We start from the raw sequence: 56296 nt of genomic DNA on the forward strand, positions 1-56296 counted from the left end.
TTTCCTGTTCCGGGGTGTCCTGGTCCACAACCAGGGCAGGCTCGTCCAGCTGGACCCAGCTGGCGCCGGCGGCTGACAGCTCCCCGAGCAGCGCGGTGTATACCGGCAGTACGTCCTCGAGGCGGGACAGCGGGCTGAAGCCGGCGGGGGCGTCGTCGGAAGCCTTGCTCAGGAGCAGGAAGGTGACCGGGCCGACGATGTACGGGCGGGTCTCCACGCCGTTGGCGAGGGCGTATTCGAACTCTTCAACGATGCGGTTGGATGTGAGCGCGAAGTTGGTCTCCGGGCCGATTTCCGGCACAAGGTAGTGGTAATTGGTGTCGAACCACTTGGTCATTTCCAGCGGCTGCTGTTCTTTGTTGCCGCGGGCCAGGGTGAAGTAGCCGTCGATGTCCAGCTGCCCCTCAGCATTGAGGAGGTTGCCGAAGCGGGCCGGAACGGCACCTACGTGGGCGACGGCGTCCAGCACCTGGTCGTAGAAGGAGAACGTGCCCGGAACCGCAGCGGCTTCGGTGAGGCCCAGGTCCTGCAGGCGCTTGGCGGTGCCGAGCTGGATTTCCTTGGCGGCGGCGTCGAGGGCAGGGGCGTCAATCTTGCCGGCCCAGTATGCTTCAACGGCCTTCTTCAGTTCGCGGCGGCGGCCGATGCGCGGGTAACCGAGGATGGACGCGGACGGGAAGGGCGTGCTCTGCACGGAAGTCTGTTCAGTCATGTGAAATTCCTTGAATCGTTGGAAAGCTGTGAATGTCTCGGGGAGGAATGCGGTCAGCTGGCGAGCTGGCGTCGGGCGAGCGCGTTCAGGTGGCGGGACGAGCGGGCCGGGCGGGCAAGCGACAGCTTGTCCAGCACCTCCAGCGCGCTCTGGTGCTCGTTGAACGTGTAAATGTGGAGGCCGGGCGCTCCGGCGTCCAGGGCGGCGTTGGCCAGGTCCACCGTTGCACTGACGCCGATACGGAGCCGTTCGGCGTCGGTATCCGCCGCCGCCATCCGCTCGATGAGCTCCGGTGCGGGTTCGACGCCGGTCAGCTCGCCGAGGCGCTTGAGCCGCCGCAGGCTGGTGAGCGGCATGACGCCGGGGATGATCGGGATGGTGACGCCTGCCCTGCGGGCCCTGGTGAGGAGATCCGCATACTGGTCCGTGTGGAAGAACACCTGCGTAATCGCGAAGTCGGCGCCTGAGCGCTGCTTGGCGAGCAGCACCTCGACGTCGTGGGCCTCGCTGGGCGATTCCGGGTGTCGCGTTGGATAGGCCGCCACGCCAACGGCAACCTTTCCGGCGCACAGCAGGGCCGAGCGCCGCTGCTCCACCCTGCGGATGAGCTCAATGAGGTCCTGGGCGTAGCGCAGCGAGCCGCTGACCGGTTCGCCGCTGTCCTTGGGCAGGTCGCCGCGGAGGGCGAGAATGCCGCGGACGCCGGCGTCGAGCAGTTCGCCGATGATCTCCGCGAGCTCCGTCGGCGTGTTGCCAACACACGTCAGGTGGGCAAGCGGGCGGAGGGTGGTCTCCAGCACCAGGCGGTTGATGAGTTCGACGGCGGTGTTCCGGTTGGAGCCGCTGGCACCGTAGGTGACCGACACGTAGTCGGGATCGGTGGCTTCCAATTCCCGGATGGTGGTCCACAGGGTCTCGGCCGCAGCAGGCGAACGCGGCGGAAACAGCTCATAGGAGAGTGCCACCGGTGCGGTGTCGGAGAGATTTGGGTGCGTGTCTATAAGGCTTGGTGGTGACATTTGCGTCCTTGGCTATGGGCCATTGAAGGCTGCGCTGCCGTGGCGGGAAGCCCTGCAGCATGCGGTCAATGAATTGAGTTTGGGGAACACGGGACGGACTTCGGCAGGGCGCAGCCGCGACTGTTACGCCTGTAAAGAAGTCCACCGTGAGCAAATGTCAGGCCCACATGGGGGCACCCACACCCTCCTTGGCGGCCGGCAGGCGGCTCACCGCAGCGGAGGATCGCTGACACGTTACCTCGGTAACTTGTATAGAACTCTAGAAGCCGTCCGGGGACGCCTTCAAGTTGACGCCGAATTAAGACGCTGCTTTACGCCCGATTGGATGGCCCGCCCAGAATTATCTTCGCCGAAAAAGGCTTTCGGGTTCATGGGCCGCCCGGAGCCGGCGGGCGCGCCTCTTTCCAAACCGCAGAAATTAGTCCATTCTTTTGTCACGTCGTATCGGATTCGGCAAGGTCTCAAGTTGAGGAGGCTGGATGCTCCTTTTGACTCTTGCTCGGTGAATCGTTCCGAGAGAACATAAACCGCGCCCGTCGCTTGGCCTGCGTCGTACCGTCCTGAAACTCGCCCGCTGGCAGGGGCGCGGTTCGCCAGCGTTCTGCTGCGGCCGGGCACGGCACTGACGGCGCGGTGGAGTTGCTGGAAGCCAGAAATCCCCACGGCGAAAGGCCATCGAGATGTTCCAGCTTCACAAACCACCATCCGCCGCGGGCTCCGCCCTTGTGCTCCTTCTGGCGCTGAGCACGGTAACGTCGTGCGCCGCACAGCAAAATACAACCCCACAGGCCACCTCCGGCTCCGCCGCACCGACAGCGACGTCGGCCCCGGCGACTGCGTCGGAGTCCCCAACCGGATCTGCGGCATCAGGTTCGGCATCCTCCGGTACCACCGGCTCAGCCGGCGCGGACGAGCTCTGCGGCCCGGGATCCGCAATCAATTTCGACGCCTCCCAGTTCCAGTCTTCCCCCAACGTGGACAACAAGTGGTTCCCCCTGAAGCCGGGCATGCAGTACACCACCACGGGCAACGTCAAGAGTGCCGAGGAAACCAAAAAGCGCACCGTGGTGCACACGGTGACGGGACTGACCAAGGTTATTGACGGCGTCAAGACCCAGGTCATGTGGGACCGGGACTACGCCAATAATGAGCTCGTGGAATCCGAGCTGGCATTCTTCGCCCAGACCAACAGCGGCACCGTCTGGCTCTTTGGTGAATACCCGGAGGAATATGAAAACGGCAAGTTCACCGGCGCCCCCTCCACCTTCATCCATAGCCTGGCCGAGGCCCAGGCCGGCATCGCAATGCAGGCGGATCCCCAGACCAACACTCCCGGTTATGTCCAGGCCCACGCGCCAAGCGTCGACTTCCTGGATTGCGGCCAGGTAATTAAGCAGAACGACAATGTGTGTGTGGCCACGGGTTGCTATGACGACGTGCTGGTGATTGACGAACACAACCCGCTGGAGCCTGCGGTGGGCCACCAGCGGAAGTTCTACTCGGCCGGAACGGGCCTGGTGAAGGTGACCGCCGTGGGCGGCGCCGACCAGGAGACGCTGGACCTCGTCAAGATCGAGCAGCTCACCGACGCCAAGCTGAAGGAAGCCAACCAGGAGGCCCTCAAGCTGGACACGCATGCCTACCAGGTCAGCAAGGACGTTTATGCCAAAACGGACAAGGCTGAGGTAGCCGCCACCGGAACCACCGGCTATTAGCAATCGGGAAGGAGGTGCCCGGGGGGACGCTCCGGGCACCTCCCTTTGGCGCATGAACAGGTCTATATTGATGCCATGATCCAGCTACCAGCCAGCTACGAGGAATACCTTGTTGGCAAGGACCCCAGCTTCGTTGACATGGTCCGTCCGGTCCTTCTTCAGTCGGCAGCGGACCAGTTGCATGGCGTCCGGGTACTCTTCGTTCCCCGGGGACACCAGGCACACCTCGACGATACGATTCCCTACGGGACCATCGTCGAAGACATCGACTGAGGCCAACGCCTCAAGCAGGCCGAACTGTAATACGCCTAGCCTTCCAGCAGCAGCCGCTGGGCACGGGGCGCAAGGGTGTGCTCGAGGACCAGGCAGGCGGCACCCACCGCTCCCACGTCCTCCCCCACGCCCGTGCCTACCACTTCGACGGCGTGGATGTTGCCGGTGTCGCTGCTCTGCTGGATCAGGCCTGGGATCTTCTCCAGATAGCGTCCGGACAGCAGCGGCCAGAAGGGCCCGCCGAACACCACCCGGTCCACGTCCAGGGTGTTGGCCACCGCTGACGCAGCCCGGGCCACAAGTTCAGCTGATTTGTCGATGATGGCTGCCGCCTGGCTGTTGCCGGCGTCGGCGGCCTCGCAAAGCATCGCGAACCGTTCCTGGACGGCAGAGCCGCTGGTGGCGGTGCCGGGCTCAGCGAGGATGCCTGCGGCCTGGGCCTGCGCCACGAGGACCTGGGGAATGCAGGTGGACTTGACGCAGCCGCGCAGCCCGCAGTCACACGGGGCTCCGTCCGGGTCAACGATGATGTGGCCGATCTCGCCGGCGTTGCCCGAAGTGCCGCGGACAACCTCGTCGTTGAGGACGATCCCGCAGCCGATGCCTGTGCCCATGTACATGAAAATAAAGCTGCCTGCGCCGCTTGCCCCGCCGGCCCAGGTTTCAGCGACCGCCGCGCTGGTGACGTCCTTGTCCATGAGCACGGACAGGCCGGTTGCCTCGGCCAGCGCATCCCGGAGCGGCACACTGTCCCAGCCATCTAGGAGCGGCGGTTCCACCACTCTTCCGTTGTCGTGGTCGATCGGGCCTGGCGCCGCGATGCCGAGACCTGCAATCTTGGCGCGGTCCACGCCCGAGTCTTCGACCAGCTTGTCGATTTCGGCGGCGATGGCCGAAATGACTGCATCGGGCCGGGAACTGTCCGGCGTTTTCACGCTCGAATGCTGGACCACCGCGCCCAACAGATCCAGGACGACGAAGGTTGCCACAGCAGGGTCCAGGTGCACACCCACCGCGTACATGCCGGCCGGATTCAGCCGAAGGATGGTCCGGGGCTTGCCGGGACCGCTGCCCTCTTTGCCGGCCTCAACGATGAGGTTCTGGTCCAGCAGCCGCCGGGAGATGTTTGAAATGGTTTGCGGGGACAGGCCAACGATCTGGGCCAGTTCCACGCGGCTGAGCCCGCCGGCGGCTCGGCGGATGGCATCGAGAATGACAGTCAGGTTGAAGTCGCCCATCCGGGGCAGGTTGGTTCCGCGCCTCGGCGAGGGCTGGCGGATCTCGGTCAAGGATTCCCCTATCATCTGCTGTTGGCCACTACCAATGTCTGAATCGTACGTTACGCCCCTGGTAACGGGTACGCCCCACGCGCAGGGCAGCGCGGGGTCCTTCGACGATGGCCGGCGGCGCTCATCCGGCGGCCCGCCTGACGCTGGCGGCCACCGTGAATTTGGGGTTCCGGCCCTTCACTGTGGTGGGACCAACCAGCCGCTCCAGGGCGGGCACATACCGCAGGTGGCTGTTGAATACCGTCCAGAGCTGGCCCCCGGGCGCCAGCACCCTGCCCGCCGCCTCAAACAGCTTCAGCCCTGCCCCGGCATGGACGCTGGAGCCCAGGTGGAACGGGGGGTTCAGGAGGATCAGGTCCGCGCTTCCGGCCGGAAGGTTGCTCATTGCATCATCCTGGACGGCCGTGATGCCGGCGGCCAGGCCGTTGGCACGGGCGGTTGCCCCCGCCGACGCCACTGCGGCCGCGGACCGGTCCGTGGCGACAACCTCGGCTTCCGGGTTCCGCCGGGCGTACATTGCTGCAAGGATCCCGGTGCCGCAGCCAAGGTCCACGGCGCGGGCGGCGGAGGGCATCTCCGGCAGGTACCTCAGCAGGAAGCGGGTTCCAATGTCCAGGCGGGTGCCGGCGAAAACGGCCCCGTGTGCGCAGATTTCGAGATCGAGTTCGGCGTTGTGCTCCTTTACGGGGTAGGGCGGAGCTTCTTCCGGACGCAACAGGTCCGAGGCAATGAGGAGCCGTGATTTCTGCCGCGCCAGTTGCGGCTGGACTGTGCGGAAGTACTTTCCCAGTACTGCATTCATGCCGAGGGACATGTGCTTGACCCGGCCGCCGGCGAGCAAAACAGCGCCGGCGGGCGCGTGCCGGGCAACGGCGTCGGATATCTCTTCGAGTTCAGCGAGCGTCCTGGGAAGCTGCAGCAGCACCAGGTCCGCACCGGACAGCAGTTCCGCGCCAAGCGGCAGCTGGGCAAAGCCCGCCGAGAGTCCCAGCGCTGCCGCATTGTTGCGCAGCGCCCGTTCCCCGGTGACCAGGTCCTGGTGCACCCGCACCACGGCCGGGGCCGGACCGGCGCCGCCTGCGAGCAGCCCGAGCGTGAGAGCCCCGTAGTTGTCCCCGATGACGGCCACCGTGCTGTCAGGGGTGAGCAGATCCCCGGCGGCATCCAGCAGGAGGGAGTCGGTGGCATCCCACGCCTGAAGGTTGGCGGCCTCGACATCCGGGTGCCTTCGAAGCAAGCCCAGAACCTGCCCAAGACCGTTTTCTGTCACGTGTTGCCGCCGCCTCTACCTTGCTTCTTGCGCGAAAATCCGCCTGTGCAAATCTACCGTGGATCCGCCGGGTCTGCGGGGGCCGCCAGGAGTTTGAGGATTTCCGTTACCGCGGCCCGGCCGGCCCGGTTTGCGCCGATGGTGGACGACGACGGGCCATAGCCCACCAAGTGCACCCTGGGTTCCGCCGCCACCTGCGTTCCTGCCACGGCGATCCCACCGCCAGGTCCCCTCAGGTGCAGCGGTGCCAGATGCTCCAGCTCGGCCCGGAAGCCGGTGGCCCACAGGATCACGTCCGCTGCGAGGAACCCGCCGTCTGCCAGCCGGACGCCGCCGGGTTCTATCGCGGTGAACATCGGCCGCCGGTCCAGCACGCCGCGGGCGGCCGCCGCCCGGAGGGCCGGAGTCCAGATGAGCCCGGTGGCGGACACGACGCTTTGCGGCGGCAGTCCCTGCCGTACCCGGTCTTCCACGAGGGCGACGGCATCGTGCCCCGCCTGCCGGTCGAACCCCTCCCGCCACACGGGCTCGCGGCGGGTGAACCAGCTCGTGGACGTGACCCTGGAGATTTCGTCCAGCAGTCCGACGGCGGAGATCCCGCCGCCCACAACGATGACGTGGAGGCCGCGGAACTCCTCGGCAGACACATAGTCGGCCACATGCAGCTGGCGGCCGCCGAACGTGAACTGGCCCGGATAGATCGGCCAGAACGGCCTGGTCCACGTTCCCGTGGCGTTGATGACCGCCCGGGCCGACCAGCCGCCGTCGGACGTGGTGATCCTCAGCCGCCCGGCCGGATCAGCGTCCTCCCGTTCGACGGCGAGCACCTTGACGGGCCGCTCGACGGCCAGCCCCACCTGCTGTTCGTAGGCAGCGAAATACCGGCTGAGGAAGGCGGAACTCGGCTCCGACGGGTCGACGTCAGGCTGCGGTATTCCGGGCAGGTCGCTGATGCCGTTGACCGTGGCCATCAGCAGGGTCTTCCAGCGGTGCCGCCAGGCCCCTCCCGGCCCGTCCTCGGCGTCCAGCACCGCGTAGGTCCGCCCCATACCGGCTCCCGCAGCAGCTCCGACTGGCTGCCCTGCGGCCGGGGCGGGCGTAAACCCGCGGCTGGCGAGGTGGAAGGCTGCGGAGAGGCCGGCCTGCCCTGCGCCGATAACCACGACGTCGGCGCTCCGGGTCGCTCTGGCGCTGGTCGGAGTCTCACCGCTCAACAGTGCCGCTCCCCCGTCTCATTCATCCGCTCCACGTCTTCATCCTAGGCGTCCTACCCGGCGCCGTCCCGGTCTGCGGCACGGTCTGACTGCCGCCCGTCGTCTGCACGCGAAGGGTCCCCCTGCACCCTGAACGCCAGAGTGGAGGAGGACCTGCCGGGCTTTCGTTTTGTTGTCCCCGATTCTCAGTCGTCGCTGCCGTGGCCGCCGCTGCCGCCACTGTCGTCACCGGGCTCAGTGGCCTTGCGCTCTCCGCCCTTGTCGTCGCCGGGCTCGATGGCCTTGCGCTCTCCGCCCTTGTCGTCGCCGGGCTCGGGTGTTGTCCGCAGCCCGCCGTGGTCATCGCCGGGCTCCGCCACACGCGGGACCTCGTCTGAGCGGAGACCGCCGTTGTCATCACCGGGCTCCGGGGTGGTGCGGAGGCCGCCCTTGTCGTCACCCGGTTCTACGGAGACGGAACCGCTGCCGACGAAGTTCCCGGCTGGCGCTGGCACGGTTCCGCCGTTATCGCCGACCGGCTTCGGGGTGGTCCGGAGGCCTCCCTTGTCGTCGCCCGCTTCCGCAGCCTTGGACGCCTTCTTGGCGGCAGCTGCTTTCTTGTCGTCCGCTTGCGTGTCCGTACTGGGCTTCGCCGTTGCCGTGGAGGAGCTGACGGCAGGGGCCGGTGTTCTGGTGGCAGAGTCGTCTGTGACGAGGACGCTGCTGGCGTCGTCACTGGTACCCGGGCCGGTGTTGCTTAGCGACTGGGTGGTGGCGAAGGCGGCCCCTCCGGTGAGGAGAATGCCGGCGGCGGATAGTGCGAGGGCTGCTCTTGTCTTCATGGCTCCACAGTAGGAATTCGCTGTCGAGGATAGGTGCAGCGGTAATCCAAGACTTGTCCAAGATTGGCCCCGCGCTTCCCTCGTCCCGAACCGCTCTTCCGGGACGACGCTGCCGCAGCCGGACGGACTCACGTTCCGCCGCGGAGCAGGGCGGAACGTGCAGGGAGAACTGCGCGGGTGCTGGGAAGGGAGCGCGACTTAGGAACGCGGATCAGACGCCGCTGATGAGTCGCCAGTTCAGTCGTCGGTGTTTAGTCGTCAGCGCCGTGGCCGCCGCTGTCATCGCCCGGCTCCGGCGCCTTCCGCAGGCCGCCTTTGTCGTCCCCCGGCTCTACGGGGACCACATTGACCGGAACGGGAACGGGAACGGGCTGGACGTTCACTACCCCGCCGTTGGTCCCGCCACCTGGGCCGGAGTATGACGGTGCGGCCGGGGATCCGCCGGTTGTCCCGGGCAGTGCGGCCGGGGCAGACTTTGCCGGATTCGGCTTCGCGGCGTTTGGCGCCGCACGGGATTTCGCGGAGCCTGGCTTGGCGGGGCTGGATTTCGCCGGGGTGACCGTCTCCTGCGCACCGGCCTGCGTGCCCGTTACCTGTGGTGTGGCCTTCGGCCCTGTGGTGGGAGCAGGTGGCACGGGGGCATTGGGCAGGAGGACGACGTTGGCATTGCCGGTGCCGGTGGGCGAGACGCTGAGCACCTGGGTATTGACGGCAAGTGCCGCAGAGCCCGCTGCGAGTATTCCTGCAACGGACAGCACCAGTGCCGCTCCCGTTTTCATGGCTCCACTCTAAAGGCACAGCGGGAAAAGCGGGCCCAACGGATATCCAAGATTTGTCAAAGATAGCCGCGCCAGTAGTCCTGGGCTTAACGAAAAAGCCGCCGGTCCATGTGTTGTCCATGATCCGGCGGCTACTTGGTGGAGCTGAGGGGACTCGAACCCCTGACCCCCTGCATGCCATGCAGGTGCGCTACCAGCTGCGCCACAGCCCCAAGCTATTTCCTTCGGAATCTTTGCGTTTTCTCGAAGCAACCCGACCAGCGTAGTCCACAAACCGCCAAGATGCGAATCGAGGACATGTGGCTTCCGTCACGTCCATCGCGGAGCCCAAAACGCCGGTCCGGGACACCTCTCCGGGAAACAAAAATCCGCCGGAATCTTTCGATTCCGGCGGATTATCCGGTGGAGCTGAGGGGACTCGAACCCCTGACCCCCTGCATGCCATGCAGGTGCGCTACCAGCTGCGCCACAGCCCCGTATTCTTGCTGCTTCAGGCCCTGGGCCTGGTCCGTGGGATCCGTTCATCTGTCCGGATCCCTCCGAAGCAACTCAAATATCTTAGAACAGCGTTTCCGAAAATTCCAAATCGGGCATATTCGGACCCGCAGCCTGCTCGTGCTTGCCCTACTCCTGTTCCGCGGTGGCAGCAGCCTTTGCCGAGGCGTCGTCTCCCAGCTGCAGGTCCACGACCGGGCAATCCTTCCAGAGCCGCTCCAGGGCATAGAAGACACGGTCTTCCTCATGCTGGACATGGATGACGACGTCGGCGTAGTCCAGCAGGACCCAGCGGCCGGCCGAACGGCCTTCCCGCCGAACCGGGCGGAGGTCCTGCTTGATGAGTTCCTCTTCAATGCCGTCGACAATGGCGTTGACCTGGCGTTCGCTGGGTGCCGAGGCAATGAGGAAAACGTCGGCCAGGGCAAGGCGTTCGCTGACGTCGAGGGCAACGATGTTTTGGGCGATCTTGTCCGCCGCAGCCCTGGCTGCATGCCGGGCTACGGTGACGGACGATTCGGATGCGGTCACGGGACTCCTTGTGGTGATGAAAAAAGCGTAGGTGGTGGTACTGGCTGGTCAGCGCGAAAGGCCGCTGATGATCATAATGACGCCGACGACGAGGGCAATGGCGCCGAGCGCCAGTACGCCAAGCTGAATCAGCCTCAGCCGGTTTGCCCGGGCGAGTCCGGCGGTGGCTGCGTCCAGGGGTTCCAGCCCGTAGGCGGACTTGGCTGACACTGGCGGCAGCGCCGTGACGTCTTCGCTCGACTCGTCGGACCAGTCATTCTGGACGGCGCCGGCCGGAGGAACCGCTGCCGAGCGCGCTGCAGCTTCCGCCCGGGCTATGACCCGCGACCGCCCCGTGATCGGCGTGCTTGGGCGGGACGCCTTGGCTGGGCGGTTCCCACGGGCCGGAACCCGGGGGCCGGGGTTGGTTACGACGGGAACATGCGAGGTGGCCGGCCGCTTCATGACTGGACGGTCGAGGCCGGGCACCTGCTCAAATTCCAGCGGGGTCACCATGGCGAGGTTGCTCGCGGTGGACGGACCGTTTTGTCCGTTCTGCTGCGGCGTGTTCTGTTCGGCCAGCTTCTGCTTGGCCATGGCCCGCTTGTTGAGCACCGCGGCCCGTTCGGCCAAGGCAATCTGCTGGGCCAGGATCTCCGGATCCACGGCTTCAGGATCGGTCGCCGCGATATGTTCCATCTTGGCGATCTGGTTCTTGGCCTGTTCGGCGAGGAGGGCACGCGCCTCCAGGGCCTGCTCCACCGTCATGCCCTCGGGGAGCTCGTCACCGGCCGGTGCCGCGGGCCGCGGCCCCGGACCGCTGGAGGGCTGGCCTGCGGGTTTGGACCCGGCTGCCGGAGAAGTTTTGCCGGCCGTAGCGGACGGCGAACCAGACGAAGAGGCCGGCGATTTCCCGGTGGCGGTACCGCCGTCGGCCGGCGGCACAACGGGCATTGCCGAGGTGACTGCCTGCTCCTTGAGCTGCATCAGCCGCAGCTGGCGGCGCGTCGGTGGGCCACCACCGGAAAGCTGCTCTTCCTTTTCGGCCAACTCCTTGATGGTTCGCAGGGCCGCCCTGTCGCGGGCACGGATCTGCGACGAGCGTTCGGCGGCCGACCCGGCTGGCGGGGAGTCCACGGGGCCAGGCGCTACCCGGCGCACGCGTCCGGCGGCATTTTCCTGCCGGTTGCCTCCGGAAGCGCGTGAAGGGTCAGTTTTTTCGGGGCCGGAAGGTGCGGATGCGCCGGAAGCGGCGGACGTGCCCGGCCCTGGGGCGGCCGGACGTTTCGGAGCAGGCGGGTTTGCGGCGGGAGCTTTTGAGGCCGGCGGTTTTGAGGCAGGGACCGACTCGCTGGCACCCGGAGGGGCGGCGTTCCGGTTCTTGGCCAGGGCTTCATCCCGGGCCTTGCGCAGTTCTCGGCGGCTGCGGATCGGTGGCTGTTCCTGACTCATCTCAAACTCATTCAGTACTGGCTGGATCGTTTGTCTCGGTGGGTTCGGAGCTGCAGTTCCCGGCCGGTGCGGCGTAGAGCCCGTATTTCGCGATGTACTGCACCACTCCGTCCGGCACCAGGTACCAGACAGGGTTGTGGGCGGCAACGCGGGCGCGGCAGTCGGTTGACGAGATCGCCATCGCGGGTACTTCGAGCAGGCTGACGTCCTTCCGGCCCATGCCGTCGAGCTCATGGCCTGGCCGGGTGACTCCCACGAAGTGGGCCAGGGACCACAGCTCGTCGATGTCCTTCCACGACAGAATTTGCGCCAGGGCGTCAGCGCCGGTGATGAAGAACAGGTCGGCATCAGGCCGCTGCGTCCGCAGGTCGCGGAGGGTGTCGATGGTGTACGTGGGACCGGGGCGGTCCACATCGACACGGCTGACGGTAAACCGCGGGTTCGACGCCGTGGCGATCACCGTCATCAAATAACGGTGCTCGGGTTCGCTGACCTTCTTGCTGGACTTTTGCCACGGCTGGCCAGTGGGCACGAACACGACTTCGTCGAGCCCGAACTTGGCGGCCACCTCGCTGGCGGCCACAAGGTGGCCGTGATGGATGGGATCAAATGTCCCGCCCATCACGCCCAGCCGCAGCCGGCGCTGCGTATCCTTGTGGTGCAGTGCGGCGGAAATCTTAGTGGCCCTGGCCGTGGTCGTGCTTGTTGGGGTGCTGGCGGTGCGGGTCAGCGTGCTCATCAACCACAGTGTGGCGGTTGCCCAGGTTGGTGTAGGAGAGTGTGACGAACATCAGCACCACGAAGATGGCAAACATCGAGACGCCGAAGACCCACGGCTCGGCCCACAACGGTGCCCTCTCTTCGTGTTCTGCAACTGACGCGGCAATCTGCTGGAGCAGCATTTTCTCCCCTAGGAATAAAAAGGATGACGACGGCGGAAATTCCCGCCGGTCCGGACTTCTTTACTATGTTACCGCTATGTCAGGAGCGGACTTGGCCCTCGCCCTGGACAATCCACTTCGTGGTTGTCAGCTCAGTCAGGCCCATCGGGCCGCGGGCGTGAAGCTTCTGCGTGGAGATGCCGACCTCGGCGCCCAGGCCCAGTTCGCCGCCGTCGGTGAACCGCGTTGACGCGTTCACGATGACCGCAGCGGAATCGATTTCCGCGATGAAGCGCTCGGCATTCCGCAGGTCATTGGTCAGGATGGCTTCGGTGTGCCCGGTCGACCACGTCCGGATGTGCTTCACGGCGTCATCCAGGCTGTCCACCATGGCCACGGCCAGGTCCAGGTCCATGTACTCGGTGGCCCAGTCGTCATCGGTGGCCGGCAGGGACTCCACCGAGGCCGGCAGCGCGGCCCGCACGCGGTCGTCGGCATGGAGCCGGACACCCGCCTTGCTCAGGGCTGCGGCGACGGCGGGCAGAACCGTGGAGCCGGAGTGCACAAGGAGCGTTTCCACCGTGTTGCAGACGCTGGGTCGCTGCGTCTTGGCGTTAAGGAGGATCTCCACCGCCATGTCTTCACTGGCTGACTCGTCAATGAAGATGTGGACATTTCCCTCGCCGGTCTCGATGACCGGCACGGAGGAGTTGTTGACGACGGTCTGGATCAGTTCACGGCCGCCGCGGGGAATCAGCACGTCGACGCGTCCGCGGGCACGCATGAGCACGTTGGCGCCTTCACGGCCGTACTGGTCCACTGTCTGCACGGCATCGGCGGGCAGCCCTACGGATTCCAGGGCGTCGCGCAGCACGCGAATAAGGGCCTCGTTGGTGAAGGCCGCCGCCGAACCGCCGCGGAGGATTACGGCGTTGCCGCTCTTGAGCGCCAGGCCTGCGATGTCCACCGTCACGTTCGGACGCGCCTCGTAAATGGCTGCCACCACGCCCATGGGGACGTTGACCTGGCGCAGGCGCAGGCCGTTGGGCAGGGTCTGTCCGCGCACCACATTACCCACGGGATCGGGCAGCCCGGCGAGGTTCTCCAGGGCGGCGGCGAGGGCGGAAATACGGGTTTCGTTGAGGGTCAGCCGGTCCAGGAGGGCGGCGGACGTGCCGTTGGCGCGGCCCGCTTCCACGTCCTTGGTGTTTGCGGCCAGGATCTGCCCCTTGTTTGCGAGCAGCGCGCTCCCGATGGCGCGCAGGGCCTTGTCCTTCCAGGCCCGGTTGGCGCGGCCCATGCTGCGGGCGGCCTGCCGGGAACGGTCGGCGATGGCGTAGACGGCCGACTCGACGTCCGCCGCTGCGGGCCGGCTGTCTTCCGGCAGGGTGGGGACCGTCGTAGCGTCGTTGGATGTCTCAGCTGCTTGGTTCATCAGTGCCTCAGTCATCATTCAAGTCTAGGCGAGTCCCCCGCTTAGACCAGAACCAGGTCGTCAACGTGAACAACTTCACGGTCAAACCCGCGGCCCAGGGCCTCGCCCAGCTCCACGGTGGACCGTCCGAGCATCTGCGGCAGTTCGGCCGCGGAGTAGTTCACCAGTCCGCGGGCAATGACGGTGCCTTCAGGCGAGACCATTTCGACGGCGTCGCCGCTTTCGAAGTTGCCTTCGACAGAGGTGATGCCGGCGGGCAGCAGCGAGGTGTGGTTGTCCCGCACGGCCCGGACGGCGCCGGCGTCAAGGAACAGCCGGCCCTGCACGTGGGCCAGATGCGCGAGCCACATCATCCGGACGGACTTGCGCCCCCCGTTGACGGTGAACCAGGTTCCGACGTCCTCGCCGGCCAGGGCCGCGGCGGCGTTGGAGGTGGATGTGACGAGGGCGGGGATTCCGGAGTCGGCAGCCATCGTGGCGGCCTCCACCTTGGTCTGCATGCCGCCGGTGCCGACGCCTGCCTTGCCGGTCTTGCCGATGGAGACGCCGTCGAGGTCCTCGGGGCCGTCCACCTGCGGAATCCGTTTGGCCCCCTTGGCCGGCGGACCGTCATAGAGGGAGTCGACGTCGGACAGCAGAACCAGCGCGTCGGCCCGCACCAAATGCGCCACGAGGGCGGACAGGCGGTCGTTGTCGCCGAACCGGATCTTGTGCGTGGCGACGGTGTCGTTCTCGTTCACGACGGGCACCACGCCAAGGTTCAGCAGCCGGTTGAGGGCACGGAACGCGTTGGTGTGGTGGCTGCGCCGCATGAGGTCATCGGCGGTGAGGAGCACCTGGCTCACGGTGACGCCGTGGGCGGCGAAGGCGTGCGTGTACCGTGCCATCAGCAGGCCTTGCCCCACGCTGGCCGCGGCCTGCTGCGTGGCGAGGTCGCGCGGACGCTTTGCCAGGCCCAGCGGGGCCAGGCCGGCCGAAATGGCTCCGGAGGAAACGAGGATGATCTCGGTTCCCGCGTTGCACTTGGCGGCCAGCACATCCGAAAGCTCGGTGAGCGCCTCCTCCGATATTCCGCCCTTGATGCTGGTAAGGGACGACGATCCTACTTTGACCACAATGCGGCGGGCCCTGGCGAGCATGCTGCGATCGTCGGTCCTGGGTTCCTCGATGACAATTGCGGAAGTATCAGTCACGTGTGCGGGTTCACTCCTCATGTTCGGTGTTCAGTCCGCTCTCCTTGAGAGGCCGGGCAGCCCGGCGCGCGCTGACGGACTCGGTCCAGATACCGGCTTTGCGCTCGGCTTCCAGCTCGGCCCGTGCCGCCGCCTTCGCCTCGCGGCGTTCGATCTGTTCTTCGCGCTTCTGGCCGCGGGTGGGACGGTCGCCAATGTCTGCGAAGCGGACGTCCGTGCCGCGCGGCGAAGCCAGCAGCTCGGCGCCAGCCATCATGGTCGGTTCCCAGTCGAACACCACGCCGTCATCCTCACCGATCACCACGGTGTCGCCGGGCTTGGCGCCCTGCTTGAACAGCTCGGTTTCGACGCCGAGCTTGGCGAGGCGGTCGGCAAGGTAGCCAATGGCTTCCTCGTTGGTGAAGTCCGTCTGCTTGACCCAGCGCACGGGCTTCTCGCCCAGAACGCGGAACAGCGGCTCCAGGTTTTTCTCTTCACGGCGGATCCGGAATCCGGTCTCGTTGACGGCGCGGGGTCGCAGTATTGGTGCGTGCACCTTCGGCGGCGTGGCTGCCACGCTGTCGCGGGCGGCCTTGACGATCTCCGCCATGGCGAAGCCAAGCTGGCGCAGGCCTTCATGGCTCGTGGCTGAAACTTCGAACACACGGTAGCCGCGGGACTCCAGCTCCGGCCGGACAAACTCGGCCATGTCCTTGCCGTCCGGCAGGTCAACCTTGTTCAGTGCCACCAGCCGCGGGCGGTGGTTGAGCGGGACAACTTCGCCGTTCGTGCCGGCGTAGCTCATGTCCACCGCATACTTTTCGAGTTCGGCTTCGATAATTGCGAGGTCCGAGAGCGGATCTCGGTCAGATTCCAGCGTACCGCAGTCCAAAACGTGGACCAAAGCCGCGCAGCGCTCGACGTGGCGGAGGAAGTTGTGGCCTAGGCCCTTGCCTTCACTGGCACCCTCGATGAGTCCCGGGACGTCGGCGATGGTGAAACGGACGTCGCCGGCCTGGACCACGCCCAGGTTGGGGATGAGGGTAGTGAAGGGGTAATCGGCGATCTTGGGGCGGGCGGCAGACATGGCCGCGATCAGGCTGGACTTGCCGGCCGAGGGGAAACCCACCAGGGCAATGTCTGCGATCGACTTGAGCTCCAGGACGATATCCCTGGCATCACCCTCGATGCCGAGCAGGGCGAAGCCTGGCGCCCGGCGCTTCTGCGAGGACAGCGCAGCGTTTCCGAGCCCGCCTTGCCCGCCGGAGGCTGCGACGAATTCCGTGCCCTCGCCCACGAGGTCGGCCAGTACCTGGCCGTCCTTGGTCTTGACGACGGTGCCGTCGGGAACGGGCAGGACCAGGGTCTCGCCGTTCTTGCCGCCGCGCCAGTCACCCATGCCGGGGCCGCCATTGGTGGCGTGCCGGTGCGGTGCGTGGTGGTAGTCGAGCAGCGTGGTGGTCTGCGAGTCAACGCGCAGGATGACGTCGCCGCCGTCGCCGCCGTTGCCGCCGTCAGGTCCGCCGAGCGGCTTGAACTTTTCACGGTGGACGGAGACACAGCCGTGGCCGCCGGTACCGCCGGATACATGCAGTACTACCCGGTCTACAAAGCTCGCCACGGTGAATCTCCTCTATTGCTGAATTCGGCCGTCCTGGACGTCCAAATCGATTGTAATGCGGTTAAAAGAACAGTGGAGCGAGCCATCATGGCCCGCTCCACCGGTTCAGAACTTGTTGTTACTCTGCAGCTGCAGCAGCAACGATGTTGACGACCCGACGGCCGCGGCGCGTGCCGAATTCAACGGCACCTGCCTGCAGTGCGAACAGGGTGTCGTCGCCGCCACGGCCAACGCCTGCACCCGGGTGGAAGTGGGTGCCGCGCTGGCGGACGATGATCTCGCCAGCGGAAACTACCTGGCCGCCGAAGCGCTTTACGCCGAGGTACTGGGCGTTGGAGTCACGACCGTTGCGAGTGGAGCTCGCGCCTTTTTTGTGTGCCATTTGGAATGCCTGCCTTTAATTCTGGAAAAACTGCGGGAAACCTGAACAGTAACCGGAGGTTACTTGATACCGGTGATCTTGACCTTGGTCAGTTCCTGACGGTGACCCTGGCGCTTCTTGTAACCGGTCTTGTTCTTGAACTTCTGGATGACGATCTTCGGACCACGGAGGTCCTGAAGGATCTCAGCCGTCACAGTTACCTTGGCCAGGTCCGCAGCTGCGGAGGTGACCTTGTCACCGTCTACCAGGAGCAGCGCGGGCAGCTCAATCGTGCTGCCAGCTCCACCGGCGACGCGGTTCAGGGTAACGAAGTCTCCAACGGAAACCTTCTCTTGGCGGCCGCCTGCGCGGACAATCGCGTACACCACTTGGGAACTCACTTCTCTCGACGTCTATTACTAAATTTGCGTGCGGAACCCTGGTCCGAAAACTTGGCCTGGTTCGCGCTGTGCCTCAACGCCGTGGATTGCCCGGGGGGAACCCGTGAGCTATCCCAGGAAGAAGTCCGATTGGACGAATCCCGGGTCATAACCCAAGTGTTGGCGTAAGCACCGAAGATCTAGAATACGCTAATTCCGTCGTCGGCCGCAAATGAGGCTGGCACCGGCGGTTCGTACGTGATAGGCGCCACAGAGGCGCTGTTCCGGACATCCGATGCCGTGCGCGACTATCTTACCGGGCGCCGCGCCCAATTCCGTTCAGCTGTGGCGGCTCGGCGCGTCGAAGAATTCCAGCTCGTACCGGCAGGACTGCCGGAACGCGGTGATCATCGCTTCACGCTCCCCCGCCGACGCGGCCCGGCCGGCGTCGTCGGCGATTTCGATGGCCCGCAGCGTCGCGGCAGCGAACTCCTCGTCGGCGTACGTCCGCAGCCATTCAGCGTACGGGTGCCCGGCCGGCGCCCCGGCAGCCACATATTCGGCGTGCAGGGTCTCCCCCACCTCGGCGTACAGCCAGAAGCAAGGCAGGACCGCGGCCACCAGCACCGCGTAGCTGCCACCCGCCGAAGCCGCAAGCAGATGATCGACGTACGCTTTCGTGACCGGGCCAAGCTCTGTCTGCACGGTGCGCGTGCTGAGCCAGTTGCGGTGCAGTTCCGATTCAACCTCCAGGCATTGCTGCGCCGATCGGGCCCAGAACAGCTGCTCGGATTCGGTTGGCGCGAGTGCGCTGGCCCGCGCCAGGACACGGGAGTAGCCGTTGAGGTAGATGGCGTCCTGCGCCAGGTAGTACGCGAATTCCTTCTCCACCAGGGTGCCTTCGGCAAGTCCACGGATGAAGCCCAGGTTGTAAATGACTTCCAGGTCGGCCACGGTCTCAGCGCGCAGCAGTTCAGCGAAGCCGCCCACCCGTTCGGGCTGGGCGAGGTGGTGGAAGTGGTTGATCGGTCCGTTGCCCGCGCCGACCTCCAGCTGCCCGGATGTCCGGAGGGCTCCGGCCAGCCAGGGCTTGACCGCCCGCAATGACGCTTCCCAGTCGCCGAGCCGTGCCTGGGCCGTGGCCATGGCCGAGGAGAGCGAGCACCCGGTGCCGTGGCTGTTCGGCGTGGTGATCCGTTCACCCGCGACCTCCACCACCTCCGCGGACAGCAGCCCGGCCGTGTTCACGAGGGCATCCGGGCAGGTTGAGCCGTTCAGGTGACCGCCTTTGACGAGCACCGTGGCACCGGTCCGGGCCGCGAGCCGCCTGCCCTGGTCAAGGGCGGCGGCCCAGTCCGCGGCTTCCGGTTCCCCGAGCAGCATGGCCAGTTCGGGAAGGTTGGGGGTGATCAGGTCCGCCAGCGGCAGCAGTTCGCCGAGTGCTTCCTCTGCGGACTGCTGAAGGAGGCGGTCACCGCTGGTGGCCACCATCACCGGATCGAGAACCACGACGGCGGGCCGCACCTTTTCGAGCCAGCTGCGGACTGCGGCTATCACCTGGGCATCGCCGAGCATGCCGATCTTCACGGCGTCCACGTCGATGTCGTCGCTGACAGCGTCCAGTTGCGCTGACAGGAAGGACGCCGGCGGAACGTGCACGCCGCGCACGCCGGTGGTGTTCTGCGCGGTCAGGGCGGTTATTGCGGCCATCCCGTAGCCGCCGTGGGCCGCAATACTTTTCAGGTCGGCTTGGATGCCCGCACCGCCGGACGGATCGGAGCCCGCGATGGCAAGGACCCGGGGAACGTCGCGGGAAGTCGGAGCGGCCGGTGCCACGGATTCCAGGAGGGAACCGGCGGCGGATGCTGGTGCGGGCAGGAGCGATGCTGATGACAAGGAAGACATCCCTTCGCCGGTGCTAACCGGACAGGTTCAACGGGTTTGGATCTCAGCCGGCCCGTGCGCGGCACCCCGTGTCAGTCCCCCAGCCTAGCGGTTCGTCCGGCCCAGGACACCGAATTTGACGTTTACGACAGGCTTTGGCGGGCACTGCCTGGAAACCGGAAAGGCCCGGCACCGCAAACGCGGCGCCGGACCTTCATCCGGTGGGCTCAGTCAGAGTCCGTTGTCCTAGAGCTCTGAGGTCTAGAGCTCTGAGGCGGGTACCCCTACTCCCAGGATGATCGGCTCGCTGGCGGGCTGCTGGGTAGCCTTGGACGCTCCCTGCGCATTGCCCGTTTCCGGTGCCTTGGCCTCGTGCGAGTGCCCTGCGGCAGCAGCCGGCGCAACCACGTGGTGTTCCACGGAAGTCTCGTTGGCTGCCCCCTGGGCGCGGCTGGCACTGCGGTTCCGGCGCGGACGTCGGCTCCGGGACGGGGCGGGGCTTTCGGCGGGCTGGCTTTCCGGCTGCTGGCTTTCCGGCCGGGCCGTGGCGGGTGCCTCCTCCGCAGCGACCTTCTCGTCCGCGGGGGCAACCGGAGCACCAAGGTGCGCGAAGGCTTCCTCCAGGCGGTCCAGCGTCAGGGCCGGCGCTTCCTTGACCGGCTCCTCGCTGTGGTCGACGAACGGAAGAATCACCTTTTCACCGCCGAAGGTGAGCACTGCGCCGGGCCGTCCGGAGACGCTCTCCGTTTCCGGAGCGCGGTGCACCACGGGGCTTTCCGGTGCGGCGGCCGCGGGAGCTGCCGGACGGGCGGACTCGCCCGAAGCTGCGGCACTGTGCGCCGCTTCCTCGTGCAGGTGGGCGGCGTGGGCCGCTGCCGCGATGTTGGCCAGGGCGGCACGGGTGGCTTCGGCCTTGGCGTGGCGTTCTGCCTCGGACGGTTCGGGGTGGTGCACGGCAGCAGGGGCGGCCGGTGCAATCTCGGAGGACAGCTGTCCGCCCTTGCCGCGGCGGCGCTTCCGTTCGGACCGGGCAGGGGGCTGTACCTCGGCGCGGTGCACGTGGTGCTCCGCGGCCACGGTGTTGGCACGGCGGTGCTCCACCGGCTCGTCATGGGTGACGACGCCCCGGCCTGCGCATGCCTCACACTGCTCGCCGAAGACTTCCAGGAGGCCGGTGCCCATGCGCTTGCGGGTCATCTGCACGAGTCCCAGGGAGGTCACCTCGGCCACCTGGTGCTTTGTCCGGTCCCGGCCCAGGCATTCCACCAGGCGGCGCAGGACCAGGTCGCGGTTGGATTCCAGCACCATGTCGATGAAGTCGATGACGATGATGCCGCCGATGTCGCGCAGCCGCAGCTGGCGGACAACTTCCTCGGCCGCCTCCAGGTTGTTCTTGGTGACCGTCTCCTCGAGGTTGCCGCCGCTGCCGGTAAATTTGCCGGTGTTGACGTCAACCACCGTCATGGCCTCGGTCCGGTCAATGACCAGCGAGCCGCCGGAGGGCAGGAATACCTTGCGGTCGAGTGCCTTGTGGATCTGCTCGTCAATGCGCCAGGCGGAGAAGATGTCCTCATCCTTGGTCCACTTTTCGAGCCGGCCCACGAGGTCCGGGGCAACGTAGGTGACGTACGCCTCGATGGTGTCCCACGCTTCGTCGCCGGACACGATCAGCTTGGAGAAGTCCTCGTTGAAGACGTCCCGCACAACCTTGATGGTCAGGTCCGGTTCGCCGTACAGCAGTTCCGGTGCGAGCACCTTGGTTGACTTCGCCTGGCTCTCAATCCCCTCCCACTGGGCACGGAGACGGTTAATGTCGTGGGTCAGTTCCTCCTCGGAAGCGCCTTCAGCGGCCGTCCGCACAATGACGCCCGCGTCCTCGGGCAGGCGGTCCTTGAGGATCCGCTTCAGGCGGTTGCGTTCGACGTCGGGCAGCTTGCGGGAGATGCCGGTCATGGAACCGCCGGGCACATACACGAGGTAGCGGCCGGGCAGGGAGATCTGGCTGGTGAGGCGGGCACCCTTGTGGCCGACCGGATCCTTGGTGACCTGGACCAGGACGGAATCGCCGGACTTCAGCGCGTTCTCGATCCGGCGCTGCTTGCCTTCGAGGTTGACGACGTCCCAGTTGACCTCACCGGCGTACAGCACGGCGTTGCGGCCGCGTCCGATGTCGACAAAGGCGGCTTCCATGGACGGCAGGACGTTCTGGACCTTGCCCAGGTAGACGTTGCCGATCAGAGAGTCCTGCTGCGTCTTGGAGACGAAGTGCTCAGCAAGGACGCCGTCTTCCAGGACACCGATCTGGATTCTGTCGTCGCGCTGGCGGACGATCATCTGGCGGTCCACGGACTCCCGGCGGGCCAGGAACTCGGCCTCGGTAATCACGGTGCGGCGGCGGCCGGTGTCCCGCGACTCGCGCCGGCGCTGCTTCTTGGCTTCCAGGCGGGTGGATCCCTTGACACTGGTCACGCGGTTGCTCGCCGGAGCCTCGCTGATGGCCCGCGGGGCGCGGACACGGGTGACAGTGTTGGGGGGATCGTCTTCTCCCCCGCCGGTCAGTTCCAGGTCCTGGTCACCGCGGCGGCGGCGCCGGCGACGGCGGGACGTTACGCCGTCGTCGAGCTGCGCGGCCTCATCTTCGCCGGCTTCGTCAGACTCGTCTGTTCCCTCATCGCCGTCGGTGATCTCGCGGTCGGTCCGGCTGCGGCCGCGGCGGCCGCGGCTGCGCCGCCGGCGGCGGCCCTCGTCCTCGAGCTCGTCCTCGAGGTCCTCGGCTGCCACGTCCTCCTTAGCGGGAGCGGCGGGGCGGATGACCGTGTTCAGGTCAGGGGCCTGGAAGATGATCGATGTCACTGAGGCCGGCTCCAGGAAGAGCGAACCCACGGGCGACTGCCCGGCAGTCTCTTCTTCGGCTTCCTCCTCGGCGGCGGCTTCCTGTGCAGCCGCCGGTTCGGCAGGGGCTGCTTCGGCCGGCGCTGCCTGGGCTGCGGGGGCAGCAGCAGCAGGGGCGGGCACCTCCGTCTGTCCGCCGGACGCCGCTTCAGCGGCAGTCACGGCAGCGGGTGTCCCGGCAGTTTCCGCTGGCTCAGCGGGGCCTTCGGCCGGCTCCGCGGCCTTCGGCTTCGTTGCCCGGCGGCGGCGCACAGGCTTTGACTCGGCAGAAGGTTCCTCGGCGGCCGGCACGGCCTCGGCTGCCGGCTCCGTGGCGGCTGCCTGTCCGCCGGTTTCCTGCGCATCCACTTCGGCCCCGGCTGCTTCCGCAAATGCGGGCAACGGCTCTTCGGCAACCTTCTTCCGGGCGCGGGTCCGGCGCACCGGGGTCTTGGCCGGGGCTTCGGCGCCTTCCGCGACAGCGGGCTCCGCCGCGGCGGCATCAGCGGTTGCAGCCTCCGCCGCGGACTCCGCATCCGCTGCGGTGGCCTTGGGCGCCGCCTTGCGCCGGGTCCTGGTGGCTTTCTTGGGAGCCTCGGCGGCGGCTTCGCCGGCGGCAGCCGGTTCAACATTCTCGGCTATAACCTGGTCATTATCCATATGTGGCAACACTCCTGCCCCTGACATGCCGCCACATTCGGCACCCATTGGGGCACATATTGTCAAAACCCGCAGGCATTGACAGAAGTCAATTGGATACCAGCAGGCTCGCACCGGCAGTGGGGTGCGGCAGGCCTGACAGGCCGGCGGGATTGTTACTGGAACCCGTTGTTTCTGACAACCACAACCAGGTGCCGTCCAATGGAAGCTGGGAGGCTGGATCTTCTTTCCGAAGCCTGCACCAGTGCTCATTGGCGGTCTTGGGAACAAGCCACCGGACTGGAGTTCGAATGTGGTTCGCGCTCCAGCCACGTTTATTCTCTCATATTGCTGTTCAAATACGCTGTAATTGTGTGACAGACCCGGTCAAGGCGATCCGTGGAAGTGAGTACAGACTGCCTCAAGCCGGCGGCGATACAATCTGGGCAGGAGCACCCCACACAAAGGACGCCATCCCATGCCACGCATATCGCCTTCCACAGGCACGGACTACGACCAGGACCACCAGGACGGTGCCGGGCCCGCCGCGGCTTCGGCCGGTGCCGCCCTGCCGGCCATGACACGCGACCGCCCCTTCGGCTGGCTGCTGGTCATTACCGGCGTCGTGGGCTGGCTGGCATCCGGCATCCTGGTGCTGGAAAAGCTGGAGGTCCTCAAGGATCCCAACCACGCCACCGTCTGCGACGTGAACCCCTGGATCTCCTGCGGGCAGGTCATGCAGACGTGGCAGAGTTCAGTCTTCGGCTTCCCGAACATGTTCATCGGAATTGTTGCCTTCGCCATCACCACCACCGTGGGAATGGCCCTGCTGGCCGGTGCGCGGTTCGAACGCTGGTACTGGCTCGGGCTGCAGGCGGGCATCACCCTCGGCTTCATCTTCGTGGTGTGGCTGTGGTCCCAGGCGCTGTACTCCATCCGCATCCTGTGCCCGTTCTGCATGGTTGTCTGGGCCGCAATGATTCCGCTCTTTGTCTGGGTGACCGTGCGGAACGTGGTCCACGGCGTGATTCCGGCGCCGGCGGGCCTGGCCCGGCTCCTGGGCGACTCGGGCTGGATCATCTCGGCGCTGCTCTACGTTGCCGTGGCTGCGACCATCTTCTTCGCCTTCATCCAGGTGTTCGCCGGCACCTCAGGCTTCTAGCAGCGCGAACGGACAGTTAAGCCCCCGCGGATCAGCGCGAACGTACAGTTGTGGCCCCCCACTTCGAGGAGTGAGGGGCCACAACTGTACGTTCGCGCTTACTTGCCGGCGCGCTTAACCTCCCGGAAAGCTCAGGCCTGGAACCAGATCTTGATTTCGCGCTCGGCCGAGTCCACCGAGTCCGAGCCGTGGACGAGGTTCTGCTGGACCTTCAGGCCCCAGTCGCGGCCGAAGTCGCCGCGGATGGTTCCGGGGGCCGCCGTCGTGGGGTCGGTGGTGCCGGCCAGCGACCGGAAGCCTTCGATGACGCGGTGGCCTTCGAAGATCGCCGCCACCACGGGGCCGCTGAGCATGAACTCCACGAGCGGCTCGTAGAACGGCTTGCCCACGTGCTCCTCGTAGTGCTGCTCGAGCAGTTCCCGGCTGGCGTTGGTCTTCTTGAGTTCGGCCAGGGTGTAGCCCTTGGCTTCGATCCGCTTGAGGATTTCGCCCGTCAGGTTGCGGGTGACGCCGTCCGGCTTGATCAGGACAAGGGTGCGCTCAATGCTCACAGTTGCTCCAAAGGGTTGGTTGTGGGTTTCGACGGTAAGTCTACGGGGTCTGGCCGGTGCCTTCATTGCCGGCGGCGTCCGGGTGGGCGGCCTCCCACTCGGCCTGCTCGCGGTCCCGCTGGGCGGACTCGCGGTCAATCCGGATGCCGGCCCGGATGCCGTACCACCAGGCGAGGGCGAACAGCGCGCCGACGAGGAACATCATGGGTTCCGCGAAGCCGCTGAGGATGAGCACCAGCTGCAGGATCCAGCCCAGCCCCACGCCCCACGGCCTGGACAGCACGGCGCAGGCCAGGATCAGCACCACGCTCAGGCCGATGCCCACAGAGAGGATCAGCGCCGGGGAGATCTCGGCACGGCGCAGGCCGAACACCGCCAGCGTGGCGAAGAAGACCACGAAGGCCTCCAGCAGCAGGACCGTCGAGGCGAACATGACCTTGGTGGAGCGGCGCTTCTTGGGCATCCCCGGGCGCCATTCACGCTGGGCCTTTGTCAGCCGCGCCATCAGGTGGCCGCCTTGCCAAGCAGGATGCGGGCATCCGCCACCAGCGTGATCGACCCCGTCACCAGCACGCCGCCGGCGAGGTCGTCATTGGCTTCGGCGCGCTCAACGGCCCACTCCAGTGCGTCGTCCAGCTTCTCGGCGATGTGCACGTTTTCCTCGCCGAAGCCGAGGTCGACCGCGAGTTCCGCCAGTTCCGCTGCAGGCACCGCCCGCGGCGAGTTGGACTGGGTGAAGCAGAATTCCTGGGCGAGGCCGCCCAGTGATTCCTTCAGCTGGCGCAGGATCTCCTCGGCGTCCTTTTCCTTGAGCACGCCCACCACGACCACCAGCTTGCTGAAGCTGAAAGCCTCCTGGATTGCCTCGGCCGAGGCCCGGATGCCGTCCGGGTTATGGGCAGCGTCCACGATGATGGTGGGGGCTGTCCGCACGACTTCCAGCCGGCCCGGGGACGAAACGGTGGCGAAAGCCTCCTGCAGGACCTCCAGGGACAGCTCCTTCTCGCCGCCGCCCAGGAATGCCTCCAGCGCGGCCACGGCAACGGCGGCGTTCTCGGCCTGGTGGGCACCGTGCAGCGGGACCATGAGGTCCGGATAGCGCCCGGCCAGGCCTTGGACGGTCACCATCTGGCCGCCGACAGCGACCTGCCGGGACTCGACGCCGAATTCCACGCCTTCGAAGCGGAACGGCACCTGCACCTCTTTGGCCTTCTCGAGCAGGACCTGTGCGGCATCCAGCGGCTGCGCGGCGCTGACGAGGAAGCCGCCGGGCTTGATGATGCCGGCCTTCTCGTAGGCGATGTCCTCGGTGGTGTCACCCAGCAGGTCGGTGTGGTCGAGCGAGATGGGTGTCACCACGGACACCTGGCCGTCGCCGACGTTGGTGGCGTCGGTGATGCCGCCGAGGCCCACCTCCATGATCGCCACATTGACCGGCTGGTCGGCGAACACGGCGAAGGCCAGGATGGTCAGGCACTCGAAGTAGGTCAGCCGGGGCTGGCCCTCGGCAGTGAGTTCCTCGTCCACGATCTGCAGGTAGGGCCGGATCTCGTCCCAGATGCGCACGAACGTCTCGTCGGACACGGGCGCGCCGTCCAGGCTGATGCGTTCCGTCACCTTGGACAGGTGGGGGCTGGTGTAGCGCCCGGTGCTGAGACCGTGGGCTCGCAGGCCCGCCTCGATCATCCGGGCCGTTGACGTTTTTCCGTTGGTGCCGGTGATGTGGATGATCGGGTAGGCCTTGTTCGGCTCCCCCAGCACATCCATGGCGCGGAACAGCGGCGCAAGCCGGGGCTCCATCTTGTTTTCCGGCGCCCGGCCCAGCAGCTCGGCGTAGACGCTCTCCACGGAGAACTCGTCGGTCATGTCTCAGGCCCCCACTTTTTCGACGGTGATACGCGGTTCCGCGGCGTCGGCCGGCACGGCCTCCAGCTCGAGCGTCAGCGTTTCGGTCTTCACCAGCTCGGCGTTCGCCAGCAGGGCGTCGATGACGTTCTGCGCGGCGTTCACGGTGGTCCGGATCCGGTCGCTCACGTTCAGCGCCGCGTCCTTGCGCGCCTGCTGGATGGCGCGGACCATGTCACGCGCCAGGCCTTCGGCCTCGAGCTCGGGAGTGACCTCGGTGTTGAGGACCACGAAGCCGCCGGTGGGCAACACTGCGGCAGCAGAAGACGCCGTTGCGGAGCCGCCGCCGGACTCTGCCACCACCGTCTCCAGCGTGTACTCCTGCGGTTCCAGCTCAAGGCCGCCCGCGGTGACCACACCGGCGTCGGAGACGGACCAGTCGCCAGACTTGGAACCCTTGATGGCCAGCTGCACGTTCTTGCCGAGGCGCGGGCCGGCGGCACGGGCATTGACCACGAGTTTCTGCTCGATGCCGAACTCCTCCGGGGAGGCGCTGGCGGCGTCCAGCAGGCGGACCGAGCGCAGGTTCAGTTCGTCGGCGACGACGGCGGCAAAGCCTTCCAGCGTATCTGCCCCGGGTGCCACGACAGTGAGTTCCTGCAGCGGCAGGCGCACGCGCAGGTTGGCGGCCTTCCGCAGCGAGGAGCCGGTGGAGCAGATCTGCTGCACGCGGTCCATCGCCTCGACCAGGCCGGCGTCGGCCGGGAACAGCCCGGCGTCCGGCCAGTCGGCCAGGTGCACGGAGCGCCCGCCGGTGAGGCCGCGCCAGATCTCCTCGGAGACGAGCGGCAGCAGCGGGGCGGCCACGCGGCACACGGCCTCAAGGGCGGTGTACAGGGCGTCGAAGGCGTCCGCGTTCTCGTCGAAGAAGCGCTGGCGGCTGCGGCGGACGTACCAGTTGGTGAGCATGTCCAGGTAGCTGCGCAGCTCGTCGCAGGCCCCGGAGATGTCGTACGTGTCCAGCTGTGCGGTCATGTTCCGGACGAGGTCGCCGGTGTTGGCCAGCAGATACTGATCGAGGGTGTCGGCGTAACCGTCGTAGCGGAGCTTCGCATCATAGCCGCGGCCGCCGTCCGCGGCGTTCGTGTACAGCGTGAAGAAGCTGTACACGTTCCACAGCGGCAGGATGACCTGGCGGACGCCGTCGCGGATGCCCTGCTCGGTGACCACCAGGTTGCCGCCGCGCAGGATCGGGCTGGACATGAGGAACCAGCGCATGGCGTCGGATCCGTCGCGGTCCAGCACTTCGGAAACGTCCGGGTAGTTGCGCAGGCTCTTGGACATCTTCTGGCCGTCGGAGCCCAGCACGATGCCGTGGCTGATGACGTTCCGGAAGGCCGGCCGGTCAAACAGCGCAGTGGACAGGATGTGCAGCATGTAGAACCAGCCGCGGGTCTGTCCGATGTATTCCACGATGAAGTCGGCCGGGTTGTGGGTGTCGAACCAGGCCTCGTTCTGGAACGGGTAGTGCACCTGGCCGTAGGGCATGGAGCCGGAGTCGAACCAGACGTCCAGCACGTCCTCCACCCGGCGCATGACCGACTGGCCCTCTTCGGGGGTGCGGGGGTCGTCCGGGTTGGGCCGGGTCAGTTCGTCGATGAACGGCCGGTGCAGGTCCACCTGGCCGTCCTTGTTCAGCGGCAGCCGGCCGAAATCAGCCTCGATTTCCGCAAGGGAGCCGTACACGTCCGTGCGCGGGTACTCGGGATCGCTGGACTGCCAGACCGGGATGGGGCTGCCCCAGTAACGGTTGCGGCTGATGGACCAGTCGCGGGCGTTGGCGAGCCACTTGCCGAACTGGCCGTCCTTGACGTTGCCGGGGATCCAGTTGATCTCCTGGTTCAGCTCGGACATCCGGTCGCGGAACTTCGTGACCTCGACGTACCAGGAGGAGACGGCGCGGTAGATCAGGGGGTTGCGGCAGCGCCAGCAATGCGGGTAGCTGTGCTCGTAGCTGGCCTGGCGGACCAGGCGGCCCTGGGCGCGAAGCACCTGGGTGATGGGCTTGTTGGCGTCGAAGACCTGCAGCCCGACGATGTCGTGCAGGTCGCCGTGGGCGAACAGGTGCAGGAACTTGGCGCCCTCGTCCACGGAGAGGACCACGGGGATGCCCGCTTCCTCGCAGACCTTCTGGTCGTCCTCACCGTAGGCCGGGGCCTGGTGGACGATGCCGGTGCCGTCCGTGGTGGTGACGTAATCCGCCACGAGGAACTGCCAGGCGTTCTGGGTGCCGTACTTTTCCGTGTCCGCGAAGTCGTGCCACAGCGGCTCGTAGGTGAGGCCTTCGAGCTCGGCGCCGGTGTGGGTGGATGTGACAGCGGCGGCCGCAGCCGCGGCGCCAGCTGCACCATCACCGTACCCCAGGTCCTTCGCGTAAGTGCCCAGCAGGTCCTCGGCGAGCAGGAAGCTTCCGGTGACCGGCGCCTCCGCCGAGGCGGCCTTGACGCCATTCGGTCCGGCGGGCAGCACGGCGTAGCTGATGGAAGGCCCGACGGCGAGCGCCAGGTTGGTGGGCAGCGTCCAGGGCGTGGTGGTCCAGGCGAGCGCCTGCACGCCGGCCAGCTGCCGGGAGAGTTCGGATTCCCCTGACTTGATCGGGAACGTCACGGTGACCGTCTGGTCTTGGCGGTTCTTGTAGACGTCGTCGTCCATGCGCAGCTCATGGTTGGACAGCGGCGTCTCGTCCTTCCAGCAGTACGGCAGCACGCGGTAGCCGTTGTAGGTCAGGCCCTTCTCGTGCAGCTGCTTGAAAGCCCAGAGCACGGACTCCATGTACTCGACGTTGAGCGTCTTGTAGTCGTTGTCGAAGTCCACCCAGCGGGCCTGGCGGGTGACGTATGCCTGCCACTCGTTGGCGTACTTCATCACGGAGGCGCGGCAGGCGTCGTTGAACTTGTCGATGCCCATGGCCTCGATCTGGGTCTTGTCCGTCATGCCCAGCTGCTTCATGGCTTCCAGCTCGGCGGGAAGGCCGTGGGTGTCCCAGCCGAAGCGGCGTTCAACGCGCTTGCCGCGCTGGGTCTGGTAGCGGCCCACCAGGTCCTTGGCGTAGCCGGTCAGCAGGTGGCCGTAGTGCGGCAGGCCGTTGGCGAAGGGCGGGCCGTCGTAGAAGACGAACTCGTTGCTGCCGGGGGCACCGCCGGGAAGGTCGGCACTGCGCTGGTCGATGCTTGCCTGGAAGGTGCCGTCCTCGTCCCAGTACTTGAGGATCCGCTCTTCGATCTCCGGAAACTTCACGGAGGCGGACACTCCTGCGGAGGAGCCTGGACCGGACGGGGCTGCTGAGGCCTTGGGGTAATACGTCATCTCGACATCCTGGGTTGAGCTGGTGAACAAGTGGATCATTCAGGATGCGAGGACGGCGCGTGCACAGTCAGAACGACTGCACCGGCACCGCGGTACCACCTCACTTACCGGCACCGAAGCTCCCAAGGGAGTGTCGGCGTCGGCCGCTCATTGCTGCTGTGACGGGCTTACCCGTCCGGTTCTACTGGCCCTGGCCTGCAACGCGGGCCGGGTGTTCTTCCGGAAGCTCACCGGTGATGGCCGGGTCAAAGCTGCTGGCTCCAGTCTAACTGCTGTGGCCGCGGCGGCCATAACCATGGGCGCCCCCCGGCCTAGACTCGATCCATGACTGCTTCGGCCAGGGTGTTGGCGCTCTGCATTCTCCTGCCGCTCGCATCGCTTTCGGTCTTTCGTGCCATCCCGGCCGAGTGGCCCACACAGGTGGTCCAGCTGCTGTCGTTCACGCCGTGGCTGGTGATTCCTGCCGCCCTTGCACTGGTTCTGGCATTGCTGGGCCGGCGGCTCTTGGTCACGGCCGCTGCCGTACTGCTCCTCGGGGCCCAGCTCTTCTGGTTGTGGGCCCCGGACGCGGGCCGGGCGGACACTGCAGAAACGGGTGCCGGGCGGGCGGGCGCCGGCGCGTCCGGTCCCCGCGACACCGTTCCGCTGACGGTGATGAGCATCAATTCCCGCTTCGGCAAGGCCGACGCCGCCGAGATCGTCAGGCTTGTACGGGACAACGGGGTGGGACTGCTCGCCATCCAGGAGCACACCCAGGCACTGGAGGACCGGCTGGCCGCAGAGGGGCTGGGGAGCCTCCTTGCCCACCGGCTCAGCAGCCCCAGGGAGAACGGATCCGGCAGCGCCACGTACTCACAACACCCCATCCAGGCCATCGGGCTGATTCCCGACACTCCGTTCCAGATCCCAAGCTTCCGGCTGACACTGCCCGTTGCCGGTGACGGCAGGGATGTCCAAGGCAGTGCGGGTCCTGGCAACACCCGCACTGGCAGCGCAGCCGCCACGCTTCAGGTCACCAACGTGCACACCCTCCCGCCGGTGGACGTCCGGGTCGGGCAGTGGCGCAGCGACCTGGAATCGCTGGGCCGGCCGGTGGCGCGCAACGGGGCGGACGGCCAGGGCAACCACCTGCTGCTCGGCGACTTCAACGCCACATTCGACCACTCCGAGTTCCGCAGACTTCTCGACGGCGGCCCGGGCGGCCGGAAGCTGGTGGACGTCGGCACGGCATCCGGTGCGCGGTTCACGCCCACGTGGCCGATGGACGGCCAGCTACTCCCCGGCATCACCATCGACCACCTGGTCACCAGTCCGCACATTCCGGCGTCCGGCTATGCCGTGCACCGCGTTGCCTGGACGGACCACGCGGCGGTGCTGGCCACGCTGGACGTCCCCGCTGCGGGTTAGCCGGCTCAGGCCTGCTTGCGGATCAGCTTGAAGGTCGAGGCCTGCGCCACCGGCCGGATGACGATCTGGTCGAGGTTCACGTGGTGCGGTGCGCTCACGGCGTAGCGCACCACATCGGCCACGTCCCCGGCGGTGAGCGGCTTCTCCACGCCCTGGTACACCTTGCTGGCCGCCTGCGCGTCACCCAGCCGGTTGAGGGCGAACTCCTCGGTCTGGACCAGGCCGGGTGCAACCTCGATGACCCGGACGTTGTGCTCGGCCTCTTCCAGCCGCAACGCCCCGGTCAGGGCATGCTGGGCGAACTTGGCAGCGTTGTAGCCGCCGCCGCCTTCATAGGCATCCAGTCCGGCCGTGGACGTCAGGTTCAGGACCGTGCCCTCGCCGTTCTCGCGCAGCATCGGCAGGAAGGCACGGGTGAGCTTCATGGTGCCGAGCACGTTCACGCGGTACATCCACTCCCAGTCGTCGGTCACGGCCTGGCCCACACGGTCCGCTCCGCGCGCACCGCCGGCGATATTGACCAGCGTGTCGATCCCGCCGGCGGAGGTCACCTCTGCCAGCAGGCGGGCCACGTCAGCGTCCTCGGCGATGTCCGCGGCCAAGGCGACGGCGCCTGTCTCCGATTCCAGCGCGGCCAGCCGTTCCTGACGGCGGGCGACGGCGTACACGGTCCAGCCGTCGGCACGGAGCGCGCGCACGGTGGCCTCGCCAATGCCGGAGCTGGCTCCCGTCACGAGGGCGGCTTTGCTGGTGGACACGTCAGAGCTTGGGGAAACCTCAGTCATGGCACCACCCTAGCGCCAACCGTTCGCGGGCCAGCCCAATGTCTACTTCCGCGAACCGCTCACTTTCCCGGACCGTGTGCTGCCAGGAACTCCAGCAGAACCCTGGCATGGTTCACCTCCGGATCCCGGGCCGCGTAGAGCAGTGTCACCTTCCCGTGCTTCGCGGCCAGTTCCAGGAGCTGATCCACCGCCGGATTGCCCGCAAGTTCGTCCTCGTACCGGGCGCGGAAATCCTCAAACCGCTCCTGCATATGGGCGAACTCCTGCCGGAGCGGCGGGGACGGGGCAACTTCCTTGAGCCACAGCTCCAGCCGGGCACGTTCCTTACTGACCCCGCGCGGCCAGAGCCTGTCCACCAGAACCCGGCAGCCGTCGTCGTCCGCGGGTTCCTCATAGATGCGTTTGACCGCAAAGGAGGCGTCTGCTTTGGTCATAGGCCGCATGCTACTCCCGGCGTTGGGCAGCGGGCAGGCACTTCAGGGCAGGAAACAAATGCCCGGCATGAAACAATTGCGTCATGGCTGAATCAACGCAGGGTACAGACACGCCCGCCACCGCCCCCATCAACGTTCCCGACAAGCCGGCCCTGGAAGGCCTCGAGGCTGCCCTTACGCAGCGCTGGCTCGAGGAAGGAACCTACCGGTTCGACCCGGACACCACCCGGGAACAGGTCTACTCGATCGACACTCCCCCGCCCACCGCATCCGGATCCCTCCACGTGGGCCACATGTTCTCCTTCACGCAGACCGACGTGCAGGCCCGGTACATGCGCATGACCGGCAAGAACGTCTTCTACCCCATGGGCTGGGACGACAACGGCCTGCCCACCGAGCGCCGCGTCCAGAACTACTACGGTGTCCGTTGCGATCCCGCCATCCCGTACAACCCGGATTACCAGCCGCCGGCCCAGCCGGCAAAGAACCAGCGGGACTTCGACGTCGTCTCACGGCAGAACTTCATCGAACTGTGTGAAGAGCTGGCCGTCGAGGACGAGAAGGTCTTCGAGAACCTGTTCCAGACCCTCGGCCTGTCCGTCGACTGGAACCTCACCTACCGCACCATCGACGACACCTCCCGGGCCGTCTCCCAGCGCGCGTTCCTCGCCAACCTGGCCGCCGGCGATGCCTACATGGCTGAGGCCCCCACCCTCTGGGACGTCACGTTCCGCACCGCCGTGGCACAGGCCGAGCTCGAGGACCGCGAGGTTCCCGGCGCGTACTACCGCTACCCGTTCTTCACTGCCGACGGCGAGAAGATCTTCATCGAGACGACCCGTCCCGAACTGCTCGCTGCCTGCGCCGCCCTGGTGGCAAACCCCGACGACGAGCGGTACCAGCCGCTGTTCGGCAAGACCGTAAAGTCCCCCCTGTTCGACGTCGAACTGGAGGTCAAGGCCCACCCGCTGGCCAAGGCGGACAAGGGCTCGGGCATCGCGATGGTCTGCACCTTCGGTGATCTGACCGACGTGACCTGGTGGCGCGAACTCCAGCTTCCCACCCGCGCGATCGTCGGCCGAGACGGCCGCATCCTCGCCGAGACTCCGGAGTGGATCACCACGGATGCCGGCCGCGAGGCCTACGCCGCGATCGCCGGCAAGACGGTCTTCTCCGCCAAGGAGGCCGTGGTGGAACTCCTCACGGCAGCGGACCTGCTCGACGGAGAGCCCAAGAAGATCACCCACCCGGTGAACTTCTTCGAGAAGGGTGACAAGCCCCTCGAGGTGGTCACGTCCCGGCAGTGGTACATCCGCAACGGCGGCCGCGACGAGGACCGCCGCGAACGCCTGATCGGCCGCGGGCAGGACATCGATTTCCACCCGTCCTTCATGCGCTCCCGCTACGAGAACTGGATCGCCGGCCTCAACGGTGACTGGCTGGTCTCCCGCCAGCGCTTCTTCGGCGTGCCGATCCCGGTCTGGTACCCGCTGGACGCCCAGGGCAACCCGGACTACGACAACCCGGTCCTGCCGTCCGACGACCTGCTGCCGGTGGACCCCGCGGCCGACGCCGCACCGGGGTACGACGAATCCCAGCGCGACCAGCCCAACGGCTTCACCGGTGACGCCGACGTGCTGGACACGTGGGCCACCTCCTCCCTGACCCCGCAGATCGTGGGCGGCTGGAGCCGGGACGAGGACCTGTTCGCCAAGGTGTTCCCGTTCGACCTGCGCCCGCAGGGACACGACATCATCCGCACCTGGCTGTTCTCCTCCGCCGTCCGCGCCGACGCCCTGCAGGACGTCGCGCCGTGGAAGCATGCGGCCATCTCCGGCTGGATCCTGGATCCGGACCGCAAGAAGATGTCCAAGTCCAAGGGCAACGTGGTGGTGCCGACGGACGTCCTGAACGAGTACGGCTCCGACGCCGTCCGCTACTGGGCCGCCTCCGCACGCCTGGGCGCCGACACCGCCTACGAGATCGCCCAGATGAAGATCGGCCGCCGCCTGGCCATCAAGCTGCTGAACGCCTCGAAGTTCGTCCTGAACCTTGGCGCAACGGAGAACTCGGTGGTCTCCACGGACCTGTCAGTCCTCAGCAACCCCTTGGACCGTGCACTTTTGGCGCAGCTCTCGGACGTCGTGGCCCAGGCCACCAAGGCGTTCGACAACTACGACTATGCCCGGGCGCTGCAGATCAGCGAATCGTTCTTCTGGCAGTTCACCGACGACTACGTGGAGCTGATCAAGGACCGCGCCTACGGTGCCGCCGGCGAGACCGAGCAGGCCTCTGTGCTCGCTGCCCTGGCCACCACACTGGATTCGCTGCTGCGGCTCTTTGCGCCGTTCCTGCCCTTCGCCACCGAAGAGGTCTGGAGCTGGTGGCGGACCGGCTCCGTGCACCGCGCCGCCTGGCCGGCGCCGCTGGAGATCACCGACGGCGACACCGGCATGCTGGGCACCGTGGGCGTTGCGCTCAGCGGCATCCGGAAGGCCAAGTCCGAGGCCAAGGTCAAGCAGCGCACCGAAGTCCTGTCGGCGACCATCACGGCCCCGGAGTCGCTCGTGGCCCAGCTTCAGGCCGGGCTCGCGGACCTCAAGGCCGCGGCCAACGCGCAGGAGATCACCCTCAACACGGGCGAGGATGAGCTTACCGTGAGCGACGTGGAACTGGCACCCGCCGAGGAGCCGGCCCAGGCCTAAGAAAAAGCACAGGCCTAAGAAAGGTAGGGCCCTGAATCAGGGCAAAGGGGAAGCCCCATCAGCGTTTTGCCGTTGGTGGGGCTTCGACTTTTCGGCTGTCTGGTGACATCTTTGACAGTCTGGCAAGATCCTCGGAAATTTCAGGTCTTCCTACCTTGTCACTGGTAGCCTGCTTCTAACTTTGCCGAAGGCTGCGTTGGAAGCATGTCACTGAATCTTTGGTTCTTGCGTCCCGCTTCTTTCGAAGTGGGTAAGTCCTATACTTGTCCTCCGGTCCCGGATGCGCAAGAGCCCCGGAAGAACTACTCTGATGTAGTTCTTCCGGGGCTCTCAAAAGGCCCGACGGCTGCCGTGCGATCAGTCGAAGGCGGGACTTTCGGTCCGGCTACGCTTGATCTCAAAGAAGTGCGGGTAGGCCGCAAGGGTCACCGACGCGTCCCAGATCTTCCCGGCTTCCTCACCCCGCGGAATGCGGGTGAGGACAGGTCCGAAGAAGGCGGTGCCGTTGAAGGCCACCACCGGGGTTCCGACATCCTGGCCCACCAAGGAGATCCCCTTCTCGTGGCTGGCACGCAGCTGCGCATCGTACTCGTCGGAGTCAGCGACGGCTGCCAGTTCGGCGGGAAGGCCGCAGTCCGCGAGGGCCTTGCTGATGACGATCGAGAAGTCCTTCTGGCCGCCGTCGTGGATCTGCGATCCCATGGCGTCGTACAGCGGCTTGACCACGTGGTCGCCATGGTGCTCCTGCGCGGCGATGATGACCCGGACCGGGCCCCAGGCCTTGTCCATGGCTTCACGGTACTTCGGGTCGAGGTCGCGGCCTTCGTTCAGCACCGACAGGCTCATGACGTGCCACTCGGTCTCGATGTTGCGCACGCCTTCCACCTCGCCGATCCAGCGGGAGGTGATCCAGGCGAACGGGCAGAGGGGGTCGAACCAGAAGTCGGCTTTGTTGGCAGCAGTCTCAGACACAGCGAATCTCCTCAGGAAAGTCTTTGGGGGTGCGGCGCGCCGCAGTGGACTACTCGCAGGCGCGCTTAACCGACAGCGACCAACCGGGTGGATTTATTCCGGCTACGCGGACTTGTTCCGGCGTTTGGCCACGACGTCGTGCGTGATCATGGTGGGCTGGGCCTTCTTGGCGACGACGTCCGCCGTGATGACCACGCTGGCGATGTCGTCCCTGCTGGGCAGGTCGAACATGACAGGCAGGAGGACTTCCTCCATGATGGCGCGCAGGCCGCGGGCTCCGGTTCCCCGCTCCAGGGCCTGATCGGCAATCAGGTCCAGGGCGGCGTCGTCGAACACCAGCTCCACGCCGTCCAGCTGGAACATCTTCTGGTACTGCTTGACCAGGGCGTTCTTGGGCGTGGACAGGATCTGGATCAGGGCCGGACGATCAAGGTTGGACACGGTGGTGATGACCGGCAGGCGGCCGATGAACTCCGGAATAAGCCCGAACTTGAGCAGGTCCTCCGGCATCACTTCACCGTAGGAATCGGTGTTCTTGACCTCGTTCAGCGGCGCACCGAAACCGATGCCCTTGCGTCCGGAGCGGGAACCGATGATGTCCTCCAGACCGGCAAAGGCGCCGGCAACGATGAAGAGGACGTTGGTGGTGTCGATCTGGATGAATTCCTGGTGCGGGTGCTTGCGGCCGCCCTGCGGCGGAACCGAGGCAACCGTTCCTTCGAGGATCTTCAGCAGGGCCTGCTGCACGCCCTCACCGGAGACGTCGCGGGTGATCGAGGGGTTTTCGCTCTTGCGCGAGATCTTGTCGATCTCGTCGATGTAGATGATGCCCTGCTCGGCCTTCTTGACGTCATAGTCGGCGGCCTGGATGAGCTTCAGGAGGATGTTCTCCACGTCTTCGCCCACATACCCCGCTTCCGTCAGGGCAGTGGCGTCGGCAACGGCAAACGGCACGTTCAGCCGGCGCGCCAGGGTCTGCGCAAGGTAGGTCTTGCCGCAGCCGGTGGGGCCAATCAGGAGAATGTTGGACTTCGCGATTTCAACGTCGTCGTGGTGGACGCCCTCCGCCAGTGTGCCGCTCTTGGGCGCATGGCCGGCCTGGATCCGCTTGTAGTGGTTGTAAACCGCGACGGCGAGGGAACGCTTGGCCGGTTCCTGGCCAATGACGTATTCCTGCAGGAAGTCAAAGATCTCGCGGGGCTTGGGCAGTTCGAAACTGCCCAGATCGGCGACCTCTGCGAGCTCTTCCTCGATGATCTCGTTACAGAGCTCGATGCACTCGTCGCAGATGTAGACGCCGGGCCCGGCAATGAGCTTGCGCACCTGCTTCTGGCTCTTGCCGCAGAAAGAGCACTTGAGCAGATCCGCGCTCTCGCCAATCCGAGCCATATGTGAACCCCTTAGTATCTTGCCGCAAGGGCAGCTTGCACCGGTTGCTGGATCACGGCCCTACCTGGCGGATCCGGCAATGATTACATCCACTCTAGGTCACATTCGGCCCGAGGGGTGGAAACCGGACGCCGGTGCGGTTCAAAAATCTAAACCGCACCGGCGTCCGTTACTGCCATTTACCCGGCATGTGCCCGCATTTAGCGGGCCAGTGCCTGCGGCTTGATCTTGCGGGAATCGAGGACCTGGTCGATCAGGCCGTAATCCTGCGCCTCTGCGGCGGTGAGGATCTTGTCCCGCTCGATGTCATTGTTGACCTGTTCCGGCGTCCGGCCCGAGTGCTTGGCCAGGGTGTCCTCCAGCCAGGTCCGCATGCGCATGACCTCGGCCGCCTGGATCTCCAGGTCGGATGCCTGTCCGCCCTGGCCGCCGGACAGCGCCGGCTGGTGGATCAGAACGCGGGCGTTGGGCAGTGCCAGCCGCTTGCCCGGCGTTCCCGCGGCCAGCAGCACGGCAGCGGCACTTGCCGCCTGGCCCAGGCAAACGGTCTGGATCTCAGGGCGGATGTACTGCATGGTGTCGTAGATCGCGGTCATGGCCGTGAAGGAGCCGCCTGGCGAGTTGATGTAGATGGTGATGTCGCGGTCCGGGTCCGTGGACTCCAGCACCAGCAGCTGCGCCATGACGTCGTCGGCCGAGGCGTCGTCCACCTGGACACCGAGGAAGATGATGCGGTCCTCGAAGAGCTTGGTGTAGGGGTCCTGGCGCTTGAAGCCGTACGGCGTGCGCTCCTCGAACTGCGGCAGAACGTAGCGGCTTGTCGGCAGGTTACCGGCAGACGATCCGAAATTGTAGTTCATGTTCATTGCTCCTGGATTCAGTTCTGTCGTGATGCCGGTTAGCTCTGGCCGTTGGATGAAGCGTTCTGGGTTCCGCCGCCGCCCGCGACGGATCCTGCATGCGCCGAGATCTTGTCGAAGAAGCCGTACTCGAGTGCTTCGGTGGCGGTGAACCACTTGTCGCGGTCGTTGTCCTTGAGGATGGTTTCCACGGTCTGGCCGGTCTGGTCCGCCGTGAGCTCAGCCATGACCTTCTTCATGTGGAGGATCAGCTCGGCCTGGATTTTGATGTCCGAAGCCGTTCCGCCGATGCCGCCGGAGGGCTGGTGCATCAGGATACGGGCGTTCGGGGTGGCGTAGCGCTTGCCCTTGGTGCCGGAGGACAGCAGGAACTGTCCCATGGAGGCAGCCAGGCCGGTGGCGACGGTGACGACGTCATTGGGGATGAACTGCATGGTGTCATAGATGGCCATGCCGGCCGTCACCGAGCCGCCCGGAGAGTTGATGTAGAGGTAGATGTCCTTGTTGGGGTCCTCAGCGGAAAGCAGCAGCAGCTGCGAGCAGATGGCGTTCGCGTTCTCGTCGCGGACCTCGGAGCCAAGCCAGATGATGCGCTCTTTCAGCAGGCGGTTGTAGATGTAGTTGTCCTGGGCTGCAGGATCGACGGTTGCCATGCGGGGGGCCGCTGCTTGCTGTGACATTTGTACTTACCTCTCGCTGGTGACGGTGACATCACTGAACGACATCACTGAACTTCACTACTTGGACACTAACCGCTTTCGGGGCGGATTTGTTCGCCGGAATCGCGCTGTTCGCTGACGGCGCACGATTGCCTGCGGGGACTGTGCACCGGCCGTTAACGCGCCAGCCCCCGGATCCGAGGACCCGGGGGCTGGCGTCACTGATGCGTGCAGCTGCTAGAACTTCACTGCCGCGGGATCGTCGTTCGCGACGGTCTCGCCGGCTGCCTCTTCAGCTTCGGTCTCTGCGTCGGCTTCGACGGCCGGGGCCTCTTCGCCGCCGGGGCGGACGAAGTCGCTCAGGTCGACCTTGTTGCCCTCGGAGTCGGTGACCTCGGCCTGGCCCAGGACGACGGCCAGCGCCTTGCGGCGGCGGACCTCGGAGACCATCATGGGCACCTGGCCGCTCTGGTCGATGATCTGGGCGAACTGGTTCGGGTCCATGCCGTACTGGCTGGCGGTGGTGACGATGTAGTCGATCAGCTCATTCTGGCTGACGCCGACTTCTTCCTTCTCGGCGATGGCGTCGAGGATGATCTCGTTCTGGAAGGCACGCTCGGTGTTGGCCTTGACCTCGGCGCGGTGCTCTTCGGTGTCGTGCTCGCCTTCCCCGTGGGAGTTCTCGGCCTTGAAGTGCTGCTCGAGCTGCTCTTCAACGACGGATTCCGGAACCGGAACCTCAACCAGCTCAACGAGCTTGTCCAGGACCTTGTCGCGGGCTTCTACGCCCTGCTCGACGACCTTGGAGTCGGCGGCCTGCTTGGCGAGGTCCTCGCGCAGTTCGGCCAGGGTGTCGAACTCGGAAGCCAGCTGGGCGAAGTCATCGTTCGCTTCGGGCAGCTCGCGCTCCTTGACGGACTTGACGACAACCTTGACCTGAGCGGACTCGCCGGCGTGGTCGCCGCCCACCAGGGTGGTGTCGAAGATGGCGTCCTCGTCAGCGCTCAGGCCGGTGACGGCCTCGTCCATGCCCTCGAGCATGGTGCCGGCGCCAACCTGGTAGGACAGGCCGGAAGCGGAGTCCACCTCGGCGCCGTCGATGGTTGCGGTGATGTCGATGCTGAGGAAGTCTCCGTCAGCGGCCGGGCGCTCCACGGTCTTGAGCGTGCCGAAGCGGCCGCGCAGTTCGTCCAGGGCCTTGTCGACGTCGGCGTCGGAGGACTCGGCTGCGGCAACCTCAACCTTGATGCCGGCGTAGTCGGGCAGTTCGATCTCGGGGCGGACGTCAACCTCGGCCTGGAACTTGAGCTCACCGTCGGTGGCGGAGGGGTCCGGAACCTCGGTGATCTCAACCTCGGGACGGCTCAGCGGGCGGATGCCCGATTCCTGGACGGCAGCCTGGTACCAGCCGTTGAGGCCCTCGTTGATGGCGGTCTCCAGGACGTAGCCGCGGCCGACACGCTGGTCGATCAGCTTGGCGGGAACCTTGCCCTTACGGAAGCCAGGAACCTGGATCTGCGAAGCAACAGTCTTGTATGCCTCGTCGATGCTGGGCTTCAATTCCTCAAAGGGGACCTCAACATTGAGCTTGACCCGCGTGGGGGTGAGGTTCTCGACAGCGCTCTTCACGGTCTAAGTACTCCTGGTTTTGTTGGATGGGTTCTGCAAACGCGTTGTTGTGACCAGGCCTGGGGCCCGGGCCGCAGAGTCGGGGTGACAGGATTTGAACCTGCGACTTCCTGCTCCCAAAGCAGGCGCTCTAGCCAAGCTGAGCTACACCCCGTAATGCACAGGACAGTCTACGTTCATCCCTGCCGCGTTTGCACATTTGACACTAGGGGCATGAATTAGGTTTAGTTATATCCGGCTTGAACAGCCACCGAAGAAAAGCCCGAAGGCCAGTGCCGGAACGCTTTCCCTCGGGGACGTAGCTTAATGGTAAAGCCTCAGTCTTCCAAACTGATTACGCGGGTTCGATTCCCGTCGTCCCCTCCACACGAAGAGGCCCCTCGATGAGGGGCCTCTTCCGCGTTAACCCTGCCCCTGAATGATGATGCAGGGGGCTCAGGCATGGCCCCCGATAGCCACCGTGCCGAGGGCTAGGCGCACCTCGGACTGAAGGAAGTCCCCCACCCGCTCCGCCTGCTGGGCCAGCTCCTCCAGCCGGGATGCCCCCGCCGGCTGGAACAGTTCGGCGGTGATCTCCACTTTCTTTCCGGAACGGCGGTGGTGCCAAAGTCCGCGGACAACGCCGTCTACGAGTATGACGGGATAGTTACCTGCCTGCCCCCTGGCCAGGGCGCGGGTCCTTGCCACGCCCGGGAACAGCAGATCCCGTGGCTGGCCGGCCACCACATAGGAATCGAAGTACGGAAGCAGCCTGACGCCCGAAGGTTCCGTAACAATGGCCCCGGCGTCGCTCCGCAGCACCCAGGCCGGCGTCCCTGCCACGGTGACCTGCTCCAGCTCTCCGCGGTGGTCATCAAAGAGGCCGGACGCCCACTCGCGGGGAACCGCCAGCCAGCGGGCGAAATGCGCGGACGTGGCGGGTCCGTAGGCCTGCAGGTAGGCCCGCACGAGCCAGCCAAGCGCCGGCGCAGCATCGGACGGCCGGAACCCGGGAAGCAGCTGCCCGGGGCTGCGGTAGGTCGATGCCCGGCCCCTGCCGGCGCCAAAGCACAGCGCACCACGGAAGCCCGCGGTCCCCATCGCGGCGCGCCAGCGCGGCCACATTGTCTGGAATGCGGGCATCACCGGGTCCGCCGCCCAGGTGCCGGTTCTGGTGACTATGGCGTCGGTGAGCTCGTCGACGGTCAGTTCGTCATCCCGCAGCGCATCGGCAATTGCGGCCACGATCTCATCTGACTGGCCGGGTGTCAGGAATTGTGCCACCGCCGGTGCGGGCGGAATGGCACCCAGTGCCCCGGCCCACTGGGAGAGGTCTGCTGCGGGCAGCAGGTGCACGGTGCCCCGTGGCCCGAACGTCCTGACCAGGGTGCTGTCCTCCCACAGCGCCTTGCGGACGTCGTCCCGGGAAATTCCGGCGCCGCGCATCCCCACGGACAGCTCTGCTGCCTGCATCATCTGGGCGTGCGCGCCGCACATGGCCCGCACGATGTCCGCCGGGGTGCCGCTTGGCGAAGGCGCCGCAAGCCACTGGCGCTCCAGGCGCCTGGCACAGACCTGCGGCCATGAGTACTCCCGTACCGGCCCGTCAGTCACCGCCCGTCACCTCCTCGTCCCCAGCCCGTCAGCTCATGCGGGCTGCTGGCAGGACGGGCACCAGTACAGTTTGCGGGCGGCGTGTTCGGCGAGGGCAACCGGCGTGCCGCAGACACGGCAGGGCTGGCCATGGCGGCGGTAGACAAAGTGCGCCTCCTCCCCCGGCGGAAGCTGGTCACTGCGGGTCCAGAAGCCGGCGGTGGTGGTGATGATCCGGCCGTCGCGGACGCCGCTGGCCATCACAGCGGCGGTGTCGTCCCAAAGGAGGCCGGCGGCGTCCGCCGTGAGCGCGCGGCCGGGAAGCAGGGGGTCGATCCGGCCGCGGAACAGCACCTCGGCCCGGTAGACGTTTCCGACGCCGGCAATCACCTTCTGGTCCATCAGCAGCGTCGCGAGCGGCGTGCGCTTTGCCAGGATGCGCCGGATGAAGTCCTCCCGGCTGCCGCCGGTGTTGTGGAGCGGATCCGGACCCAGGCGTTCCAGCACGGCTGCCGCCTCGGCATCGGTGATGGCCGCGCACGTGGTGGCGCCCCGCAGGTCGGCCCAGCCGTGACCACTCACCAGCCGGACCCGCACGGCTCCCACCGGCGCGGGCGGGCCGGCGTACTCGGCCGGAACAGTGTCGCCGGTGCGGCCGGCCACTTCGCGCTCCCCCACCCTGCGGGGCGCCCCGATGCTGGAGGCACCGCGGAACGCTCTGTCCCCGCCGAAGTCCCAGGCCCCGTAGAGGCCCAGGTGGACGTGCAGCACCAGCCCGTGTTCGAAGTGCAGGAACAGGTGCTTGCCGTGCGCGGACGCGTGCACCATGGTGTGCCCGTCCAGCAGGGCGGCGCCGGCGGCAAAGCGGCCCTGGGGGCTGCTGACAGCAAGCCGCTCTCCGGCAAACACGTCACCGAACTGGCGGGCCAGCCGGTGTATGGAGTGGCCCTCCGGCACTATTCGACGATCTCGCCGGTGGTTTCGTAGGTGGCGATCTTGCCGATGCGGCGGACGTGCCGCTCGTCGTTGCTGAAGGGCTCCTGCAGGAAGGCCTCGATCAGCGACGTGGCTTCCTCGACGCTGTGCTGGCGCCCGCCGACGGCCACGACGTTGGCATCGTTGTGCTCGCGGGCCAGCGTGGCGGTGGCGCGGTTCCAGGCGAGGGCTGCGCGGACGCCCTTGACCTTGTTGGCCGCGATCTGCTCACCGTTTCCGGATCCGCCCAGCACGATGCCCAGTGCGTGGACGCCGGCTTTCTGGTCCGCCACCACTGCGAGCGCCGCGTTGATGCAGAACGACGGGTAGTCGTCCAGGGCGTCGTATTCCTTGGGGCCGTGATCCACCACGTCGTAGCCGTTCGCCGTCAGGTGCTTGACCAGGTGGGCGCTCAGCTCCATGCCGGCGTGGTCGGTGGCGATATGGACCCGCGGAAATGCAGGGTTTGTTGTCACGGTAGCTTCCGTTCAGTCATGAGCACCGGGGCGCAGCCGGGCTGGTACAGGTCAAATCAACAGATCCAAGAGTACTCGGTGTGCCCGCGGCACCGAGGTGCCCCCCGGGCAGTTACGCTTCCGCATCGCCCTGGGCCGGCGGCCGGGTGTCTCGGCGTGCCCTCGCCGCCACGCGGGTCAGCACTTCCGCCAGCCGGGCAGCGGAGTCGGGGTTTCCGCCGCTTACGGCGAGCCGGTGCCCGTCGGTCTTGCGGACGACGACGGCGGGGCCGCTGCTGACGAGCACCGCTGCGGTTCCGTCGTGGTTGCGGTAGCCCCAGCCGCCGTAGTCGGCGGCGCGGACGTCGGCCGGATGGGCTGCGGAGATGGCGGTAGCGGGGACGTCGATGACGCGCAGGATGCCGGCGAGGAAAACGCGCAGTCCGCTGCGGTCCGCAGTGACCCTGGCGAACAGGAACGCTGCCCCAACCAGGGCGGCCGCCACCAGCAGGGCCCCGAGCAACGGCACGGCGATGGCAATCAACGAAGCGGGAAACAGGCTGGCGATGGCGATCATGACAAAGACGGAGCTGCGTGCATGCACCCAGAACCGCACGGAATCCCCGGCAAGATCCGGATCGAGCTCCAGCTCCAGCGCGCGCTGCAGGGCACGGTCATCCTCCGGGGTCCACTGGTGGTCCGCCTTGAAGACGAATCCAATGATGACCCCCAAGGCCAGCGCGGCACCGCTGCCCATGGCCAGGACAATCACATCCACACTTGATTCCCGAGCGTCCGCCACCCCGGCCTGGCCTACCAGTGCCGCCGCCAGCACGGCGGTGACAAAAAGGCTCACCGTCAGCCCTGCGCCCATCATGACCCGGCGCATCACGGTGGGCCGGGAAAGCGGCACGGACTGCAGCAGCACCAGCCAGCCGACGAGGACGATCAGCGCGGCCCCGCCGCCCACGAAGGCGGGGAACGGCGCGAAGGCGGTGCCGCCGTCGTTATTCCACATGACTGCCAGCGGCTCCGGCAGATCCGGCCGCAACAGCACGGCACAGACAGTGAACCCGGCAGCAAGCAACACTGGGAAGCCGATCGCGAACCGCAGCGCCTTGGTGTCCACAGCATCGAGGATCTTTCCCATGCCTTAACGCTACCCCCGCACGGGCCGGCCGGAAGGCCCAGGCTGCGGCAACGGACGGCCACGTGAGCCAGGTAACTTGCCAAGCGGCGCCGAAATGAAACAATGACTTCACAGTGAAGCAACAGCGCTCGTGACCACCGGGCGCTGCAGCCCGCGGGCCGGGCCAGTCCGGCCACCACAACCTCTGGAGGCACAACCTTGCCAGGCATGAACCTGACCCGCGCCGAAGCACGCGAGCGCGCCGCCCTGATCACCGTCGACTCCTACGACGTCAGCCTGGACCTGACCAAGGGTGAGGCTGTCTTCGGTTCCACCACCACAGTCAGGTTCACGGCGGCGCCGGGATCGTCGACGTTCATCGACGCCGTGACGGACGCTGTCCACAGCGTGACGCTGAACGGCCGCGAACTGGACCCCGCCGAGGTGTCCGACGGCATCCGGATCCAGCTGGCGGACCTTGCTGCGGACAACGAGCTGACCGTGGTGGCTGACGCCCCCTACATGAACACCGGCGAAGGCCTGCACCGCTTCGTGGACCCGGTGGACGGCGAGGTGTACCTGTACACGCAGTTCGAGGTGCCGGACTCGCGCCGGATGTTCGCAGTCTTTGAACAGCCCGACCTCAAGGCCACCTTCCGGTTCCGGGTCACCGCGCCCTCACACTGGGACGTCATCTCCAACTCCCCGACGCCGGAGCCGGTGGCTGCCACCCCGGGGAACGACGGCGGCGCCCGCTCGGTCTGGGACTTCACCCCCACGCCCCGCCTGTCCTCGTACGTCACCGCCCTGATCGCCGGGCCGTACCAGTCGGTCCGCAGCGACGTCACCAGTTCGGATGGCCGCGTGGTCCCGCTGGGCGTCTTCGCCCGCAAGTCCCTCATGCAGTACCTCGACGCGGACAACATCTTTGAGCTCACCCGGCAGGGATTCGAGTTCTTCGAGGCCGAGTTCGGCTGCCCGTACCCGTTCGAGAAGTACGACCAGCTTTTTGTGCCGGAGTTCAACGCCGGCGCCATGGAAAACGCCGGCGCGGTCACCATCCTCGAGGGCTATGTCTTCCGCGGCAAGGTGCCGGAGGCGCAGGTGGAACGGCGCGCCATCACCGTGCTGCACGAACTGGCCCACATGTGGTTCGGCGACCTCGTGACCATGCGCTGGTGGAACGACCTCTGGCTCAATGAGTCCTTTGCCGAATACATGTCGCATCTGGCCGCGGTGGAGAACACCAAGTTCCAGAACGCCTGGACCACGTTCGCCTCGGTGGAAAAATCGTGGGCCTACCGCCAGGACCAGCTCCCCACCACCCACCCGATCTTCGCCGAAATCAACAACCTGCATGACGTCGAGGTGAACTTCGACGGCATCACCTATGCCAAGGGCGCCTCCGTGCTGCGGCAGCTGGTGGCCTGGGTGGGGCCGGACAAGTTCATGGCCGGCGTGCGCGAATACTTTGCCAAGCATTCCTGGCGGAACACCGAGCTCGGCGACCTGATGGTCGAGCTGGAGAAGGCCAGCGGGCGCGACTTGGACCAGTGGGGCCGCCTGTGGCTGGAAACAGCCGGCGTGAACTCGCTCAAGCCGGAGCTGGCAGTGGACGCGGACGGCACCATCACGTCCTTCGCCATCCTGCAGTCCGCTGTTTCCGAGCAGCCCACCATCCGGCCGCACCGCCTGGCCGTGGGGTTCTATGACCTCACCGAAGAAGGCACGCTGGAGCGCGTGCACCGCGAGGAGCTGGACGTCGACGGCGTACGCACCGAAGTGCCGGAACTGGCCGGGCTCAAGCGCCCGGACCTGGTCCTGCTCAACGACGATGACCTCGCCTACGCCAAGGTGCGCCTGGACGAGCAGTCCCTCGCCACGGCCACGGCGCACCTGAAGGATTTCCGGGAGAGCCTGCCACGGACCCTGGTGTGGGGCTCGGCCTGGGACGCCGCGCGGGACGGGGAAAGCCCGGCCCGCGGCTACGTCGACCTGATCCTGGCCAACATCGCCTCTGAGTCTGATTCCTCGGTGATCCTGGTGCAGCTGCGGCAGCTGGCCACCACGCTGACCTTCTACGTGGCCGAGGAGCACCGCGAAGCCGCCACCGTTGCCGCCGTCGACCGGCTCTGGGAACTCGCCGCGGACGTGCCGGGCGGTTCAGACGCCCAGCTGCAGTTCATCAAGTCGTTCGCGCTCCTGGCCCGCAGCGGGCAGCAGCTGGACCGGATCGCGGGGCTGCTGGACGGCTCGGTCACCCTGGCCGGGCTGGCCGTGGACCAGGACCTCCGCTGGGAGCTCGTGGCCGCCCTCGTGGTCGGCGGCCGGCTGGGCCAGGCGGACATCGACGCGGAACTGGAGCGGGACAACACCTCCAGCGGCCAGAACGCGGCTGCCCTGGCCAAGGCTGCCATCCCCACCCCGGAGGCCAAGGCCGAGGCCTGGGAGTCGATCGTGGTCAAGGGCGATCTCTCCAACGCCATCCAGGCGTCGGCAGTCGCCGGCTTCACACGGGTGCTGGACACAGCGCTGCTGGAGCCGTACTCGGAGAAGTACTTCGAGGCCGTGCCCGGAATCGTCGCCGAACGGACGCATGCCCTCGCGCAGCAGATCGTCGTCGGGCTGTACCCGGCGCAGCTGACCAGCCAGGCCACCGTGGACCGGACCGACGCGTTCCTGGCATCGCTGCCGGAGGAAAGCGCTGCGCTGCGCCGGATGATGCTGGAAAACCGCGACGGCGTGGCCCGGGCGCTGCGGGCCCGCGCGGCGGACGTTTAGGCGTAGCCGATGGCCCTCGGCGAACACCACTATGCGCTGACGGTCCGCTGGACCGGCAACCTTGGAAGCGGCACGTCGTCCTACCGGGACTACTCCCGGGACCACGACATCGATATTCCCGGGTTGCCGGTCCTGCAGGGCTCGGCTGACCCCACCTTCCACGGCGACCGGTCCCGGTACAACCCCGAGCAGCTGCTGCTGGCGGCGCTGGCGCAGTGCCACATGCTGTCCTTCCTGCACGTCGCGGTGAGGCATGGCGTGGTGGTCCTGTCCTATGAGGACAGCGCCACCGGCATGATGCGGCTGAACCGCGACGGCAGTGGCCAGTTCGAAACCGTGACGCTCCGCCCGCAGGTGACGGTTGCGGATGCCGGACACATCGCACTGGCGGAACAGATGCACCATGAGGCCAACCAGGTGTGTTTCATTGCCCGTAGCGTAAATTTCCCCGTACTGCACGCTCCCGTTACCACAGCCGGAAGTCCTTAGCCAGCGGCAGACCCAGCTAGGCTTAAAAGCGACCAAAGAGCGGCCGGCCTCCCGGTAGGCGCGGAGACCGGCCGCCGCCGGACAGCAGCAAGGAGCCTTCCTGCAGATGTACAGCATGTTCACAACGCCCTCGGCGTCACTGGAGCCCACCGGACTTGACCTGGCCGGCGTGGCCATCAGCCTCGGCGCAGGCATCGTCCTGTGGCTGATCGCGAGTTTCCTGATCGCCAGGATCACCCGGCGCGTGGCGAACGGCACGTCACTGTTCAAGAAACCGCACTTCCGCTGGGTGGCGCCGGCGCTGCGCGCCCTGGACCATGAGCGGCGGGTGCAGCGGGCCAACACGATCGGCTCGCTGCTGAAGAGCGGCATGGGCGTGGTCATCGCCGTCATCACCTGCATCTACATGCTGAAGAACCTCGACGTCGACGTGGCGCCGCTTCTCACCAGCGTGGGAATCCTCGGTATCGCCATCGGCTTTGGCGCCCAGCAGCTGATTCGGGACTTCCTTGCCGGCATCTTCATCACCATCGAGGACCAGTACGGCATCGGCGACATCATTGAAACCAGCGAGGTGGTGGGCGTCGTGGAGTCGATCGGGCTGAGGATCACGCGCGTCCGCGACGACAACGGCGCCATCTGGTACCTCCGCAACGGCGAGATCCTCCGCGTAGGCAACCGCTCGCAAGGAAACTACGTCCCGCCCGCCGAGCCGGACGAATCGGTCGAGGCCGAGCACGCACCCCAGCAGAAGGCCGGAGAATAGCCATGACCATTCCATCCCTCCCCACCCCGCCGGAGCCGGGCGTCCGCAAGCCGCTGATGCGCAACGACCCCTTCAGCCAGCCCGGCTACACGGACAACTTCTATGACGCCGTCGGCGGCCATGAGACGTTCGTGAAGCTCATCGACGTCTTTTACGACGGCGTTGCCACCGATCCGCTGCTGCGCCCCATGTATCCGGAAGAGGATCTGGGCCCGGCCAAGCGGCGCTTCCTGATGTTCCTGGAGCAGTACTGGGGCGGGCCCACCACGTATGGCGAGGAGCGCGGCCATCCCCGGCTGCGGATGCGCCACATGCCGTTCCGGGTGACGCCCGAGGCCAAGGACCGGTGGCTGCACCACATGCGGACAGCAGTCGATTCCCTGGAGCTGCCGCCGCTGCATGAGGGCACGCTGTGGGACTACATGGAACGCGCTGCGCTCTCCATGGTGAACAGCCCGTCCGACGCGCAGGGCTAGTACCGGGGCTCGTTTTCTACCGGGCTGCTGTATTGGTGGCTGTGCTGGTCGGCCGGGAATCGTCCCCGCCTAAAGCAGGCCGGCGCCCGTCCGTGCCAGCACGTGTCCACGGCTGCCGCTGAGCCGGAACCAGCGCCCGGAGCGGTAGAGCTTCTGTTCGTCCCCGCCCAGGAATCCCAAGGCGAGGGCGGCGAACGCCGCTCCAGCCGGCACGCCGTGCCGTTCCTCGAGCCCGCGCCCCCAGACGGTGGCCCGGGCATTGTTCACGATCATGGCTCCGGGCTGGTCCGGGACGATGCCTGCCACCTCGGCGATGCCGGCTTCGGCGGCCTGCCGCAGTTCGGCGTCGGGCACGGTGTCCACCAGTTCCCAGCCGCTGCGCGGCGCGCCCACGCCGGCCCATGATTCGGTGACGGTCGACGGCGGGACCGGCAGATCGGCGTCGTTCTCGCCGGCGCGGGCCAGCCGGTCCAGGACAGCCGCGAGCGGAACCGTGACGTCGACGGCGGACGGCTCTGCCAGTCCCATGGTGCGCAGGCCGAGAATGGTGGGGGTGGACTCCCCCAGGATCCGGGGGCGGAGCACGCAGACGTAGGCGGCCAGTACCGTGCCGGCGGCCTGCAGGCGGATGGCGCCGTCATCGATGGCCTTGGCACGGGTGACGAAGGTCTTCAGATCGGCGAGGTCGCGGGGGTCAGCGAAGCGGAAAGACTGGGTAAGGAGATCAGACACGTTAAGAACACTACCGGCTGGGTCTCGGTTGAGCGGTGCCGGGCCGCCGTCTAGAGTCAAACCATGACTGAAGCGGACGCCGGATTGCAGGCCTTGCCCACGAACGACCCCACGAACTCGCTGCTGGACCTGCTTGACCTCGGCGAGCTGGAAGGCGCCCGCACCGACGAGGACATTTTTATGGGTCCGTCGCAGCGCCAGCCGCACCAGCGCGTCTTCGGCGGCCAGGTCCTGGCCCAGTCCCTGATCGCGGGAATGCGCACCGTGGACGAGGAACGCACCGTCCATTCCATGCACGGCTACTTCCTCCGGCCTGGCGACGCGAACAAACCCATTACCTTCGGGGTCCAGCGCCTGAGGGACGGCCGCTCGTTCTCGGCCCGGCGCGTGCACGCCTACCAGGACGGCACGCCGATCCTGTCGATGATCGCCTCGTTCCAGGCCGTCGACGAGGGAATTGAGCACCAGTCCGAGATGCCCGCCGGAATCCCCGATCCTGAGACGCTCCCCAGCACCGCCGACCTGCTGGGCAAGTTCGACCATCCCGTCGCCCGGCACTGGGCGTACGAACGGCCCTTCGACATCCGCCACGTGGATCCTGCCCTGTATGTGGCGGCCACGGGAAAGAAGGAAGCACGCAACGCCGTGTGGATGAAGACCTTCAGCCCCATGCCGGACAACGCCAACACGCACCGCGCCGCGCTGGCCTACGCCAGCGACTACACGCTGCTCGAGTCGATCCTCCGCAAGCACGGGCTGAGCTGGATCACGCCTGGCATGAGCGTGGCGAGCCTCGACCACGCCATGTGGTGGCACCGCCCCGTCCGCGTGGACGAGTGGCTCCTGTACGTCCAGGAGTCCCCCAGCGCCCAGGGAGCCCGCGGTCTCGCGACCGGCAAGATCTTCAACCGCGAGGGCCTGCACGTGGCCTCTGTGGCGCAGGAAGGCATGGTCCGGGTTCCGACGGACATCAAGAGCAAAGTGGCCGGCGCGGTCCAGACCAAGATCCTGCAGCACCAGATGCGCAAGGCCTGACTCGCTCCGGATACGAAAAAGGCCGGCCCCGGGTGTGATCCCGGGGCCGGCCTTTTTCGTGCTCAGCGCGTGATTAGTCGCGGGTGAGGCGGCGGTGCGTGACACGGTGCGGCTTGGCGGCGTCGGGACCGAGGCGCTGCACCTTGTTCTCCTCGTAGGATTCGAAGTTGCCCTCGAACCAGTACCACTTCGACGGGTTCTCCTCGTCACCTTCGTAGGCGAGGATGTGGGTGGCCACCCGGTCGAGGAACCAGCGGTCGTGCGAGACCACGACGGCGCAGCCCGGGAACTCCAGCAGCGCGTTTTCCAGGCTGCTGAGGGTTTCAACGTCGAGGTCGTTGGTCGGTTCGTCGAGCAGGAGCAGATTTCCGCCCTGCTTGAGGGTCAGCGCCAGGTTCAGCCGGTTGCGCTCACCACCGGAGAGCACGCCTGCCTTCTTCTGCTGGTCCGGTCCCTTGAAGCCGAACGCCGCAACGTAGGCGCGGGACGGCATTTCGACGTTGCCCACCTGGATGAAGTCCAGGCCGTCGGACACGACCTCCCAGAGGGTCTTGTTGGGGTCGATGCCGCCGCGGCTCTGGTCGGCGTAGGAGATCTTGACCGAGTCACCGATCTTCAGCTCGCCGCCGTCGAGGGGTTCAAGGCCCACGATGGTCTTGAACAGCGTGGACTTGCCCACACCGTTCGGGCCGATGACGCCGACGATTCCGTTGCGCGGCAGGGAGAAGGACAGTCCGTCGATCAGGGTGCGGTCGTCGAAGCCCTTCTGCAGGTTCTTGGCCTCAAGAACCAGGCCGCCCAGGCGCGGTCCCGGCGGGATCTGGATCTCTTCGAAGTCCAGCTTCCGGGTGCGGTCAGCCTCGGCCGCCATTTCCTCGTAGCGTGCCAGACGCGCCTTGGACTTGGTCTGCCGGCCCTTGGCGTTGGAGCGGACCCACTCGAGCTCGTCGGCGAGACGCTTGGCCTGCTTGGCGTCCTTCTTGCCCTGGATTTCCAGGCGGGCGCGCTTCTTCTCCAGGTAGGTGGAGTAGTTGCCCTCGTAGGGGTACAGGTGGCCGCGGTCCACCTCGGCGATCCATTCCGCGACGTGGTCCAGGAAGTACCGGTCGTGGGTGACGGCGAGGACAGCGCCCTCGTACGTGGAGAGGTGCTGTTCCAGCCACAGCACGCTCTCGGCGTCGAGGTGGTTGGTGGGCTCGTCAAGGAGCAGGAGGTCCGGCTTCTGCAGGAGCAGCTTGCAGAGGGCCACGCGGCGGCGCTCACCACCGGAGAGCAGGGTGACATCCGCGTCGGCCGGCGGGCAGCGGAGGGCGTCCATGGCCTGCTCGAGCTGGGAGTCCAGGTCCCAGGCGTCGGCGGAGTCGATGGCTTCCTGCAGGTGGCCCATCTCCTCGAGGAGTGAGTCGTAGTCCGCGTCCGGGCTGGCCATCTCCTCGGAGATGGCGTTGAAGCGCTGGATCTTGCCGAAGATCTCGCCCACGCCTTCCTGGACGTTGCCCAGGACGGTTTTCTCCTCGTTCAGCGGCGGCTCCTGTAGCAGGATGCCCACGGTGTAGCCGGGGCTCAGCCGGGCCTCGCCGTTGGAGGGGGTGTCCAGGCCGGCCATGATTTTCAGGATGGTGGACTTACCGGCACCGTTGGGGCCAACAACACCAATCTTGGCGCCCGGGAAGAAGGACATGCTTACGTCGTCGAGAATAAGTTTTTCGCCAACAGCCTTTCGGGCCTTGGTCATTGTGTAGATAAATTCCGCCATGGTTCCAAATCTAATGGGTTGGCGGGCATATCTCACATTCGCGTCAGCCCGCGGCTCCGACGAAGCACTTCCCGCTGGACAGCGCCGGCAAGACGGTAACCGTCACCTTTCCCTCGCGGATCTGGCCGATCACGCATTCCTTTGCCTGGACCGCCGCCGCTTCCATGGAATCCACCTCCAGTCCGGTGGGCGTGCGCCCCGCCGAGACCTCCAGGCTCCTCGCCGGAACGCCTGCCGCCGTGAGCGCCGCTGTGATGTCTGCCGTGGCCGGCTTGGGGTTGGCTGCGACAACTCTTCCCAGGACCTCGGTCATGGTCTTCTGAAGCGCGGCCGTGGCCCCGGCGGCGGCGGGCGCACTGGAGACAGGAGCACTGGAAGCCGGGGCAGGTGCTGAGGGAATTGCCGAGGCTGACACTGAAGCCGATGCTGCCGTGGCCGGCTGCGTGGCCGCATTTCCTGCGGGGGCCTGTCCTTCGGCCGCCGGGCTTACCGTCGCCTGGTCTCCGGAGGCCGTGCAGGAGGCGAGCGCCGAGAGCACTACAGCCGCCACTGCGAGCCGGCCCGTAACCCTCTTGGCATTTTCCCGGACACCGGTGGCCTTGCCGCGGAATGCCTTGTTCCGCTGGAGTGTCATCGCTCGCATCACGCTGCCATTCTGCCATGCGGCACCGCCAGGGGGTGTGGTGCCGCACGCCACGGGCGTTCAGGCAGCTGCTCCGGTAAGCTCTCCCGTTTCGGGATCGAGTTCCAGCTCGTCACCGGCGTCATCGACGAAGATTCCTGCCGCGGCCGCATCCTCCTCGGCTTCGTCATCCTCCATCCGGTCATCATCGACACCGTCGTCGCCAGCGCCTGAGGGGCCGGGAGTGCTGCGGTCCCCGTTCGCGGGACCGACGCCGTCAGCGGCCTGCGGGTTGCCGGAATTGCGGAGGAAGTTGGCGGTGCCCCACTTGAGGTCGTGGCCCACGGCATCCGCGTCGATCTCGGCGTCGTGGTAGACGCGGCCCTCCTTCTCCCAGCTGCGCATCTTCAGCTTGCCCACGATGATGACGCGCTGGCCCTTCTTGATGCTGCAGCCGATGTTTCCGGCCAGCTGCCGGTATCCCTGGACGGTGAACCAGTTGATGTTGCCGTCCACCCAGGCGTTGGCGGCCTTGTCAAACCGACGTTCGGCTGAACCGAGGCGGAATGAGGCGGTGGGAACCCCTCCGGGAGTGGTGGAACTGCGGATCTCCGTGGCAACGAAGCCTCGGACGGTAATGGTGTCGGTCATGTTGGTGTCCTGTCTCGAAGTGTCATGCCCTAGCAGGCATTTCAAGCATCAACCGGCAGCAGACGGACAGCGAGAGGCGAAGTTCCGTATGTGGAAAACCGGCCGGGGAAGCGCGTAACGGAAGGGCAAAACAGCCCGGCGCCTGACGCTGACAGCGCACAAGTCAATGTAGACTTTTTAGGCGCCAGCAATGTGGCGGCCAGCCATTGCCCCAGTAGCTCAGGGGATAGAGCAGCGGCCTTCTAATCCGCCGGTCGGGGGTTCGATTCCCTCCTGGGGCGCGTTGTGGTGGTGGGTCGAGACATCCTTTACGGATGAGTCGAGTCATCGGTTACACCCCGGTCTTCGGACCGGGGTGTTTTTCTTTGCCCGGCGTCAATTGCCAAGCATGCTTACTATTGCGGCCGGACTGTGCCTATGATCGAAGTGGGCGCCGGCGATTTGCGGCGATTTGAACAGGCCGGCCCTACTTGGACCGCCGTCGAGGAAGGAACACCCGCATGCAGCACAGCCAGTCCGGCGGAAACCCCACCGAGCCGGAGACGCCACGGCCTGAGGTCCCGGCGGCAGGTCAGCCAGGCACCCCGGCGCCCCTTGACCCTACTCCAGCGGGCGCGGCGGAGGGTGCGGCGGGGCGGCATCCGGGCACCGCCGCCATCCCCGGTTACGACGGAACTGCGTCACCGCAGCCGGCCACGGTGGAGCCCGAGCGGCGCGTGACCCGTGCCGGGATGATCTGGGCGGCAGTGGCTTCGGCGCTGGTGGTGCTGGTGCTGCTGATTGCCTTTATCCTGCAGAACCAGGAGCTCGTTCAGGTGAAGTTTTTCGGCCTGGAGGGGGCGGTGTCGCTGGGGATGTCGCTCTTCATCGCGGCGGTCGGCGGCGGGGTCCTCGTGGCCATGGCCGGCGCAGCCCGGATCATCCAGCTGCGCGCTGCTGCGCACCGGCGCCGGGTTCAGGCCAGCCGAAAGCGGTAGAGCTGTACGCCCAGGCGACGCCGTCAGTCCTGCAGGTATTCCTTGAGGTTGCCAAGCACCATGGCCCACAGCTTTTCCGACTCCGCGGCCTCGCCGTCACTCTTGTTGTTGCTCTGGGTGATACTGACCCGGGTGCCTTCCGCCACAGGCTCCAGAGCATACTCCACCGTGTGGTAATTCCCCGGCTCGTCGGGAAGTCCCGATAAAGGGCTGTAGTGGGTGATGCGCAAAAGTTCGTTGGGACGGGCTTCCAGCACGGTCCCCTTGTCCTGATAGGACTTGCCCTGCCACTCCCCCTCGAACGTCACAGGTTCACCTTCCCGCCAGGTGGAGGTGACGTGCGTGCCGAGAAAGTATTCCTTGACGTCGGCCGGATCCGTCAGCGCCTTCCAGACCCGCTCCGGCTGTGCGGCGACAACAATGTTCGCCAAGGCGTCCCTGAATTGTCTGTCCATGGTTTCCCCCTCCTGGCGCCACCCTACCCGCGGAAAGGCACCGAGGTAAGGGCACCGGGGCCAGACGGAGCTGGGTCCGGTCCCGCGTCGGGGACCGGCCCCAGCCAGCGCCCGCCGCAGGCTCAGGCGAACGGCTGCACCAGTTCCGCGTAGCGGTCCTTCATTCTGGTCAGGACGTCGTCGCCATTGGCGTCCCAGATCTCCTGGTTGAAGATTTCCACTTCGATGTCGCCGGTATAGCCGGCGTCCCGGACCCAGGTGCCGATGGTCGCAAAGTCGATGACGCCGTCGCCCATCATTCCCCGGGACAGCAGCGCATCCGCCGCGATCGGCAGGTTGAAGTCGCACACCTGGTAGGAGGCGATCCGGTTCTCCCTGCCGGCGCGCTCGATCTGGGCTTTCAGCTCCGGATCCCACCAGACGTGGAAGGTGTCGACGGCCACCCCCACCGCCCGGGCCTCGTAGGGCGCCGCCAGATCCAGTGCCTGCCCCAGCGTGGAGATGAGCGCGCGGTCGGCAGCGTACATCGGGTGCAGGGGTTCAAGCACCAGCCGGACGCCGTGCTCGACGGCGAACGGGACCAGATCCTCGAGCCGGTCAGCCATACGCTCCCGGGCAGCCACAACGTCCTTCTCCCCCGGCGCCAGGCTCCCCACCACGAGGAACAGTTCCTGCGTATCCAGTGCCACGGCTTCGAGGATCGCGGCCCGGTTGTCGGCGAGCGCTGCCGCCTGCCCGTCGGCGTCCGGAGCCGTGAGGAACCCGCCGCGGCACAGTGAGGAAACCCGAAGCCCGGCATCCTTGATCAGCTTCGCTGCCTTGTCCAGCCCGGCCTCGGCCACGATGTCCCGCCAGGGCCCGATGGCCG

At 66.5% G+C, this 56296-nt stretch carries 50 protein-coding genes, 5 tRNA genes and 1 riboswitch (2 of these 56 cut by a window edge); of the genes, 13 read left to right on the forward strand and 42 right to left on the reverse strand.

The genetic code is table 11. The annotated features are described in order from the left end of the window. Both metE and AC5RWD_RS09740 read right to left on the reverse strand, forming a co-directional pair. A protein-coding gene (metE, locus tag AC5RWD_RS09735; RefSeq protein ID WP_494019818.1) for a 5-methyltetrahydropteroyltriglutamate--homocysteine S-methyltransferase crosses the window boundary here: on the reverse strand, window positions 1-712 show its beginning. 1634 nt of this gene lie to the left of the window's left edge; the window shows 712 of its 2346 coding nt (coding positions 1-712); the start codon lies at window positions 710-712; its stop codon lies off the left edge, out of view. A 53-nt stretch (window positions 713-765) separates the two neighbouring features. Beyond that, complete coding sequence (locus AC5RWD_RS09740) at window positions 766-1731, reverse strand: methylenetetrahydrofolate reductase (protein WP_494019819.1); 966 nt, start codon at window positions 1729-1731, stop codon at window positions 766-768. 680 nt (window positions 1732-2411) lie between these two features. Here AC5RWD_RS09740 and AC5RWD_RS09745 point away from each other — a divergent pair. Together AC5RWD_RS09745 and AC5RWD_RS09750 are read left to right on the forward strand one after the other, a co-directional pair. Then, on the forward strand, window positions 2412-3446 hold the full coding sequence (locus tag AC5RWD_RS09745) for a hypothetical protein (RefSeq protein WP_494019820.1): 1035 nt from the start codon (window positions 2412-2414) through the stop codon (window positions 3444-3446). Window positions 3447-3521: 75 nt separating this feature from the next. Continuing rightward, window positions 3522-3719: a hypothetical protein gene (locus AC5RWD_RS09750; protein WP_003800990.1), complete on the forward strand. Its 198-nt coding sequence runs from the start codon at window positions 3522-3524 to the stop codon at window positions 3717-3719. Between the two features lie 35 nt (window positions 3720-3754). On the opposite strand, the gene AC5RWD_RS09755 is transcribed toward AC5RWD_RS09750, so the two are convergent. The 18 genes from AC5RWD_RS09755 to AC5RWD_RS09840 form a co-directional block, all read right to left on the reverse strand. Continuing rightward, window positions 3755-5008 carry an ROK family protein gene (locus tag AC5RWD_RS09755; protein ID WP_494019821.1) on the reverse strand — a complete coding sequence of 418 codons (1254 nt, stop codon included), beginning with the start codon at window positions 5006-5008 and terminating at the stop codon, window positions 3755-3757. Window positions 5009-5129: 121 nt separating this feature from the next. After that, window positions 5130-6278, reverse strand: a complete 1149-nt coding sequence (locus tag AC5RWD_RS09760) for a class I SAM-dependent methyltransferase (RefSeq protein WP_494019822.1) — start codon at window positions 6276-6278, stop codon at window positions 5130-5132. Window positions 6279-6331: 53 nt separating this feature from the next. Then, entirely contained in the window at window positions 6332-7492 is a 1161-nt protein-coding gene (locus tag AC5RWD_RS09765; protein WP_494019823.1) for an NAD(P)-binding domain-containing protein, read from the reverse strand. Window positions 7493-7677: 185 nt separating this feature from the next. Continuing rightward, window positions 7678-8313 carry a hypothetical protein gene (locus tag AC5RWD_RS09770; protein WP_494019824.1) on the reverse strand — a complete coding sequence of 212 codons (636 nt, stop codon included), beginning with the start codon at window positions 8311-8313 and terminating at the stop codon, window positions 7678-7680. Between the two features lie 251 nt (window positions 8314-8564). Continuing rightward, window positions 8565-9092, reverse strand: a complete 528-nt coding sequence (locus AC5RWD_RS09775) for a hypothetical protein (protein WP_494019825.1) — start codon at window positions 9090-9092, stop codon at window positions 8565-8567. Window positions 9093-9228: 136 nt separating this feature from the next. Further along, window positions 9229-9304 (reverse strand) — tRNA-Ala (locus AC5RWD_RS09780). Between the two features lie 191 nt (window positions 9305-9495). After that, a tRNA-Ala gene (locus AC5RWD_RS09785) sits at window positions 9496-9568 on the reverse strand. A 148-nt stretch (window positions 9569-9716) separates the two neighbouring features. Continuing rightward, window positions 9717-10118, reverse strand: a complete 402-nt coding sequence (rsfS, locus tag AC5RWD_RS09790; protein ID WP_494019826.1) for a ribosome silencing factor — start codon at window positions 10116-10118, stop codon at window positions 9717-9719. Window positions 10119-10166: 48 nt separating this feature from the next. After that, window positions 10167-11549: a hypothetical protein gene (locus tag AC5RWD_RS09795; protein ID WP_494019827.1), complete on the reverse strand. Its 1383-nt coding sequence runs from the start codon at window positions 11547-11549 to the stop codon at window positions 10167-10169. A 7-nt stretch (window positions 11550-11556) separates the two neighbouring features. Beyond that, window positions 11557-12288: a nicotinate-nucleotide adenylyltransferase gene (nadD, locus tag AC5RWD_RS09800; RefSeq protein WP_494019828.1), complete on the reverse strand. Its 732-nt coding sequence runs from the start codon at window positions 12286-12288 to the stop codon at window positions 11557-11559. Then, a complete protein-coding gene (locus tag AC5RWD_RS09805) occupies window positions 12227-12451 on the reverse strand; it encodes a hypothetical protein (protein WP_494019829.1) in 225 nt (74 codons plus the stop codon). The genes nadD and AC5RWD_RS09805 overlap by 62 nt, the downstream gene beginning before the upstream one ends. 79 nt (window positions 12452-12530) lie before the next feature. Then, window positions 12531-13880 (reverse strand): glutamate-5-semialdehyde dehydrogenase, encoded by a 1350-nt coding sequence (locus AC5RWD_RS09810; RefSeq protein WP_494019830.1) that lies wholly within the window; start codon window positions 13878-13880, stop codon window positions 12531-12533. A gap of 26 nt (window positions 13881-13906) precedes the next feature. Beyond that, window positions 13907-15004: a glutamate 5-kinase gene (gene proB / locus AC5RWD_RS09815; protein ID WP_494019881.1), complete on the reverse strand. Its 1098-nt coding sequence runs from the start codon at window positions 15002-15004 to the stop codon at window positions 13907-13909. A 64-nt stretch (window positions 15005-15068) separates the two neighbouring features. Continuing rightward, complete coding sequence (gene obgE / locus AC5RWD_RS09820) at window positions 15069-16658, reverse strand: GTPase ObgE (protein ID WP_494019831.1); 1590 nt, start codon at window positions 16656-16658, stop codon at window positions 15069-15071. Between the two features lie 118 nt (window positions 16659-16776). Then, a complete protein-coding gene (gene rpmA / locus AC5RWD_RS09825) occupies window positions 16777-17040 on the reverse strand; it encodes a 50S ribosomal protein L27 (protein WP_003803426.1) in 264 nt (87 codons plus the stop codon). A 59-nt stretch (window positions 17041-17099) separates the two neighbouring features. Continuing rightward, a complete protein-coding gene (gene rplU / locus AC5RWD_RS09830) occupies window positions 17100-17408 on the reverse strand; it encodes a 50S ribosomal protein L21 (RefSeq protein WP_003803420.1) in 309 nt (102 codons plus the stop codon). A gap of 330 nt (window positions 17409-17738) precedes the next feature. Further along, complete coding sequence (gene thiD, locus AC5RWD_RS09835; RefSeq protein WP_494019832.1) at window positions 17739-19304, reverse strand: bifunctional hydroxymethylpyrimidine kinase/phosphomethylpyrimidine kinase; 1566 nt, start codon at window positions 19302-19304, stop codon at window positions 17739-17741. Further along, window positions 19287-19383, reverse strand: a riboswitch (TPP riboswitch). It overlaps the preceding gene by 18 nt. 161 nt (window positions 19384-19544) lie before the next feature. After that, window positions 19545-22814, reverse strand: a complete 3270-nt coding sequence (locus AC5RWD_RS09840) for an Rne/Rng family ribonuclease (RefSeq protein WP_494019833.1) — start codon at window positions 22812-22814, stop codon at window positions 19545-19547. Between the two features lie 457 nt (window positions 22815-23271). Here AC5RWD_RS09840 and AC5RWD_RS09845 point away from each other — a divergent pair, with 457 nt between their 5' ends. Continuing rightward, window positions 23272-23955 carry a vitamin K epoxide reductase family protein gene (locus tag AC5RWD_RS09845; RefSeq protein WP_494019834.1) on the forward strand — a complete coding sequence of 228 codons (684 nt, stop codon included), beginning with the start codon at window positions 23272-23274 and terminating at the stop codon, window positions 23953-23955. A gap of 131 nt (window positions 23956-24086) precedes the next feature. On the opposite strand, the gene ndk is transcribed toward AC5RWD_RS09845, so the two are convergent. Genes ndk through ileS form a run of 4 tightly spaced genes read right to left on the reverse strand, consistent with a single transcriptional unit; the run spans window position 24087 to window position 29717 of the window. Beyond that, window positions 24087-24506, reverse strand: coding sequence for a nucleoside-diphosphate kinase (gene ndk / locus AC5RWD_RS09850; RefSeq protein WP_003803412.1), 420 nt, complete (start codon window positions 24504-24506; stop codon window positions 24087-24089). Between the two features lie 40 nt (window positions 24507-24546). Then, entirely contained in the window at window positions 24547-25011 is a 465-nt protein-coding gene (locus AC5RWD_RS09855) for a DUF4233 domain-containing protein (RefSeq protein ID WP_494019835.1), read from the reverse strand. After that, window positions 25011-26372, reverse strand: a complete 1362-nt coding sequence (locus AC5RWD_RS09860; RefSeq protein WP_494019836.1) for a bifunctional folylpolyglutamate synthase/dihydrofolate synthase — start codon at window positions 26370-26372, stop codon at window positions 25011-25013. The genes AC5RWD_RS09855 and AC5RWD_RS09860 overlap by 1 nt, the downstream gene beginning before the upstream one ends. A gap of 3 nt (window positions 26373-26375) precedes the next feature. Continuing rightward, complete coding sequence (gene ileS, locus AC5RWD_RS09865) at window positions 26376-29717, reverse strand: isoleucine--tRNA ligase (protein WP_494019837.1); 3342 nt, start codon at window positions 29715-29717, stop codon at window positions 26376-26378. A gap of 324 nt (window positions 29718-30041) precedes the next feature. Between ileS and AC5RWD_RS09870 the strand changes: the two genes are divergently transcribed. Beyond that, entirely contained in the window at window positions 30042-31124 is a 1083-nt protein-coding gene (locus AC5RWD_RS09870) for an endonuclease/exonuclease/phosphatase family protein (protein WP_494019838.1), read from the forward strand. 5 nt (window positions 31125-31129) lie between these two features. Here AC5RWD_RS09870 and AC5RWD_RS09875 read toward each other — a convergent pair whose 3' ends face one another. Then, on the reverse strand, window positions 31130-31909 hold the full coding sequence (locus tag AC5RWD_RS09875) for an SDR family oxidoreductase (RefSeq protein WP_494019839.1): 780 nt from the start codon (window positions 31907-31909) through the stop codon (window positions 31130-31132). 59 nt (window positions 31910-31968) lie between these two features. Further along, window positions 31969-32343, reverse strand: a complete 375-nt coding sequence (locus AC5RWD_RS09880) for a DUF488 domain-containing protein (RefSeq protein ID WP_494019840.1) — start codon at window positions 32341-32343, stop codon at window positions 31969-31971. A gap of 83 nt (window positions 32344-32426) precedes the next feature. On the opposite strand from AC5RWD_RS09880, the gene valS reads away from it, so the two are divergent. Beyond that, window positions 32427-35048, forward strand: coding sequence for a valine--tRNA ligase (gene valS, locus AC5RWD_RS09885; RefSeq protein WP_494019841.1), 2622 nt, complete (start codon window positions 32427-32429; stop codon window positions 35046-35048). Window positions 35049-35405: 357 nt separating this feature from the next. Here valS and AC5RWD_RS09890 read toward each other — a convergent pair whose 3' ends face one another. From AC5RWD_RS09890 to AC5RWD_RS09915, 6 genes are all read right to left on the reverse strand, one after another. Then, window positions 35406-36020 carry a mycothiol-dependent nitroreductase Rv2466c family protein gene (locus tag AC5RWD_RS09890; protein ID WP_494019842.1) on the reverse strand — a complete coding sequence of 205 codons (615 nt, stop codon included), beginning with the start codon at window positions 36018-36020 and terminating at the stop codon, window positions 35406-35408. Between the two features lie 102 nt (window positions 36021-36122). Continuing rightward, complete coding sequence (gene clpX, locus AC5RWD_RS09895) at window positions 36123-37409, reverse strand: ATP-dependent Clp protease ATP-binding subunit ClpX (protein WP_494019843.1); 1287 nt, start codon at window positions 37407-37409, stop codon at window positions 36123-36125. 200 nt (window positions 37410-37609) lie between these two features. Next, window positions 37610-38269, reverse strand: a complete 660-nt coding sequence (locus AC5RWD_RS09900) for an ATP-dependent Clp protease proteolytic subunit (RefSeq protein WP_003803394.1) — start codon at window positions 38267-38269, stop codon at window positions 37610-37612. Between the two features lie 38 nt (window positions 38270-38307). Continuing rightward, on the reverse strand, window positions 38308-38922 hold the full coding sequence (locus AC5RWD_RS09905; RefSeq protein ID WP_003803391.1) for an ATP-dependent Clp protease proteolytic subunit: 615 nt from the start codon (window positions 38920-38922) through the stop codon (window positions 38308-38310). Window positions 38923-39165: 243 nt separating this feature from the next. Continuing rightward, window positions 39166-40557 (reverse strand): trigger factor, encoded by a 1392-nt coding sequence (gene tig / locus AC5RWD_RS09910; protein WP_494019844.1) that lies wholly within the window; start codon window positions 40555-40557, stop codon window positions 39166-39168. A gap of 79 nt (window positions 40558-40636) precedes the next feature. Further along, window positions 40637-40711: transfer RNA gene (locus AC5RWD_RS09915), tRNA-Pro, on the reverse strand. A gap of 138 nt (window positions 40712-40849) precedes the next feature. Here AC5RWD_RS09915 and AC5RWD_RS09920 point away from each other — a divergent pair. After that, a tRNA-Gly gene (locus tag AC5RWD_RS09920) sits at window positions 40850-40923 on the forward strand. Between the two features lie 69 nt (window positions 40924-40992). Here the strand turns inward: AC5RWD_RS09920 and AC5RWD_RS09925 are convergent. From AC5RWD_RS09925 to AC5RWD_RS09940, 4 genes are all read right to left on the reverse strand, one after another. Next, window positions 40993-42150 carry a winged helix DNA-binding domain-containing protein gene (locus AC5RWD_RS09925; RefSeq protein ID WP_494019845.1) on the reverse strand — a complete coding sequence of 386 codons (1158 nt, stop codon included), beginning with the start codon at window positions 42148-42150 and terminating at the stop codon, window positions 40993-40995. 33 nt (window positions 42151-42183) lie between these two features. Further along, window positions 42184-43086 (reverse strand): Fpg/Nei family DNA glycosylase, encoded by a 903-nt coding sequence (locus AC5RWD_RS09930; RefSeq protein ID WP_494019846.1) that lies wholly within the window; start codon window positions 43084-43086, stop codon window positions 42184-42186. Then, entirely contained in the window at window positions 43086-43580 is a 495-nt protein-coding gene (locus AC5RWD_RS09935) for a ribose-5-phosphate isomerase (protein WP_494019847.1), read from the reverse strand. Before AC5RWD_RS09935 ends, AC5RWD_RS09930 begins: the two co-directional genes overlap by 1 nt. 112 nt (window positions 43581-43692) lie before the next feature. Then, a complete protein-coding gene (locus tag AC5RWD_RS09940) occupies window positions 43693-44709 on the reverse strand; it encodes a hypothetical protein (RefSeq protein ID WP_494019848.1) in 1017 nt (338 codons plus the stop codon). Between the two features lie 207 nt (window positions 44710-44916). Between AC5RWD_RS09940 and pepN the strand changes: the two genes are divergently transcribed. The 4 genes from pepN (at window position 44917) to AC5RWD_RS09960 (ending at window position 49200) form a co-directional block, all read left to right on the forward strand. Further along, on the forward strand, window positions 44917-47469 hold the full coding sequence (gene pepN, locus AC5RWD_RS09945) for an aminopeptidase N (protein WP_494019849.1): 2553 nt from the start codon (window positions 44917-44919) through the stop codon (window positions 47467-47469). 9 nt (window positions 47470-47478) lie between these two features. Further along, on the forward strand, window positions 47479-47958 hold the full coding sequence (locus AC5RWD_RS09950; RefSeq protein ID WP_494019850.1) for an OsmC family protein: 480 nt from the start codon (window positions 47479-47481) through the stop codon (window positions 47956-47958). A gap of 106 nt (window positions 47959-48064) precedes the next feature. Then, window positions 48065-48724 carry a mechanosensitive ion channel family protein gene (locus tag AC5RWD_RS09955; RefSeq protein ID WP_494019851.1) on the forward strand — a complete coding sequence of 220 codons (660 nt, stop codon included), beginning with the start codon at window positions 48065-48067 and terminating at the stop codon, window positions 48722-48724. A gap of 2 nt (window positions 48725-48726) precedes the next feature. Further along, entirely contained in the window at window positions 48727-49200 is a 474-nt protein-coding gene (locus tag AC5RWD_RS09960) for a globin (RefSeq protein WP_494019852.1), read from the forward strand. Between the two features lie 69 nt (window positions 49201-49269). Here the strand turns inward: AC5RWD_RS09960 and AC5RWD_RS09965 are convergent, their stop codons facing one another. Next, entirely contained in the window at window positions 49270-49932 is a 663-nt protein-coding gene (locus tag AC5RWD_RS09965; protein WP_494019853.1) for a DUF8185 domain-containing protein, read from the reverse strand. Window positions 49933-49995: 63 nt separating this feature from the next. Between AC5RWD_RS09965 and AC5RWD_RS09970 the strand changes: the two genes are divergently transcribed. Continuing rightward, window positions 49996-50967: an acyl-CoA thioesterase gene (locus AC5RWD_RS09970; protein WP_494019854.1), complete on the forward strand. Its 972-nt coding sequence runs from the start codon at window positions 49996-49998 to the stop codon at window positions 50965-50967. Window positions 50968-51040: 73 nt separating this feature from the next. On the opposite strand, the gene ettA is transcribed toward AC5RWD_RS09970, so the two are convergent. From ettA to AC5RWD_RS09985, 3 genes are read right to left on the reverse strand one after another with little or no spacing between them, the layout of a single operon-like run. Continuing rightward, window positions 51041-52723: an energy-dependent translational throttle protein EttA gene (ettA, locus tag AC5RWD_RS09975; protein ID WP_494019855.1), complete on the reverse strand. Its 1683-nt coding sequence runs from the start codon at window positions 52721-52723 to the stop codon at window positions 51041-51043. 43 nt (window positions 52724-52766) lie between these two features. Then, window positions 52767-53366 (reverse strand): DUF6993 domain-containing protein, encoded by a 600-nt coding sequence (locus tag AC5RWD_RS09980; protein ID WP_494019882.1) that lies wholly within the window; start codon window positions 53364-53366, stop codon window positions 52767-52769. A gap of 60 nt (window positions 53367-53426) precedes the next feature. Further along, window positions 53427-53996, reverse strand: coding sequence for a single-stranded DNA-binding protein (locus AC5RWD_RS09985; RefSeq protein ID WP_494019856.1), 570 nt, complete (start codon window positions 53994-53996; stop codon window positions 53427-53429). 208 nt (window positions 53997-54204) lie between these two features. Here AC5RWD_RS09985 and AC5RWD_RS09990 point away from each other — a divergent pair. Beyond that, window positions 54205-54277: transfer RNA gene (locus AC5RWD_RS09990), tRNA-Arg, on the forward strand. 219 nt (window positions 54278-54496) lie between these two features. Further along, window positions 54497-54973 carry a LapA family protein gene (locus tag AC5RWD_RS09995; RefSeq protein ID WP_494019857.1) on the forward strand — a complete coding sequence of 159 codons (477 nt, stop codon included), beginning with the start codon at window positions 54497-54499 and terminating at the stop codon, window positions 54971-54973. Window positions 54974-54996: 23 nt separating this feature from the next. On the opposite strand, the gene AC5RWD_RS10000 is transcribed toward AC5RWD_RS09995, so the two are convergent. Then, a complete protein-coding gene (locus AC5RWD_RS10000) occupies window positions 54997-55428 on the reverse strand; it encodes an SRPBCC family protein (RefSeq protein WP_494019858.1) in 432 nt (143 codons plus the stop codon). A 122-nt stretch (window positions 55429-55550) separates the two neighbouring features. Then, window positions 55551-56296: the 3' portion of a sugar phosphate isomerase/epimerase family protein gene (locus AC5RWD_RS10005; protein WP_494019859.1), read on the reverse strand. Its footprint extends 112 nt past the window's final position; only the last 746 of its 858 coding nucleotides appear in the window; the start codon falls outside the window, past its right edge; its stop codon occupies window positions 55551-55553.

Source organism: Arthrobacter sp. CMU6 (assembly GCF_059090205.1).

Excerpts from the sequence above, each read along its gene's own strand:
- AC5RWD_RS09985 (WP_494019856.1), bottom strand. The coding sequence starts at position 53,996 with ATGACCGACACCATTACCGTCCGAGGCTTCGTTGCCACGGAGATCCGC.
- clpX (WP_494019843.1), bottom strand. The coding sequence starts at position 37,409 with ATGGCTCGGATTGGCGAGAGCGCGGATCTGCTCAAGTGCTCTTTCTGC.
- AC5RWD_RS09995 (WP_494019857.1), top strand. The coding sequence starts at position 54,497 with ATGCAGCACAGCCAGTCCGGCGGAAACCCCACCGAGCCGGAGACGCCA.
- AC5RWD_RS09940 (WP_494019848.1), bottom strand. The coding sequence starts at position 44,709 with ATGGGAAAGATCCTCGATGCTGTGGACACCAAGGCGCTGCGGTTCGCG.
- AC5RWD_RS09870 (WP_494019838.1), top strand. The coding sequence starts at position 30,042 with ATGACTGCTTCGGCCAGGGTGTTGGCGCTCTGCATTCTCCTGCCGCTC.
- thiD (WP_494019832.1), bottom strand. The coding sequence starts at position 19,304 with ATGTCTTCCTTGTCATCAGCATCGCTCCTGCCCGCACCAGCATCCGCC.
- AC5RWD_RS09955 (WP_494019851.1), top strand. The coding sequence starts at position 48,065 with ATGTACAGCATGTTCACAACGCCCTCGGCGTCACTGGAGCCCACCGGA.
- ileS (WP_494019837.1), bottom strand. The coding sequence starts at position 29,717 with ATGACGTATTACCCCAAGGCCTCAGCAGCCCCGTCCGGTCCAGGCTCC.
- AC5RWD_RS09860 (WP_494019836.1), bottom strand. The coding sequence starts at position 26,372 with ATGACCGACGAGTTCTCCGTGGAGAGCGTCTACGCCGAGCTGCTGGGC.
- AC5RWD_RS09775 (WP_494019825.1), bottom strand. The coding sequence starts at position 9,092 with ATGAAAACGGGAGCGGCACTGGTGCTGTCCGTTGCAGGAATACTCGCA.
- AC5RWD_RS09745 (WP_494019820.1), top strand. The coding sequence starts at position 2,412 with ATGTTCCAGCTTCACAAACCACCATCCGCCGCGGGCTCCGCCCTTGTG.
- AC5RWD_RS09770 (WP_494019824.1), bottom strand. The coding sequence starts at position 8,313 with ATGAAGACAAGAGCAGCCCTCGCACTATCCGCCGCCGGCATTCTCCTC.
- AC5RWD_RS10000 (WP_494019858.1), bottom strand. The coding sequence starts at position 55,428 with ATGGACAGACAATTCAGGGACGCCTTGGCGAACATTGTTGTCGCCGCA.
- AC5RWD_RS09950 (WP_494019850.1), top strand. The coding sequence starts at position 47,479 with ATGGCCCTCGGCGAACACCACTATGCGCTGACGGTCCGCTGGACCGGC.
- AC5RWD_RS09880 (WP_494019840.1), bottom strand. The coding sequence starts at position 32,343 with ATGACCAAAGCAGACGCCTCCTTTGCGGTCAAACGCATCTATGAGGAA.
- ettA (WP_494019855.1), bottom strand. The coding sequence starts at position 52,723 with ATGGCGGAATTTATCTACACAATGACCAAGGCCCGAAAGGCTGTTGGC.
- nadD (WP_494019828.1), bottom strand. The coding sequence starts at position 12,288 with ATGAGCACGCTGACCCGCACCGCCAGCACCCCAACAAGCACGACCACG.
- AC5RWD_RS09805 (WP_494019829.1), bottom strand. The coding sequence starts at position 12,451 with ATGCTGCTCCAGCAGATTGCCGCGTCAGTTGCAGAACACGAAGAGAGG.
- AC5RWD_RS09740 (WP_494019819.1), bottom strand. The coding sequence starts at position 1,731 with ATGTCACCACCAAGCCTTATAGACACGCACCCAAATCTCTCCGACACC.
- proB (WP_494019881.1), bottom strand. The coding sequence starts at position 15,004 with ATGCTCGCCAGGGCCCGCCGCATTGTGGTCAAAGTAGGATCGTCGTCC.
- AC5RWD_RS09795 (WP_494019827.1), bottom strand. The coding sequence starts at position 11,549 with ATGAGTCAGGAACAGCCACCGATCCGCAGCCGCCGAGAACTGCGCAAG.
- AC5RWD_RS09855 (WP_494019835.1), bottom strand. The coding sequence starts at position 25,011 with ATGGCGCGGCTGACAAAGGCCCAGCGTGAATGGCGCCCGGGGATGCCC.
- AC5RWD_RS09875 (WP_494019839.1), bottom strand. The coding sequence starts at position 31,909 with ATGACTGAGGTTTCCCCAAGCTCTGACGTGTCCACCAGCAAAGCCGCC.
- AC5RWD_RS09750 (WP_003800990.1), top strand. The coding sequence starts at position 3,522 with ATGATCCAGCTACCAGCCAGCTACGAGGAATACCTTGTTGGCAAGGAC.
- rpmA (WP_003803426.1), bottom strand. The coding sequence starts at position 17,040 with ATGGCACACAAAAAAGGCGCGAGCTCCACTCGCAACGGTCGTGACTCC.
- AC5RWD_RS09845 (WP_494019834.1), top strand. The coding sequence starts at position 23,272 with ATGCCACGCATATCGCCTTCCACAGGCACGGACTACGACCAGGACCAC.
- AC5RWD_RS09810 (WP_494019830.1), bottom strand. The coding sequence starts at position 13,880 with ATGACTGAGGCACTGATGAACCAAGCAGCTGAGACATCCAACGACGCT.
- AC5RWD_RS09970 (WP_494019854.1), top strand. The coding sequence starts at position 49,996 with ATGACTGAAGCGGACGCCGGATTGCAGGCCTTGCCCACGAACGACCCC.
- AC5RWD_RS09900 (WP_003803394.1), bottom strand. The coding sequence starts at position 38,269 with ATGAACTACAATTTCGGATCGTCTGCCGGTAACCTGCCGACAAGCCGC.
- AC5RWD_RS09980 (WP_494019882.1), bottom strand. The coding sequence starts at position 53,366 with ATGCGAGCGATGACACTCCAGCGGAACAAGGCATTCCGCGGCAAGGCC.
- AC5RWD_RS09905 (WP_003803391.1), bottom strand. The coding sequence starts at position 38,922 with ATGGCAACCGTCGATCCTGCAGCCCAGGACAACTACATCTACAACCGC.
- AC5RWD_RS09960 (WP_494019852.1), top strand. The coding sequence starts at position 48,727 with ATGACCATTCCATCCCTCCCCACCCCGCCGGAGCCGGGCGTCCGCAAG.
- valS (WP_494019841.1), top strand. The coding sequence starts at position 32,427 with ATGGCTGAATCAACGCAGGGTACAGACACGCCCGCCACCGCCCCCATC.
- AC5RWD_RS09840 (WP_494019833.1), bottom strand. The coding sequence starts at position 22,814 with ATGGATAATGACCAGGTTATAGCCGAGAATGTTGAACCGGCTGCCGCC.
- pepN (WP_494019849.1), top strand. The coding sequence starts at position 44,917 with ATGAACCTGACCCGCGCCGAAGCACGCGAGCGCGCCGCCCTGATCACC.